The 57,671-nt window shown below is 42.4% G+C and carries 54 protein-coding genes and 2 riboswitches; of the genes, 20 read left to right on the forward strand and 34 right to left on the reverse strand.

All coding sequences use genetic code 11. The features are described 5' to 3' along the window. Nucleotides 1–195: 195 nt before the first annotated feature. On the reverse strand, nt 196–597 hold the full coding sequence (mce, locus tag VB083_RS07510; RefSeq protein ID WP_213689874.1) for a methylmalonyl-CoA epimerase: 402 nt from the start codon (nt 595–597) through the stop codon (nt 196–198). A 159-nt stretch (nt 598–756) separates the two neighbouring features. Between mce and VB083_RS07515 the strand changes: the two genes are divergently transcribed. Continuing rightward, the gene (locus VB083_RS07515) at nt 757–1,143 is read left to right on the forward strand and encodes a hypothetical protein (RefSeq protein ID WP_213689875.1); all 387 of its coding nucleotides are present in this window, start codon (nt 757–759) and stop codon (nt 1,141–1,143) included. A 51-nt stretch (nt 1,144–1,194) separates the two neighbouring features. Here the strand turns inward: VB083_RS07515 and VB083_RS07520 are convergent, their stop codons facing one another. Beyond that, entirely contained in the window at nt 1,195–1,653 is a 459-nt protein-coding gene (locus VB083_RS07520; RefSeq protein WP_213689876.1) for a universal stress protein, read from the reverse strand. Between the two features lie 94 nt (nt 1,654–1,747). On the opposite strand from VB083_RS07520, the gene VB083_RS07525 reads away from it, so the two are divergent. Beyond that, nucleotides 1,748–2,428 (forward strand): prepilin peptidase, encoded by a 681-nt coding sequence (locus VB083_RS07525; RefSeq protein WP_323401927.1) that lies wholly within the window; start codon nt 1,748–1,750, stop codon nt 2,426–2,428. Between the two features lie 2 nt (nt 2,429–2,430). Here the strand turns inward: VB083_RS07525 and VB083_RS07530 are convergent, their stop codons facing one another. Together VB083_RS07530 and VB083_RS07535 are read right to left on the reverse strand one after the other, a co-directional pair. Further along, on the reverse strand, nt 2,431–3,240 hold the full coding sequence (locus VB083_RS07530) for an alpha/beta hydrolase (RefSeq protein WP_213689878.1): 810 nt from the start codon (nt 3,238–3,240) through the stop codon (nt 2,431–2,433). A 13-nt stretch (nt 3,241–3,253) separates the two neighbouring features. Next, complete coding sequence (locus VB083_RS07535) at nt 3,254–4,579, reverse strand: methyl-accepting chemotaxis protein (protein WP_323401928.1); 1,326 nt, start codon at nt 4,577–4,579, stop codon at nt 3,254–3,256. Nucleotides 4,580–4,685: 106 nt separating this feature from the next. After that, a riboswitch (TPP riboswitch) is annotated at nt 4,686–4,794 on the forward strand. Between the two features lie 51 nt (nt 4,795–4,845). Between VB083_RS07535 and thiT the strand changes: the two genes are divergently transcribed. Genes thiT through thiW form a run of 5 tightly spaced genes read left to right on the forward strand, consistent with a single transcriptional unit; the run spans nt 4,846 to nt 8,314 of the window. After that, on the forward strand, nt 4,846–5,349 hold the full coding sequence (gene thiT, locus VB083_RS07540) for an energy-coupled thiamine transporter ThiT (protein ID WP_213689880.1): 504 nt from the start codon (nt 4,846–4,848) through the stop codon (nt 5,347–5,349). A 6-nt stretch (nt 5,350–5,355) separates the two neighbouring features. Beyond that, entirely contained in the window at nt 5,356–6,093 is a 738-nt protein-coding gene (locus VB083_RS07545) for an ABC transporter ATP-binding protein (RefSeq protein WP_213689881.1), read from the forward strand. After that, entirely contained in the window at nt 6,090–6,836 is a 747-nt protein-coding gene (locus VB083_RS07550; RefSeq protein WP_323401929.1) for an ABC transporter permease, read from the forward strand. The genes VB083_RS07545 and VB083_RS07550 overlap by 4 nt, the downstream gene beginning before the upstream one ends. A gap of 28 nt (nt 6,837–6,864) precedes the next feature. Further along, nucleotides 6,865–7,809: an ABC transporter substrate-binding protein gene (locus tag VB083_RS07555; protein WP_213689883.1), complete on the forward strand. Its 945-nt coding sequence runs from the start codon at nt 6,865–6,867 to the stop codon at nt 7,807–7,809. Continuing rightward, nucleotides 7,784–8,314: an energy coupling factor transporter S component ThiW gene (gene thiW / locus VB083_RS07560; RefSeq protein WP_213689884.1), complete on the forward strand. Its 531-nt coding sequence runs from the start codon at nt 7,784–7,786 to the stop codon at nt 8,312–8,314. The genes VB083_RS07555 and thiW overlap by 26 nt, the downstream gene beginning before the upstream one ends. 70 nt (nt 8,315–8,384) lie before the next feature. On the opposite strand, the gene thiE is transcribed toward thiW, so the two are convergent. The 12 genes from thiE to VB083_RS07620 form a co-directional block, all read right to left on the reverse strand. After that, nucleotides 8,385–9,005 carry a thiamine phosphate synthase gene (gene thiE, locus VB083_RS07565; protein WP_213689885.1) on the reverse strand — a complete coding sequence of 207 codons (621 nt, stop codon included), beginning with the start codon at nt 9,003–9,005 and terminating at the stop codon, nt 8,385–8,387. Beyond that, on the reverse strand, nt 9,002–9,850 hold the full coding sequence (gene thiM, locus VB083_RS07570; protein ID WP_213689886.1) for a hydroxyethylthiazole kinase: 849 nt from the start codon (nt 9,848–9,850) through the stop codon (nt 9,002–9,004). Before thiM ends, thiE begins: the two co-directional genes overlap by 4 nt. Then, nucleotides 9,825–10,670 carry a bifunctional hydroxymethylpyrimidine kinase/phosphomethylpyrimidine kinase gene (thiD, locus tag VB083_RS07575; protein WP_213689887.1) on the reverse strand — a complete coding sequence of 282 codons (846 nt, stop codon included), beginning with the start codon at nt 10,668–10,670 and terminating at the stop codon, nt 9,825–9,827. Before thiD ends, thiM begins: the two co-directional genes overlap by 26 nt. Before the next feature lie 52 nt (nt 10,671–10,722). Next, a riboswitch (TPP riboswitch) is annotated at nt 10,723–10,827 on the reverse strand. Nucleotides 10,828–10,853: 26 nt separating this feature from the next. After that, on the reverse strand, nt 10,854–11,588 hold the full coding sequence (pssA, locus tag VB083_RS07580) for a CDP-diacylglycerol--serine O-phosphatidyltransferase (RefSeq protein WP_213689888.1): 735 nt from the start codon (nt 11,586–11,588) through the stop codon (nt 10,854–10,856). Next, entirely contained in the window at nt 11,572–12,204 is a 633-nt protein-coding gene (locus tag VB083_RS07585) for a phosphatidylserine decarboxylase family protein (RefSeq protein WP_213689889.1), read from the reverse strand. The genes pssA and VB083_RS07585 overlap by 17 nt, the downstream gene beginning before the upstream one ends. Then, on the reverse strand, nt 12,204–14,657 hold the full coding sequence (gene gyrA / locus VB083_RS07590) for a DNA gyrase subunit A (RefSeq protein WP_213689890.1): 2,454 nt from the start codon (nt 14,655–14,657) through the stop codon (nt 12,204–12,206). The genes VB083_RS07585 and gyrA overlap by 1 nt, the downstream gene beginning before the upstream one ends. A 152-nt stretch (nt 14,658–14,809) precedes the next feature. Beyond that, on the reverse strand, nt 14,810–15,337 hold the full coding sequence (locus VB083_RS07595) for a nitroreductase family protein (RefSeq protein ID WP_213689891.1): 528 nt from the start codon (nt 15,335–15,337) through the stop codon (nt 14,810–14,812). Nucleotides 15,338–15,351: 14 nt separating this feature from the next. After that, complete coding sequence (locus VB083_RS07600; RefSeq protein ID WP_213689892.1) at nt 15,352–15,879, reverse strand: nitroreductase family protein; 528 nt, start codon at nt 15,877–15,879, stop codon at nt 15,352–15,354. Continuing rightward, nucleotides 15,860–17,383: an alpha,alpha-trehalose-phosphate synthase (UDP-forming) gene (locus tag VB083_RS07605; protein ID WP_213695713.1), complete on the reverse strand. Its 1,524-nt coding sequence runs from the start codon at nt 17,381–17,383 to the stop codon at nt 15,860–15,862. Before VB083_RS07605 ends, VB083_RS07600 begins: the two co-directional genes overlap by 20 nt. A gap of 16 nt (nt 17,384–17,399) precedes the next feature. Beyond that, nucleotides 17,400–18,200, reverse strand: a complete 801-nt coding sequence (otsB, locus tag VB083_RS07610; protein ID WP_213689894.1) for a trehalose-phosphatase — start codon at nt 18,198–18,200, stop codon at nt 17,400–17,402. After that, entirely contained in the window at nt 18,197–19,444 is a 1,248-nt protein-coding gene (locus VB083_RS07615; RefSeq protein ID WP_213689895.1) for a glycosyltransferase, read from the reverse strand. Before VB083_RS07615 ends, otsB begins: the two co-directional genes overlap by 4 nt. Further along, a complete protein-coding gene (locus VB083_RS07620; RefSeq protein ID WP_213689896.1) occupies nt 19,441–20,127 on the reverse strand; it encodes a DUF5752 family protein in 687 nt (228 codons plus the stop codon). The genes VB083_RS07615 and VB083_RS07620 overlap by 4 nt, the downstream gene beginning before the upstream one ends. A 114-nt stretch (nt 20,128–20,241) precedes the next feature. On the opposite strand from VB083_RS07620, the gene VB083_RS07625 reads away from it, so the two are divergent. Then, the gene (locus tag VB083_RS07625; protein ID WP_323401930.1) at nt 20,242–20,760 is read left to right on the forward strand and encodes a type 1 glutamine amidotransferase domain-containing protein; all 519 of its coding nucleotides are present in this window, start codon (nt 20,242–20,244) and stop codon (nt 20,758–20,760) included. Between the two features lie 27 nt (nt 20,761–20,787). Here VB083_RS07625 and VB083_RS07630 read toward each other — a convergent pair whose 3' ends face one another. Beyond that, nucleotides 20,788–21,423 carry a TetR/AcrR family transcriptional regulator gene (locus VB083_RS07630; protein ID WP_213689898.1) on the reverse strand — a complete coding sequence of 212 codons (636 nt, stop codon included), beginning with the start codon at nt 21,421–21,423 and terminating at the stop codon, nt 20,788–20,790. Nucleotides 21,424–21,847: 424 nt separating this feature from the next. Between VB083_RS07630 and VB083_RS07635 the strand changes: the two genes are divergently transcribed. Genes VB083_RS07635 through VB083_RS07645 form a run of 3 tightly spaced genes read left to right on the forward strand, consistent with a single transcriptional unit; the run spans nt 21,848 to nt 25,076 of the window. Further along, complete coding sequence (locus tag VB083_RS07635) at nt 21,848–22,936, forward strand: dipeptide epimerase (protein WP_213689899.1); 1,089 nt, start codon at nt 21,848–21,850, stop codon at nt 22,934–22,936. An 18-nt stretch (nt 22,937–22,954) separates the two neighbouring features. Then, on the forward strand, nt 22,955–24,259 hold the full coding sequence (locus VB083_RS07640; RefSeq protein WP_213689900.1) for a Na+/H+ antiporter NhaC family protein: 1,305 nt from the start codon (nt 22,955–22,957) through the stop codon (nt 24,257–24,259). A 1-nt stretch (nt 24,260) separates the two neighbouring features. Then, nucleotides 24,261–25,076: a serine hydrolase gene (locus tag VB083_RS07645; RefSeq protein WP_323401931.1), complete on the forward strand. Its 816-nt coding sequence runs from the start codon at nt 24,261–24,263 to the stop codon at nt 25,074–25,076. A 59-nt stretch (nt 25,077–25,135) separates the two neighbouring features. On the opposite strand, the gene VB083_RS07650 is transcribed toward VB083_RS07645, so the two are convergent. Together VB083_RS07650 and VB083_RS07655 are read right to left on the reverse strand one after the other, a co-directional pair. Then, a complete protein-coding gene (locus tag VB083_RS07650; RefSeq protein WP_213689902.1) occupies nt 25,136–25,459 on the reverse strand; it encodes a DUF3870 domain-containing protein in 324 nt (107 codons plus the stop codon). A 60-nt stretch (nt 25,460–25,519) separates the two neighbouring features. Beyond that, nucleotides 25,520–25,996, reverse strand: a complete 477-nt coding sequence (locus VB083_RS07655) for a hypothetical protein (RefSeq protein WP_213689903.1) — start codon at nt 25,994–25,996, stop codon at nt 25,520–25,522. 102 nt (nt 25,997–26,098) lie between these two features. Here VB083_RS07655 and VB083_RS07660 point away from each other — a divergent pair, with 102 nt between their 5' ends. Continuing rightward, entirely contained in the window at nt 26,099–26,269 is a 171-nt protein-coding gene (locus VB083_RS07660) for a hypothetical protein (RefSeq protein WP_213689904.1), read from the forward strand. Nucleotides 26,270–26,321: 52 nt separating this feature from the next. Here VB083_RS07660 and gpt read toward each other — a convergent pair whose 3' ends face one another. Then, nucleotides 26,322–26,813, reverse strand: coding sequence for a xanthine phosphoribosyltransferase (gene gpt, locus VB083_RS07665; RefSeq protein WP_213689905.1), 492 nt, complete (start codon nt 26,811–26,813; stop codon nt 26,322–26,324). A gap of 211 nt (nt 26,814–27,024) precedes the next feature. Between gpt and VB083_RS07670 the strand changes: the two genes are divergently transcribed. From VB083_RS07670 to VB083_RS07690, 5 genes are all read left to right on the forward strand, one after another. Beyond that, nucleotides 27,025–28,107 carry a BMP family ABC transporter substrate-binding protein gene (locus VB083_RS07670; RefSeq protein ID WP_213689906.1) on the forward strand — a complete coding sequence of 361 codons (1,083 nt, stop codon included), beginning with the start codon at nt 27,025–27,027 and terminating at the stop codon, nt 28,105–28,107. Between the two features lie 62 nt (nt 28,108–28,169). Continuing rightward, a complete protein-coding gene (locus VB083_RS07675) occupies nt 28,170–29,738 on the forward strand; it encodes an ABC transporter ATP-binding protein (RefSeq protein ID WP_307879587.1) in 1,569 nt (522 codons plus the stop codon). Nucleotides 29,739–29,740: 2 nt separating this feature from the next. Continuing rightward, nucleotides 29,741–30,811, forward strand: a complete 1,071-nt coding sequence (locus tag VB083_RS07680; RefSeq protein ID WP_213689907.1) for an ABC transporter permease — start codon at nt 29,741–29,743, stop codon at nt 30,809–30,811. 2 nt (nt 30,812–30,813) lie between these two features. Further along, a complete protein-coding gene (locus VB083_RS07685) occupies nt 30,814–31,743 on the forward strand; it encodes an ABC transporter permease (RefSeq protein ID WP_213689908.1) in 930 nt (309 codons plus the stop codon). Between the two features lie 21 nt (nt 31,744–31,764). Continuing rightward, entirely contained in the window at nt 31,765–32,472 is a 708-nt protein-coding gene (locus VB083_RS07690) for a DUF554 domain-containing protein (protein ID WP_213689909.1), read from the forward strand. On the opposite strand, the gene VB083_RS07695 is transcribed toward VB083_RS07690, so the two are convergent. From VB083_RS07695 to glgB, 8 genes are all read right to left on the reverse strand, one after another. Further along, nucleotides 32,469–33,215, reverse strand: a complete 747-nt coding sequence (locus VB083_RS07695) for a M15 family metallopeptidase (RefSeq protein WP_213689910.1) — start codon at nt 33,213–33,215, stop codon at nt 32,469–32,471. The two genes, VB083_RS07690 and VB083_RS07695, sit on opposite strands and share 4 nt — an antisense overlap. Before the next feature lie 21 nt (nt 33,216–33,236). Continuing rightward, nucleotides 33,237–34,529, reverse strand: a complete 1,293-nt coding sequence (locus VB083_RS07700) for a TRAP transporter large permease (RefSeq protein ID WP_213689911.1) — start codon at nt 34,527–34,529, stop codon at nt 33,237–33,239. Further along, on the reverse strand, nt 34,529–35,035 hold the full coding sequence (locus VB083_RS07705) for a TRAP transporter small permease (RefSeq protein WP_213689912.1): 507 nt from the start codon (nt 35,033–35,035) through the stop codon (nt 34,529–34,531). The genes VB083_RS07700 and VB083_RS07705 overlap by 1 nt, the downstream gene beginning before the upstream one ends. Before the next feature lie 24 nt (nt 35,036–35,059). After that, the gene (gene dctP / locus VB083_RS07710; protein WP_213689913.1) at nt 35,060–36,103 is read right to left on the reverse strand and encodes a TRAP transporter substrate-binding protein DctP; all 1,044 of its coding nucleotides are present in this window, start codon (nt 36,101–36,103) and stop codon (nt 35,060–35,062) included. Between the two features lie 71 nt (nt 36,104–36,174). Next, entirely contained in the window at nt 36,175–37,425 is a 1,251-nt protein-coding gene (locus tag VB083_RS07715) for a glutamate-5-semialdehyde dehydrogenase (RefSeq protein ID WP_213689972.1), read from the reverse strand. Between the two features lie 27 nt (nt 37,426–37,452). Continuing rightward, nucleotides 37,453–38,577 (reverse strand): glutamate 5-kinase, encoded by a 1,125-nt coding sequence (gene proB / locus VB083_RS07720; protein WP_213689914.1) that lies wholly within the window; start codon nt 38,575–38,577, stop codon nt 37,453–37,455. 96 nt (nt 38,578–38,673) lie between these two features. Beyond that, on the reverse strand, nt 38,674–41,055 hold the full coding sequence (locus VB083_RS07725) for a DUF3536 domain-containing protein (protein WP_323401932.1): 2,382 nt from the start codon (nt 41,053–41,055) through the stop codon (nt 38,674–38,676). A gap of 1 nt (nt 41,056) precedes the next feature. Continuing rightward, nucleotides 41,057–42,961: a 1,4-alpha-glucan branching protein GlgB gene (gene glgB, locus VB083_RS07730; RefSeq protein ID WP_213689916.1), complete on the reverse strand. Its 1,905-nt coding sequence runs from the start codon at nt 42,959–42,961 to the stop codon at nt 41,057–41,059. A 107-nt stretch (nt 42,962–43,068) separates the two neighbouring features. On the opposite strand from glgB, the gene malQ reads away from it, so the two are divergent. Genes malQ through VB083_RS07745 form a run of 3 tightly spaced genes read left to right on the forward strand, consistent with a single transcriptional unit; the run spans nt 43,069 to nt 47,782 of the window. Next, a complete protein-coding gene (gene malQ / locus VB083_RS07735; RefSeq protein ID WP_323401933.1) occupies nt 43,069–44,562 on the forward strand; it encodes a 4-alpha-glucanotransferase in 1,494 nt (497 codons plus the stop codon). Nucleotides 44,563–44,581: 19 nt separating this feature from the next. Then, on the forward strand, nt 44,582–46,315 hold the full coding sequence (gene glgP / locus VB083_RS07740; protein ID WP_213699492.1) for an alpha-glucan family phosphorylase: 1,734 nt from the start codon (nt 44,582–44,584) through the stop codon (nt 46,313–46,315). Between the two features lie 15 nt (nt 46,316–46,330). Then, nucleotides 46,331–47,782 (forward strand): glycogen synthase, encoded by a 1,452-nt coding sequence (locus tag VB083_RS07745; RefSeq protein WP_213695683.1) that lies wholly within the window; start codon nt 46,331–46,333, stop codon nt 47,780–47,782. 8 nt (nt 47,783–47,790) lie between these two features. On the opposite strand, the gene VB083_RS07750 is transcribed toward VB083_RS07745, so the two are convergent. From VB083_RS07750 to lysA, 6 genes are all read right to left on the reverse strand, one after another. Beyond that, a complete protein-coding gene (locus tag VB083_RS07750; protein ID WP_213689920.1) occupies nt 47,791–48,531 on the reverse strand; it encodes a flavodoxin family protein in 741 nt (246 codons plus the stop codon). Between the two features lie 37 nt (nt 48,532–48,568). Then, on the reverse strand, nt 48,569–51,940 hold the full coding sequence (locus VB083_RS07755; protein ID WP_323401934.1) for an AsmA-like C-terminal region-containing protein: 3,372 nt from the start codon (nt 51,938–51,940) through the stop codon (nt 48,569–48,571). Between the two features lie 47 nt (nt 51,941–51,987). Continuing rightward, a complete protein-coding gene (gene dapF / locus VB083_RS07760) occupies nt 51,988–52,821 on the reverse strand; it encodes a diaminopimelate epimerase (RefSeq protein WP_213699488.1) in 834 nt (277 codons plus the stop codon). A 95-nt stretch (nt 52,822–52,916) separates the two neighbouring features. Continuing rightward, complete coding sequence (locus tag VB083_RS07765; RefSeq protein WP_213695680.1) at nt 52,917–54,575, reverse strand: Na+/H+ antiporter NhaC family protein; 1,659 nt, start codon at nt 54,573–54,575, stop codon at nt 52,917–52,919. A gap of 24 nt (nt 54,576–54,599) precedes the next feature. Continuing rightward, nucleotides 54,600–56,039: a YfcC family protein gene (locus VB083_RS07770; RefSeq protein ID WP_213689924.1), complete on the reverse strand. Its 1,440-nt coding sequence runs from the start codon at nt 56,037–56,039 to the stop codon at nt 54,600–54,602. A gap of 40 nt (nt 56,040–56,079) precedes the next feature. Continuing rightward, entirely contained in the window at nt 56,080–57,372 is a 1,293-nt protein-coding gene (gene lysA / locus VB083_RS07775) for a diaminopimelate decarboxylase (protein ID WP_213695679.1), read from the reverse strand. Between the last annotated feature and the right edge of the window lie 299 nt (nt 57,373–57,671).

Here is a 57,671-nt window from a genome sequence, read left to right on the forward strand (position 1 = left end):
CCAGCTCGTCGAGTTCGATAAAGGTCCCTTCATCAAGAAGCTGCGCGATACGATCGCGCGCTGTCCCCTTCCCCTTCGATCGCTGCTTCTCTATGGCCTTCGCTCCACCGCCCTGCTGGGCCTCGGCGCGCTTGCGATCCAGTTCTGCACAAAGTTCTTCGATACTCCGATTCGTCATAACTCTAGTTGCCCCCTCTAACGTTCTGAGAGCTCAAGCAAAATTCCCCCTGTAGCTTTGGGGTGGACAAAGGCAATTTTCGCTCCGCCAGCACCATATCTTGGCTTTTCATCAATCAAGCGAACGCCCTTTTCCTTTAACTCTGCGAGTGCTTCTTCAAGATTTTCAACACGCAATGCAAGATGATGGATTCCTTCTCCCTTTTTCTCAATAAACTTAGCAACAGGACTATCCTCAGCAGTCGGCTCAAGGAGCTCAATTTCAGTATCCTTTACCGGAAGAAAAGCTGTCTTAACTTTCTGTTCTTCAACTTCTTCCACACCTGCGCATGTAATTCCCAACGCGGTTTCCCATACTTTCAACGCTTCTTCAATATTTTTTACAGCGACACCTATGTGGTCAACAACAGTTACCTTCATGAAACAGTCCTCCTTTTATCTATTCTTTTTTCCATCATGTCCTGAAATATCAGCGCTACTAATCTTAACAAAGAAAAATAGATTTGCCACGTCCTGTAATCCTTATTTATAATGTACAATTATAATTTAAGGGAAATAAAAAGAAGGGGGGGAAACTCCTTGAATCTTGTTACTTGTAAACTTTGTGGAAAAGTATTTTCTTCGTCGCGAGGAAAGATTTGTCCCGAATGTCTTGATGAAGTTGATAACCTTTATCGACGAGTAAGGGAGTTTTTGCGAGATAATGCCTCTCGGAATTATGATGTAGAAAGTTTATCAGAAGCGACAGGCATTGATATTCGTTATATTCAGGCTCTTATCGATTTAAAATATATCGACAGGGATGTTCAGTCTAATTTCAAAGACGAGGAACAAGAAAAAAAGGATCGATTGCTGAAGGAATTTCAAAAAAACCTTGATAAAGGTAATCGCAGACATGAGTCTGCTGAAAAAACACGCACATATGGACAAGAACGTTATGGAAGTAAGGGAAGAACTAAAAAGTAAGTAATCATAAAAACATAAAGAAACAGAAAGAGGGGCCTTTGCCCCTCTTTCTTAGAAAACCTCTAAACCAGGGCGATAAATAAGTACTGAACAGTGAGCATAACGTGCCACATTTGCAGCGGTACTACCAACGACTAGTCGTTCTATTGTGCTTTGCCCTCGGTAACCGATGACAATAAGGTTGTAATCTCCAGTTTTAGCGTAATCAATAATGACATCAGAGGGACTGCCCTCTTTAACAACCATATCGAAATCTACGTTAGCAAGTTCCGGCATGCGCTCTTTAGCTTTTCTAAAGTAATATTCTAGTTTTTTACGAGCTATCTCAGATATCTCCATGTCGATTTCTGGTGGCAGCCAGGGTTCATATCCTTTCCACAGGGTGGGATGAGGCATAACATGGATAAAGGTTGCATGAACTCCCAAACGCAGGGCTAAAGAACACCCGTAAGCGAAAACTTCTTCTGATACCTTACTTAAATCGACAGCTACAAGAATTTTTTTCGGCATGGTTCTTCCCCCCTTTAAGATCTATAGTAACACTATTATAAAGGATAGGCTGAGACTATTTTCAATACTCTAAAAATTTTTTATGGAGGAAGGAATGGATACATTATTTTTGGTCTTTATGTTTCTTTTTTTCTTCTTTATGGGAATATATATAGAAAAGTTAGCTTTTCGCATGACCCAAGAAACTTTTCTTCCTGAAACATCTACTCTAAGAAAAGTATTTTCAAAACCTTTTGTTGCAGGATTCATATTCGCTCTTCCTTGCTCTTTTTTCTTTCTGCGGGAAGGGGTTTCTTTCTCTTTTCTTATTACATTACTTCTTTCAATGGGACTCTTTCTCTCTGCTCTCACAGATTTATATAGTGGCTTTATCTTTGATATCGTACCAATTCTGATGGGAGGGATATGTTTATTCATTCGCGCTATTGCAGGATTATCTCCTTTTATAGATGGCATAACAGGTGCTATTGCAGGCATGATAATCATGTTGCTTATTCGTTTACTCAGCAAGGGAGGCTTAGGTAGCGGAGATATTAAGCTCATGGGGGGAATGGGTGCTGGCTTAGGTCTCCACCTCTCTTTATATAGCATATATATTGGCATTCTTACAGGAGGACTCGTTGCCGCCTTGCTGCTACTTCTACGTCGGGCTCACAAAAAACAACCTATACCTTTTGCCCCTTTTCTTGCCTTTGGAGGAATAATTGCCATTGCCACCTTTTCATTTTTAGAGCGTTTCTTCAGCATCTCGCTCCCCTGGCCATGGAATTTATAAATTTACTCCATCAAACGAGCCTTTACGTGAGATACCATTTTCTTCAATGGCTGAATAGAGGCAAGTCCTCTCATTTTTCTAAAAGCATGATCCGCACCTGGTATAACAATAAACTCTTTATCTGATGTACTAACGGCATCAAAGAGACGGCGGCAAGCATCCATGCTAAATGTCTGATCGTTTTCCCCGTAAAAACTAACAAACCACCCGGACCTAATGGAATGAGCGGACTTGTAAAGAAGAGTGTTATCACCAATAGTGTCAAGAATGGGTAACTTTAAAGCCAACGATTCATCCCTATCATCAAGGCTATCGCCGCTGCCAGAGACAATAATACCTGCCGGTGCAACATCAAGGGAAGGCGCACAAAGACCACCATTTACTAATTTTTCACGGTAACTTCCACCTGCCATCAAAATAGAATGAATTCCTCCCAGAGAAAAACCCCATAAATATATTTCATCATTCATGTGACGTTTCTCTATCTCCTCAAGGGCAGCGCTCACATCGAATAGATCCATAGCATACGTTTTTCCTTTAAATGCAGTACGGGCCCAACACTCTCTGTCGTCTCCGAAGAAGCTCCGATCGCGCCGAATCCGACTAGTCTCTGTGAGATATACCGTAAAGCCCAACGGCAGAAGCATCTCTGCGAGTACAGCATATTTATTTCCCTCCTCAAGAGAAGCGCAACCATGAACTCCATGGAAAAGGACTATGATTTTTTTGGTATCTTCATTTTGAGAAAGGCGATTTATAATGACGTGTCGATCCCCGAAAATTCCTGGTATAGTGAATGTTTCTTTTTTCATTAATACTCCTCCCCTAATCAGGAGATAAAACCTTTACTCTCCTTGAGGATGACTCATCCTCTTTTAGTATTTTAAAAGCCCCGACATCCATTCTCATTTTTAAGGCTACTTTTTTTACACTCTCTGAAGATTCAAAGACTTCGTCTCCAAGAGATTTTAGTACTGATGCTTCTTGCGTCACAGAATGTATATTCTCTGAAATAATTCCAGCTTTTTCTGCTATAAGATGAATACGACTCGCTATCTCTTCGGAGCTAGCAGCTTCTTCCTGAGCTATTGAAGCGACATCTTGAGTTGATTCATTTATTTTTTCCAAGGTCTGAAGAATCTGCTCAATCTCTTTTTCTGTCTCTTCAGCAGACTGGGCCGCTTCTAGCGATGAGGTTACGTTACTTTTTACAGTGTTTACAACTTCTGTTAAATCTGTGCTGATCTGTTGAGCTAGCATATCGATACGACCAGCTTCCTGCCGGCTTTCTTCAGCGAGTTTCCGAACCTCTTCAGCAACTACAGCAAACCCCTTGCCGTGTTCTCCAGCCCTGGCTGCTTCAATAGCTGCATTTAAAGCAAGTAAATTTGTCTGATCAGCTATATGAGAAATAGTAGCAACAAAAGACTGTATCTGGTTGGCACTCTCAGAAAGAGCTTCTACTTTTTGAGCAAACATTTTCTCATGATTTGCTACAGTATGAACTGTTCCTGTCGTCTCTCGTAATCGGCTACGGCCAGAACTCCCCGAACGGTGAGCCATATTCACCAATTCTGCCGTTTCAGCACTTCTCAAAGCAGAACGCTGAGCAACTTCAGAAATTTCAGAAACCGTCTGATTAATCTCTTCAACTCCTTGCGCCAATTTTTCCATATTTTCTGTAGCATTTTTCATCTTAGCACTAATTGATACTGTTTTTCCCCTTGATACTTCGGTAAGAGATTTCATAGAATCTGAAGATTCAGTTAGAGTTCCCGCCACGCCATCTACTGTTACCATAGCCTCGTTAAGTTTTATAAGAAAATAGTTAAGAGATCGACTCACATCTCCAATCTCATCTTTTGCCCATGTAAAGGTTCTAAAAGTCAGATCTAAATCATCTGCCAACTCCCGTAGCCCCTCAGCTGTGGCTGTCGTAGCAGACGTAATTGAATAAGAAATAAAATAACTTATAATTCCACCTACACATAAAAAGGCTGCAAGCATCCCTAAAAGGAGCTGGCCTTGAACTTTATTAAAGATCGAAAGAAGAGAAAGACCACCTAAGGATATAAAAAGGAAAAGAATAAGTACTGCCAATCTACACTTGATGGATACCTGACGCAACATCTTCATTATAGTTTCGAACACACTCGTCACCCCCATCGGCGATTAAATGCATAGTATTTTAATTATAGTACTCTTTCCTTACGATTTGACAAAGAAGTCTAAAGGGGTCAAAATAGCGTTGACAAATACAGAGTACTGGGGGAGTCGGCGTATACCGGCTGAGAGGAGACGGATGGTCTCGACCCCTGGAACCTGATCCGGGTCATGCCGGCGAAGGGAAGTCCAGCGTAATATTTTCAACACTACCTCACCTTCCTCCGGCTAGGCCTATCAAGGAGGAATTTCTAATGCGTAATAAAACTAAGATTCTTGTTGAAGGGGCTCTTGTTGTAGCCATGACCGTGGCCTTTTCATACATTAAGCTATGGAGAATGCCTCAGGGAGGCTCTGTTACCCTTGAAAATATTCCCTTGCTTATTTTTGCACTCCGACACGGCTTGAAATATGGGTTCGGTGCTGGTACTGTCGCTGGAATTATACAGCTTCTTCTCGGTGGATATGTTGTCCACCCCGTTCAGGCTCTTCTCGACTATCCTCTTGCCTTTGGCGTTCTTGGGTTAGCTGCATTGATACGCAAACCTCTCTGGGCCGGTCTCACTTTAGGAACACTTGCTCGTCTTGTATGCCATATACTCTCTGGCGTCGTTTTCTTTGCAAGTTATGCTCCCGAAGGAACAAATGTATGGCTATACTCTACAGTCTACAATGCCAGTTATATGATACCCAATCTTGCCCTTGGTATTATCATCACCTACCTCGTTTGGGGAAGACTCAATAAAATCGGGCAATAATAGCATATGCTCAGTCTCGATCACATAGGGAAAAGCTATAACGGCCAACCCATTATCAATCATTTCAATTTAAATATGAAGCGAGGTTCCTTCACTGTATTAATCGGCCCGTCAGGATGTGGAAAAACCACGTTGTTTGACCTTCTGACTGGAACGATAGACAGAGACGAGGGAGTTATTACATGGTTAGGAGAAAGTCTGCCACATCTTGGAAAAGCTGCTGCTTATATGCAACAGAAAGACTTACTTTTACCTTGGCTCACTCTTAATGAAAATGCGTTGCTCCCTCGTGCTTTTGCTAAGCAAAATAGTTGTGACATTCAAAAAAAGGTAAAGGAACTTTTTAAGCGTTTTGGTTTGGAAAATTTTGATTCATATTTTCCTCGTGCTGTTTCAGGAGGCATGAGACAACGCTGCGCTTTGATTCGCACCCTTATGTTTGAGCGGGAAATAGTGTTATTAGATGAACCTCTTTCAGCCCTTGATGCAATCACGAGAAAGAGTTTGCAGACATTGTTGCTTACTCTTCAAAACGATTTTCATAAAACCGTTCTTATGATTACACATGACATAGACGAGGCTCTCTTTCTCGCTGATACAATTATTGTTCTCACTCAACCTCCAATGAATATACGAGAGACTATTACTCTATCGTCAAAAAAACCACGAGATCTTAATTCAGGAAAATATATTGCCCTCAAGAAAAAAATACTCTTGGAGTTGGAAGAGGAAATGAAATCATGAAATTTATGAAGAGATCGGCACTATCTCTAGGCTTCTTAACATTCTTAATTCTTATCTGGGAACTGGTCTGTCGATATGGAGATATTCCACCATTTATTTTGCCAGCTCCCTCCAGAGTTTTATATGTCGCGATTCAACAAGCACCTCTTCTTACCTATCACGCTATTATGACAGGTGCTGAGATTCTGCTGGGTATTATTTTCTCCGTAGCCATAGCTATTCCCCTTGCCATAATGATGTTCGTATTTCCATCTGTGGAACAAGCTTTTTCGCCAATTCTCGTCGCATCACAAGCCATTCCTGTTTTTGCGTTGGCACCTCTTCTCGTCGTTTGGTTCGGATATGGCATATGGAGCAAAGTCTTTATGGCAGCTCTCATTATCTTTTTCCCCATCGTCGTCAATCTTCTCGAAGGTTTGAAAAGCTGCGATGAAGACTACAGAAAGCTCTTTACCCTTATGGGGGCTCCCTTTCTAAAAACCTTTCAATATCTCTATTGGCCGTGGGCCCTGCCCTATTTCTTAGCGGGGTTAAAAGTTGGAGTTTCGGTAGCAACAATAGGAGCTGTGATCGGAGAGTGGGTAGGCGCGCAGCGTGGACTTGGCTATCTCATGATTCAATCAAATGCCAGACTTCGAGTAGACCTCGTTTTTGCTTCAATTTTATGGCTGACAGTAATAGGAGTTTCTCTCTGGATAATTGTGGGTGCTATCGAGAAAAAAGCACTTGCATGGAAGAAATAAAATCTTTTTTGAGAAGGTGATTTTTAATATGAAAAAAGTACGTGCCTTACTGTGTGCATTGATAATGTTGCTTACGCTGCTCTCTGGGACTGTTTTTGCACAAGAAAAACTGACTGTTATGCTTGATTGGTTCCCTAACATCGATCATTTACCCCTTTATGTTGCTCAAGAAAAGGGCATTTTTGATCAATTTAATCTCGATGTATCTATAGTGAGTCCTTCAGAAACTTCAGACCCACTCAAATTGGCTGCTGCATCTCACATTGATATTGCAATTGGCTATGAGCCCCAAATCATTATTGCAGCCTCATCAAACATTGGAATCAAAGCTGTTGGACGCCTCGTAGGACATCCATTAACGACACTACTTTTTATCGGGGGGAAAGATATTGAGACTCCTTCTGATCTGGAAGGAAAGAAAATTGGCTATACCGTGCCCGGAATGATGGATCATCTCACTGATGGTTTCGCGAAAGAAAATGGTCTGAAAAATTATGAACTGATCAATGTAGGTTTTACTATTATTCCTTCTCTCACCAGTGGAAAAGTTGACGCTATTATGGGGCCTTACAAGAACTATGAAGTTGTGGAGCTTGAACAGCACGGCTATACTCCCGGATATTTTGAACTCGAAAAACATGGAATACCAGACTATGACGAGCTTGTTTTCGTTACAGGAAATAAAACGCTACAAGAAAAGGAAGATTCGATAAGAAGATTCAAGGAAGCTGTTCAAGAAGCAATAAACGTGACGCGACAAAACCCAGAAGAGGCTCTGGAAGCCTATCTCAAGGCTGTTCCTGAAGCTTCGAGGGAGTTGGAAACAGCAGCGTTTGGGAAGACAATCGACCTCTATGCTGAAGAACAGACTTTCAGCGTCGAGAAATGGCAAAAATTTGCAGATTTTGCCCTTTCTATAGGAATGGTATCAAAGGAGGTACAAATTAATGGCATTCTCTGGAACGGAAAATAACACAGCAGTAGCTTCATCACGACTACATATAAAGAAGCTTACTTTTGCAGGATTACTTGCGGCAGCGGGGGTTCTTCTTTCAGGTATATATATTCCCTTTGGTCCAACAAAGTGCTTTCCCTTTCAGCATACAATCAACGTTTTTGCTGGAATTCTTTTGGGGCCATGGTGGGCGGCTTCTATAGCTTTCGTAACGAGTTTTATTCGAAACATGATGGGAACTGGAAGCCTCTTTGCTTTTCCTGGAAGTATTCCTGGGGCTCTTATGGTGGGTTTTGCATATCGCTTCTTCAAAAAGAATTGGGCAGCCTTGGTAGAACCTCTCGGAACCGGACCCATCGGAGCTACAATATCAGCTCTCGTTATCGGGCCTGCTATAGGGAAGACACCTGCTCTTGGAGCCCTTCAGATAGCATTTTTAGCAAGTAGTATTCCAGGAGCTCTTCTCGGTTTTGCCCTTGTCGTTATGACAAAAAAAATGGGCCTTTTCAAAGATCTTATTTAAGACGCGTTTCCTTAGTACCCCTAAAGAAAGAGCCGGCAATTTTTCTGCCGGCTCTTTTTCAAATTCGAAATTACATAATGCTCAAAAAATGGCGTGCCGCTTCTTCAATATCTTCAGAACTGACTATTGCAGAAATAACCGCAACACCATCAACACCAGCTGCCATTACATCTTTAACATTTTTTTCCGTTATGCCGCCAATACCAACAGCAGGAATAGAAACAGCCTTTATGATTTCTCCTATTCGGGATACTCCAACCACATCGGCATCGCCTTTGCTTCCTGTCGGAAAAGCCGCACCAATTCCTATGTACGACGCTCCATTATGCAGTGCTTCCTGAGCTTCTTTCACTGTATGAGCAGAAACACCGACAATAAAGTCTTCAGGTAAAAAAGAACGAACGGATTCCAAAGGCAGGTCATTTTGACCAAGATGTACTCCATCAGCTTCTGCTGCTAAGGCAATATCTAAGCGATCATTAATAATTAAAGGAGCTCCATACTTGTGACAAATCTTTTTCATCGCAACAGCGATTTCAAAGAGTTCACGCCCATTTGACTGTTTATCACGTAACTGTATCAAAGTAGCGCCCCCTTTCAAAGCAGCTTCTGTCTGTTCCAAAAGAGTTCTTGGCGCCCCTATTTTCAAATCTGGAATAACATATAATCTCAAAAAATCTCTAACATTCATCTTTCTTCCACCTCTTTGCAAACAAAACGTTCGTCATATTCTGAGAAAGCACCTGGCGAAAGATGATATATTTCATCGATGAAAGCATTTTGAAAAGAAGCTGGACCTTCTACATTCCCTCTTTGAGATGCTCTTTCAGACGCTAGCGTAGCAGCAACAAGAGCCGTTGTCGCAGCAAGCTCGAAATCAGCTGTTACTGCCGCACAAGCAGCAATCAATGTTCCAACGACACATCCGCTGGCCGTTACTTGGGGAAAGAGACTATTCCCTCCTGGAAGCGAGAGAAGAAAAGGTGACGATTTTGTGACCACCATATCGTCTTCTCCTGTCGCAACAGCAACCACATCATAGCTGGAAGCTATATGCAAAAGAGCCCTTTCAATATTATCGCTGCCAAGAGAGTCAACACCGAGAACAGCCCCCTTTTCCTCACCTAGAAGGCTCATTTCTCCACGATTACCCTTTACTACAGAGACGACGTTGCTCTCAAGTATTTCTTTAACTATAGAAATACGAAAGGGAGACGCTCCATATCCAACAGGATCAAGAACAAGTGGTTTCCCCCTCTTTTTTATAACCGGCAAGACAGCACGCATAGAGTCGCAACTTTCAGTAGTTGGCGTTCCCGTGTTGATAAGGATGCTATCAGCTTGATCGGCAAAAAGAGGTGCCTCTTCCGTCTTTAAAGACATTAAAGGAGAAGCCCCAGCAGCCAAACACACATTCGCCTGAAAGTTTGCCGCAACCATATTTGTTATATGGTACACGAGGGGACGATGTTGCCTAACACTTTCCCAAACTTCAGAGAGATAAATGCCTTTATAATTTGCTCTCTTCTGCCTCATAGCCTCTTATCCACTCTGGTGTTACAGCGTGCCCCAAGGGGCCCCATCCATGGCCTGGTTTAAAGCTGTGGAGCAATGCCAAACGCAAGTATTGACGTCCAAGCGACACTGCTTCCAACAATTCTCTTCCGGCAGAAAGTTCAGCAGCTATAGCAGCGCTTAAAGTACACCCTGTTCCATGGGTATTTTGAGTATCAATGCGAGGATCCTCAAAAACAGTTGTTTTTCCCTCGCAATACAAGACATCAACAACTGTATCCTTCGATTTCTCAACGTCCATATGCCCACCCTTAACCAAAACAGCCTTCGGGCCCAAGCCGGAAATCAATCGAGCAGCTCTCTCCATATCTTCTGTAGTATGAACTTCTATTCCGCTCAGCTTCTCTGCCTCTGGCATATTAGGCGTCACGATTAAAGCAAGAGGCAAAAGCTGTTCTTTTAAAGCCTGAATTGCCGGATCAGAAATAAGGCTGACCCCACTTTGGGAGATCATAACAGGATCAACAACAAGATTTGATACCTGATAATTACGAAGAGCTTCACATACAACAGCGATAGTTTCGGGTCGGCTCAGCATGCCTGTTTTGGCTGCGCCAATTCTAAAATCGGACAAAACGGCATCTAGTTGAGCTGCGACAGTGCTGGGAGGAACGTCATGAACTTCTTTTACTGTTAGGCTGTTTTGTGCCGTTATTGCAGTAATCACAGACATTCCAAAAACACGAAGGGCGGCAAAAGTTTTAATATCTGCCTGAATTCCAGCGCCACCACCCGAATCACTTCCTGCGATAGTCAATGCATTTCCCCGATATAGTGCCAAAGAATGTGCACCTCCTCAAAAAATAAGGAGGAGCGTCCGTATTTCGGCGAACTCCTCCTGAATAAAGACTCCCTGCGCCGGCATTATCCGGATCTGGTTATAAGGGTCGAAAGTCTACCGACTTTCCTCTCAGCTTAGTGCTCCCCTGTAATATTTTTATTTACATTTGATTCTTATGTCGATCTAAATACTTTCCTTCAGTGGGTCTTCGTCCTCTTTCAATAAAAGCCACTTTCCCCAATCAAAGTGGAGCAACCCACTTACTACATAGATAGAAATGGCAGCGAGAGGCGCCGATGTATGTAAAACGGCAATGAGTCCCATAGCAACCATTCCCAAGAAAAGGAATTTCTTCTTATTCGTGTTGCCCTTACGAAGTCCCTTTAAATTGCCATATGGAACACTTGAAATCATAAGGATGCCAGTCCCAACTGCCAGAAAAGCAGCAAAAGCAGAAGGAATTGCAAGGCCAGCTATAACGAAAGAAGCCAGAAAAAGCCCCCCGGCAGGAATGGGCAATCCCTGAAAAGGTCCAGGGACATGAACGACATTGAATCGCGCCAAACGCAAAGCTCCACACAGAGCAAAGAAACAGGCAGTAAGCGCACCAGTGACTCCCGCAAACCCATTCAGATAATTGGTATACATGAGCATGGCAGGAGCAACACCAAAGCTCACCACGTCAGCAATACTATCGTATTCCAAGCCAAATTGTGTTCCGCCACCCAAACTCCGGGCAACTTTGCCATCCATAAAATCAAAAAAGACTGCAAAAAAGATAAGCCATGCTGCCGGAATAAAGCGCCCATGAAAAGAAAGAATGAGCGACAGCATGCCACACAGCAAGTTTCCACTTGTTACCATATTGGGCGCAATTTCTCTAAAAGAAAGATGCCGCTTTTTATTCATTTTCCTCATTACTCGCCGTCACTCCCAACACAGATTTTCCCGCCTTTACTTTCTGCCCCACAGTTACTGTGGACTTTACACTCAAAGGCAGATAGACGTCAACCTTAGAGCCTAATTTTATCATTCCAAAACGTTGTCCGCGTAAGATTTTTTCGCCCCGCTTCAGTCGACAAACAATTCTTCGCGCCAAGAAGCCAGCAATCTGTACAAGAAGAACTGGGCCATGATCTGTTCTCAATCCGACATACATGCGTTCATTCTCTTCAGATGCCTTAGGATTAAAAGCCATCCATTTTTTACCTGGAACATACTCTAGGAACTCTACTGTTCCTTCATAAGGGGCTCGATTGACATGCACATTAAAAGGAGACATAAAAATTCCAACTTTTAACGCCCGCCCAGTGTAGGGATGTTCCACTTCTTCTATTTCGACAACCTTACCATCTGCAGGAGAAACCCACATTTCGACATCTTCTGGAAGGTCTCTTTCAGGATCTCTAAAGAACCAAACAACAAGGGCAAAAAAGACACCCATAACAACGGCCATCCAGGGGGAGAGCAAAAAGCTCCCCCCTGTTAAAAATCCTGTAAAGATAATGAGAGGCCAACCATCACGAGCAATCATTACTCGTCTTCGCCCTCTTTTGTATTTACAACACTAGCATTAGCTAGAATATCGCCTTCATCCAGTCTCATGATAATACTCCCCATAGCAGTTCTTCCCAAAACAGGCGTGTCTGAAACTGCGAGCCGAATAATTCGACCTCTGCTGGTAATGGCCATGATCTCGTCATCTTCTGCAACGCTCCAGCAACCTACTATCATTCCTGTTTTCTCGCTTAGATTCATTACGATAACACCGCTACCACCACGATGCCGAAGAGCAAACTCTTCGTAGCGCGTTCGTTTTCCAACCCCTTTTTCGCTTAAAAGCAAAGGCCATCGGCCTTCGGCAACTACATCACACCCAATAACGTAGTCTCCCTGCCCTAAACGCATAGCCCGAACGCCTCTGGCCATGCGCCCCATAGGTCGGAATTCGGATTCATGAACACGAAGGGCCTGTCCCTGAGCCGTTACTATGAGCAAGTGATCGTCTCCCGACGTCAAGACGATTTCTGCGATTTCATCGCCTTCGTCAAGTCCTAAAACTCTCCGTCCAGCTCGTGTCAGATTTTTAAGTTCGGAAAGATCAAGTCTCTTAGCCGTTCCATTTTTCGTAATGAAGAAGGCATATTCTGCCCCCTCTACAGCACGGCCATGCATGGTCACCACTCGTTCCTCTCCTTCCAAGGCAACAAAGCGGTTAATTAACTTACCACGTCCGTTTTTCGATTCTGGAACCATATGACCTTTCAAGGCAAAGACACGACCCAACGAGGTAAAGAGATAGATATCTCTGTGAGTACTTGTCACAGCAACCAGAGCTATCTCGTCTTCTTCTTGCAAAGAAGCTCCCTTTCTTCCTTTACCCCCTCTTCCCTGGAGAGAGTACTCTTCAAGATCTTTACGTTTCAGATATCCATCTCTTGAAAGCACAACAACAATATCACTTTCAGGGATAAGGTCTTCTAAAGAGACATCTTCCACAGCATCTATAATGTCTGTTTTTCGCTCATTTCCGAAACGTTTTTTCATATCAAGTAACTCATCTTTAATGACTGTATCAAGAACCTTCGCGTTCCCCAGAATCGTCTGGAAGCGTTCTATATCTGATAAAAGCTGGGCTAACTCAGCCTCAAGTTTTTCTCGCTCCAGTCCAGTAAGTCTCTGCAAGCGCATGTCAAGAATAGCTTGAGCCTGAAGTTCTGAAAATTCTAGTTTCTCCACAAGCCCCTTCTTGGCTTCATCAGTGGTACTTGATCCTCGAATAAGAGCGATAACCGCATCAATAATATCGAGTGCTTTTACGAGACCTTCAACAATATGCGCCCTGGCCTGGGCTTTTTCCAGACGAAACTGTGTTCGTCTACGAACAACACTTCGCCTATGGTCAAGGAAAATAGAAAGCATTTCTTCTATAGAGAGTTCTCTAGGATGACCGTCCACCAAAGCTAAATTAATAGCGCCGAAAGTGCTCTGAAGTTGTGTTCGACGATAAAGCTGCCGCAAGACCAAATTAGGATCTGTATCACGATTGACTTCAAGAACAATTCGAAGGCCGTCACGGTCAGATTCATCACGAATGTCCATAACGCCATCAATCGTTTTGTCCTGAACATTCTTGGCAATTGTTTCAATAAGATTCGTCTTATTGACCATGTAGGGAATTTCTGTGATTACTACAGAGGTTTTACCTCTTTTTCCCTCTTCTACGTGGGTCTTGCCACGCATTGTAATTTTGCCCCGTCCCGTACGATAGGCATCTATGATTCCATCTCTGCCGATTATGACGCCGCCGGTAGGGAAGTCAGGACCAGGTAACCTTGCTAATATCTCTCCTATATCAATATGCTCTGGATCAACATCAATAATGTAACAAAGAGCATCAATAACTTCTCCCAAATTATGGGGAGGAATGTTGGTAGCCATTCCTACAGCAATACCCGAACTTCCGTTTATAAGAAGGTTGGGTAGCATTGCCGGAAGGCAAAGGGGTTCCTCGAGTGATTCGTCGAAATTAGGTCCCCAATCCACCGTATTTTCATTTATATCAGCAAGCATAAGCTCTCCAATTTCATACAACCGAGCTTCTGTATAACGCATTGCTGCCGCAGGATCTCCGTCAATAGATCCAAAGTTACCTTGTCCATCGACAAGGGGATAACGCATGCTGAAATTTTGGGCCATTCGAACCATAGTATCGTAGATTGCCGAGTCACCATGTGGGTGATATTTACCCATCGTTTCTCCGACGACACGAGCAGATTTCTTATACGCCGTATTATGACGAAGTCCCAACTCCGTCATGGCATAGAGGATTCTTCTCTGTACCGGTTTCAGCCCATCTCGGGCATCTGGGAGAGCCCGCCCTACAATGACGCTCATCGCATAATCAAGATAGCTATGCTTTATCTCCTCCACCAAGGGTAAAGGGAGGACTTTTCCAAATAGGGGCTCGCCTTTTTTCTCTTCCATATAGATTCTACCTCCACAATAAATTCCTAAAAAACAATCGAAAGAATAGCAAACTATAGTATTTTAACACGTTCGAGGCAAGCTTACTAAAAAAGGGAGAAGGCCTAAAAGCTCTCTCCCCCGCCATATCTCTTCTTAACTATTTACATTATTCACCATTTTTCACGGTGCACTCGCTCTTTATTTACACCTTCATGGGGAGCTTTATGTTCTGCCGGATACCCTAATGCAGCTATTCCAATAACTTTGACACCATCAGGAACTGCTAAAATAGGAGTTACGAGCTCTTCCCGGGGATGTCGATCCATAACTTTAAGCCATACACCTTCAAGGCCAAATGCCCTGGCTGCTAACAATATATTTTCGAGTGCGGCCGCTCCATCTTCAATCCAGGCCAAATCTTCCTCTGGACACGACAACGTATCGGCACAGACAGCAATAGCAAGAGGTGATTCATGTAACATTTTCCCCGAATCATGAGCTTCTGCGAGTTTGTCAAGAACTTCTCTCTGTTGTACAACAATGAAATGGCACGGCCTTCTATTATGAGCACTTGGAGCTGCAAAAGCTGATTCGAGAAGAATATCTACAATATCTTGATCTACCGTATCTTGAGTAAATTTTCGAATACTTCTACGCCCAAGTATTATTTGTATTGTCGTATTATCTCTTTTATTCACTGATATACACCCCTTCACCAGCCATTTACATGCAACGTTCCTTCTTCGATTCCCTTATGCGGATCCTTTTTCTCCTTTCCATACCCTAAAGCTGCAATTCCTAATACAGCGATATGGGCTGGTATGGAAAGAATTTTTCGAATAGCTTCTTCGCAACCTTCCGCATGCCGAACGCCAAGCCAAACACCATCCAAACCAATTGCATGAGCTGCAACAAGAATATTCTGCATGGCAGCAGAGCAATCTTCTTCCCAATAACGTCGGGCAAAATCATTTTTTTCTGGATTTCCACACACAATAATGGCAAGAGGTGCTTCAAAAAGCATTTTGCCATAGGGATGATCCTCCGCCAGACGATTAAGAATAGGCCTATCCGTAGCAACAACAAAATGACATGGACGGCTGTTAGCTGCGCTGGGAGCCGCCGACCCACATTCAATAAGAAGCTCTATTTTTTCTTTCTCTACAGGCTTCTCTTCAAAACGCCGAATGCTTCTTCTACCTAATATTGCACGAATTGCTTCATGATCTCTGATTCCCATTGCTTTCACCGCCTTTTTTCTCTCTTTGTGCATAGCCCCTTTTCCTCAATCCTGGCCATATTTCAGGAATAGTTGCTTCTGGAAAATCTTCAAGTTTTTTACCTGCTGCTCCACGCAGAAAATTATCAACCCACCAATAGACATCCCGTTCTCGTATGGATTTGCACATTCTTTTCATTCTATTCCTTTTTTCCGTTTCATTCATTGTAACAGAGTAATATATAGCATCGGCAGTACTCTCTACATCATAGGGGTTAACGAGAAGAGCTCCGTTACGAAGCTGGGAAGCCGCTCCCGCGAACTCGCTTAGAATCAAAGCTCCTTTGTAATGAGGCTGACAAGCACAATATTCTTTACAAACGAGATTCATTCCGTCTTTAAGAGAAGTAACCAACGCTACATCTGCTGCCCTGTACATCGCTGCCAATTCCTCCTGATTCACTGTTCCGTAACGATAGAGAACAGGGATCCAAGCCGTTGTAGAAAATCGTCCGTTTATTTGACTGATAAGCTTTTGAGTCTCGTCACGAAGCACACAATATTCCACAACTCCTTCACGACTCGGAATCACCAATTGGAATAGAGTCACTTTCCCCTGGAGTTCTGGATATTTTTCGAGAGCCCGAGCAAAAGCTCTCAATTTCTCAGGTAAACCTTTTGTGTAATCAAGCCTATCAACTCCAAGCATGAGGCAATCGCCTGAAATTTCTTTACGTATCTCTTGAGCACGCAGCGCAGCCTTTTTTGTCGAAGCCAAAGAGCGAAATTTTTTATAATCGATGCTGATTGGAAGACTACCTACTCGAATTCTGTTATTCCCAATCGCTAGTTCGACAATAGCCCCACGCCCTATGACATGAGCTGAAGGGGAAAAAGATTTTACACATTCAATAAAGTTTCGCCTGTCACGAAGAGTTTGGAAACAGAGGAAAGAATAACGTTGAAGCTCTTTTATCAGCATTTTACGCCATGGAAGTTTCATAAAGATATCAGGGGAAGGAAAGGGAATATGCAGGAAAAAAGCTGTTGGGCGTTGCACACCTAATCGCTCAAGCCTGCCTGCAAGCAGCATTAATTGATAATCGTTAACCCATATAAGGTCTTCTTCCAATGAGTGTTTTGCTACGATAGAGGCAAACTTATGGTTGACACTGACGTAGGCGTTCCAATATTCGGCCTTAAAACGGCAGTGAGCCTCCAAATCATGAAAAAGAGGCCAAATTATGGAATTGGAAAAACCGTAGTAATAATCATCAATATCGCTCTTCTCAAGTAAAACGGGAACTATTCTGAATCCAGTCTCTTCCGAAATGGGGCCCAAAACATTTCGTAAAGCTTTTAAACTTATTCTCTCTTTTGTTCCCGGCCACCCTATCCACATTCCGCCGCGATCTCGCAATACAGGGGTAAGAGCCGTTACAAGCCCGCCAGAACCTGGTTCCACGAACCATGAATCTTCTCTCTTCTGCAAAATTATAGGCAAACGATTGGAAACGACAACCATACGGTGGCTATCAGCATTAGTCGTGGTTCATCTCCCCTCTCTTCTCTTGCAGACATCTCTTCCAACATCTGAAAAAAGATAAGACCTCGCATGGAGGAACAAGCCTTACATCAGCTAATGTTTGTCGATCTTCATCTGAGACAAGAATTCCCATACATCTTTTCTGCAAAACCGCAAAGGCATCTTCATCAGTAGCATCATCACCTAAATAAGCACAAATAGAATCTGGATATGCACTTAGTATTGTCTTGACAGCCTTCCCCTTATCAAATCCTGGTGCTAGAATTTCTACTCCTCCGTTAAAAGAAAGAATTTTTAAACCATACTCGACCTGTAACTTACTCCAATACTCCATAATTTTTTTGAGTTTATCTTGATAAAGCGCAATATTCCTGCCTCTCCAATGAAGTGCCAAAGAGACATATTTTCTCTCGATCCATGTCTGAAGAGACTCTTCCATAGCCTTTTGCCAAGCTTTTTCAAGCCCCGCTTCGTATAATGGAGCAAGATTTATTCTATGAATAATGCCATCTACTGTCATACGTTCTGCACCATGATATCCCCAAATCTCAATGCCTGTTTCCAATTGTGAAAGCTCTTTAACTTCTGCGATAGACCTTCCTGATATCAAGACAACGATTCCTGAAATTGCTATAACAGTGCGTAACTCTTCAATCACTCCAGGCCAGGGGAAAGCCTTATCTCGTTCTGATGTAAAGGGAGCAAGAGTTCCATCATAATCACATAATAAAAGAGGCGGCTGTTTGCTCTTCATCATTTCTTGCCAAAAAATTGAGGGGACTTCACGCATTGTCATGATGTCATACACATTTCAAAGTCATTTGAACTATCTTGAGAAAGACAGAGCATTAGAGCAAGAAGGGCACGAAGATGAGTTGTAATTAAAAAATTCTCTTGTACATATTCGTGAGCATTTTGCCCCATCCGTTTGCATCGTCTTCCATGTGCAAGAAGATAGCGCAATCGAAGGGCAGCACCTTCTGCAGATTGCACACGAAAACCGTTGTAACGATTTATAATTTGGAGACGAATTCCACCAACATCTCCGCCAATAACTGGTTTATATTTCCACATTCCTTCAGCAACAGTAAGTCCAAACCCCTCTCTGATCGATTTTTGAATAATCACATCTGCGGCAGCCTGTAGTGCATTAATAACTCTGTGGGCATCAGAAGGAAGCTCTATTACATGAATATCCGAATCATCAGAGGCAACATTTCTAACCTGTTCAAGAACAGCCCCTGCTTCTGGATCATCTGTCGCGCCTCCTCCCGCTAAAACAAGTTGCATGTCGGCATGTTGTTTTGCCATTTGATACCCTTTAATTACCCCAAGAGGATCCTTAAAGAGGTCGAATCGTGAAATTTGAACTATAAGAGGACGTGCTCTGTTTATTCCAAAACGTTGGCAAACATCATCTACCTCCCGTTCAGAAAGAATAATATTTTTTTCGCTGAGGGGATCAATACTTGGAGGGATAAGATACTGGGAGTGCGGTAAATGCTGGGAAAAATCAGCAAGAGAGAAAACGGAGGCGTCATAAGAAGATACAATGTGACGAAGCATTTTCCAAACGTTCCTATTGGGAGAACTTGCATCTATATGACAACGCCAAATCCATTTTCCCCTCCGTTTAGGACACAAAGAAAGAAGAGGCGCAGGCTGCGGATCATGAATAAAAACAAAATCTGCATCTTCCAAACGATCTCGCATTTTCTCCGCGTTTTCTCTATTTGTCTCAATATATATTTCACGATATGACTCTGGAAAAGGAACTTCTAATCCCTGCAAGGCATTATGAATAGACTTTGTCGCAACAAAGAAAGATTCAGATCCTTCTATAACCTCCCAACGTGTTTCGATGCCTAATTCATTCAAAAGAGGAACCATACATCGTAAAATTTCTGCAACGCCACCTCCTTTTCGCGTCGAATTAACATGAACCACTTTTTTGCCCTGAAGGAAATTTGCAAAACGGTACAAACTACTTATAACCTGTTCTCCTGCGATAGACCCATATTGTTCCAAAAGCTCTGTCATAGCCTCTCTACCCCCTCTATGACAAGACTTTTCCCGAGAATTGCCACTATCTTTTCCCGAAGCTCCGTAAGAGAATACAAATACGGATCAAGAATGGACAATTTTTCTCTCGCCTCAGCAGTCGTTTCTCCAAAATGTTCAAGCCATCTAGAGAAATCATCTCTTCTATCTTCCCGAACGCGACGTTTCGCCTCTATAAAGTGGAAAAAAATACTTCCCCGGCTCGAAGAAGCTACTGCTTCAGCTAAATTCTCAGGGCTCTCTGCCACCAGAGAGGTCTCTACGATAATCAGTTGTGTCTGTGTAAAATGAAAAGCTCTATCGGCTTGCTTCCAGCTCATAAAATGTTCTGATGAAAGAGATTCGTCAAGAAGATCGATAAGGTCATCTCTAAGTTCCTCTAAATCTCCTTTGTAATCGGGGCTTAAAGCACTTAATTTTTCAGAAAGTGCCGTTTCATGAAGATATTCTCGTGTCCATGATGCAAAATCGTTAACATATTCAGATTCGGGAAATTGAGGGCTGAGGATTCTTCCCCAGAAATGGTAATGCAGGCAACTTATAGGAACTTCTTCTATCCCCTCACGAAGCTCTTGGAGATTTCTAGCCTGGATTCCCGTACTGATAGGAATAAGAGTACATTCTTTGAACTGAAAGTTTCCGTTTTGCACAAAAGCGACCATAGAATATCAGCCTCCTTTTTGAAAAAGACAAAGCTGAGTTTTCTGTATTTTTGGTGTAGTATAAATATGCAGTAAAATTGTAACACAGATAAAAAAAGGGAGGGGACAACGAAAATGACAGGAAGAGAAGTTGCCATTCTTGTAGAGGAAAATTTTAATGATCTTGAATTTTGGTATCCTTATTATCGTCTTATTGAGGAAGGATTCTTCCCAATAGTTGTAGCTCCTGTTGCACCCCGTCATTATATGGGGAAATACAATACTGCAGTAGACGCAACATACTCACCTCAAAGCCTTATGGAAAACTTGCCCTCGGCGGTTATCATTCCTGGAGGTTGGGCTCCTGACAAGTTGAGAATGTCTGTTGAGATTGTTTCATTAGTAGCAGAAATGCATCGAACTCGAAAGGTCATAGCCAGTATTTGCCATGGGGGCAGCGTTCTTGTCTCAGCTGGCATACTTCAAGGACATCAAGTAACATCTTTCCCCAGCATAAAAGATGACATGCAGTGTGCTGGAGCGATATGGGTAGATGAACCAGTGGTTATATCCGACAAATTAATAACGAGCAGAAAGCCATCGGATCTGCCTTTTTTTACAAAGGCAATACTCGAAGTGCTCGGGAAAAAGTAATATGCTCCATCGAAACAGAATTTATATCTATTCGCTATCTGCCTGGAAGACCCCGTAAACAAGTTTTTCCAGAGCACGTTCTATTCTGTTCCATCCAGCTTCAGAACGAATGTCTATGTCGAGGTATGTCTGAGTCGTCTGACTTCGCAGCATAAGATATGTTAGGCCTGCAGAGAGTAAAGCGACAATAGCCGATGTATCAACAGAAGAGTGACAATGAGATTTTTTCATTTGCTCAACAAGAGCAATGCCCTGTTTTTTTCTTGCAGGAGCAGTTTCTTCTGATAGTTCGTTTTGCGAAAGTAATTCTCCTTTTAGTATTTCTTGCGCAAGAACAGAATTTTGCAGTTTTCTAATGTACCCTTTTAACAGGAATAGGCTTGATTCTGCCATATTTTTTGTTTCTTCTCCACATTGTCTCGCTTCTTGTACTATCTCATCAAAAGAAGGCCAGGATGTTCCCTGAGCAACAAATGCTTTAAGTAATTGTGATAGACCGCCAAAGTATCGATAAATTAATGTTTTATCGACTCCAGCTTCTCGAGCAATACGATTAATTCCTAGCTCTTGGAAACCCTCTTGAGAAAGAATTCTTTCTACTGCTTGCAAAATTTTCTTTTTTGTAAGCTCCTTATTCCTGATGATCCTCACCCCTTTTCTCATAATTAATGTACCACAAAGTCACTTATTACGTGGATGACCTCAATATTAATAAGTTTAATTATTCTTTACAGATTTACTATACCTTGAAAAAAATTTCAATTATAGATATACTCAGTTTTGCATATGTTTTTAAGTTGCTTCGAAACTCTAGTCACGCTATTTAAGATCAACAGATGAGAATCTGTTCCTGAAATAGCTCAACGTAGAGTTTGTACAATTAAATAAGCTGCTTTATCTGTCGGCCTGATCGAAAAGCCCGATCAGCAAAGAAGATGAAAAACAGCAGGTGTACCCCTTGTATTGAAGGGAATATACCTGCTGTTTTTTTATTTTTAATCAGAAGGGGGATGAATTGACAAGACGAGACACGGCACAGGCATTACAATACTCATTTGTTTGAATTCAAAAGATCGGGGAGAAAAGGATGAAAATCGTTTCAATTCAAACAGGGAATATGTCACTCCCATTGAAAAAACCTTTTAAAACTGCAGTTCGCTCGGTAAATTCTATTAATGACGTGGTCGTAAAAATAGAAACAGATGCAGGTGTTGTCGGTTATGGAGAAGCTCCTCCTACCGGTAAAATCACCGGCGATACTACAGGTGCAATTCTTGGAGCTATCAATGATCATATTCGTCCGTCTCTTATCGGAAAAGACGCAGAAGACCTGGAAGGAAACCTTCAAGCCCTTCATGAATGTATTATCGGGAATACAAGTGCAAAAGCAGCTTTAGATATGGCTCTTTTTGATATTTGGGGCAAGAGCTTACACGCACCTCTCTATAGACTCTTCGGAGGAAACAAAAAAAGTATAGAGACTGATGTAACCATAAGTGTTAATGAAGCCGATGAAATGGCAAAAGATGCAATAAATGCTGTTAACGGAGGGTACAAAATCTTAAAGATCAAAGTAGGGAAAGAAACGGAAAAAGACTTTGACCGTATTCGAGCCATACGAGAGGCCATAGGATACGATGTCAAGATTCGCATTGATGCCAATCAAGGCTGGCAACCCTCAGAAGCTGTACGCATTTTAACAAGAATGGAAGATGCCGGGTTTGACATAGAACTTGTGGAACAACCGGTAAAAGCCCACGATTTAGGTGGCATGGCTTATGTTACAGCAAGCACCTATATTCCCGTTGTTGCAGATGAAAGCGCATGGAGTCCCGAAGACGCCTTAGAAATTCTGAAGCGCAAAGCGGCAGATATGATCAACATAAAATTAATGAAATGTGGCGGCCTTTCAAACGCCATAAAAATTATTGCTATCTCCGAAATATTTGGAGCAGAAGTCATGTTAGGAAGCATGTTAGAAGGTCAGATTAGCGCCAGTGCAGCTGTCCATCTCGCTCTCGCCAAAAGCAACATTACTCGTATCGATATAGATGGCCCCCTGCTTTGTTCTTCATTACTAGATGTTGGTGACGCCCGTTTCATAGGTCCTGAAATCGTTTTAGGAGAAGATGCCGGGCTGGGAATTACAAATGTACCCGGCACACAATGGAATTAAAAAAAGGAGGGCATTATTATGGAGCATGGAACATTGTTAGGTCTTATTCCTCTTCTTGTGTACATCGTATTATGCTTTAGTCGTTTCGGGCAGATTTTTGCTGTTTCTGTAGGTATCGTTGTGGCAGCAATCATAGGCCATCATGGGATTATGGACATTGCGCAAGGATTAAGAGGTGGGCTCGGTTCCTTTTTAGGGTATATAGGCCTTATTATTTTACTCGGCGGCGGATTGGGACAAGTATTAAAGAAAACAGGCGTTGTAAAAGAACTTGTCTATATGGTAACGCGGAGAATGAACGTAAACTCCCCTCAAAAGGCATTTTTAGTCACGATGACATGTTCTGTTTTCATCGTCAGCTTACTTGGAACATTGGCTGGCGGAAATGCTATTTTAGCTCCCATATTGATTCCTATCGCAGCCTCCGTTGGAGTCACACCTAATGCAATGGCAGTATTGCTTCACGGAGCAGGCGCTTCAGGCCTATTTCTTGGGCCCTTTACTCCTCCTATGGTTGCATTAATGGAGTTTACCGGACTTTCATATCCTCAGGTTTTGCTTAACGCAGGATTGCCAATATCTGTAATCATGTGGATCGTAACTTTCTTCTGGGCATCAAGAGTTCAGAAGAAAACAGCTGGTAAAAATCATTATTCCGAAGCTGACATAGAAAAAATTGATGCCAATGAACTGAGATCTACCCCTCATGTAAAACGAGCCACATTTGTTTTTCTTGTCACAATGCTCTGCACCGTAAGCTACGGAATCTATATAGAGGGCGGCTCTACATTTGTTGTTGCCGTCATGATTCTTGCTTCTCTTCTCACAGGCCTTGCTGGGCGTCTTCAGATTGTAGAGATCATTGATGCTATCTGTGAAGGCGCCAAGGGACTTATTTGGCTTTTCTTCTTCTTCGTATTGCTTGATCCTTTCATTAACTTCATTTCAGACACAGGTGCTTTCCAGGCTTTAGCCACAATGCTTGAGCCTCTGGTCAAACAGAGCGGAACTGTAGGCTTCATCGGCCTGTCCACCTTGGTTGGCATTTTTGGTGTTCCAGGAGCTGCCGTAGCTCAGGCAGAGGTTATAAATAAAATGTTCGGACCGCTGGTTGAATCACTCAACGTCCCCATGACGCTATGGGTTGTTGTTCTTCTGGTTGGATCTCAAATGACTTCTTTTGCCGTTCCAGAAGGAGATATGCAGGGGCAAATGGGACTTGCCAGATCTGACGATCTTAAGTCCGTACTATGTAACGGTTGGCTCATTGTTGTTTGCACCGTTATTTATGTTCTTATTCGAGCAATTATAGTGGCGATGTAAGATGAGCTGGAAAAAGCAAATAGAACAAGTTCTCATTTCAAAAGGGATGACCAATAAGGCTGGAATCATTATCAAAGATATTAAAAATGATGAAACTTTTTCTCTCAACGGAGAGCAATCGTTTCCCTCTGCCAGTCTCATTAAGCTTTCTATACTATGGACTCTTTTCTCCAAGGAGAACGCAGAGGAGTTAGCTCTTAATGAAACCATTACATTAAAAGAAGCGGATAAAGTGGAAGGTGGTCTCCTTCATCTTTATAAAGAAGGGGCAAAACTTCGCCTTGAAGACCTTGCTCTTTTGATGATCGCAGTTAGCGACAATACGGCAACAAACCTTATTATAGATCGACTTGGCATTGATCAAATCAATAACGAAATCAAAAAGCTAGGGTTAAAAGGAACTATACTTGGACGAAAAATGTTAGATTTTGAGGCTAAAAAAGCAGGAAAAGATAACTACACGACACCTGAAGATATATCAAATCTTCTGGGAAAGATACTAACAAGCACATCTCTTCCCGTTTCACGTAGAAAGAGAATGTTGGAGATGCTCTCTGCTCAAAAGCTAAATATTAAACTTCCTTCTTTAGTTCCCTTCAATGACGTTGATGAAATTGAAGGCTTCCTCGCTCATAAGACGGGGGAACTACCTGGCTCAGAACATGATGCAGGAATTTTCTTCTACAATTCAGATCATCCCATTCTTGTCACTGTACTGACAAGGAACCTCTCAAACAGAGTAGCTGGAGTTGATCTATGCGCCCAAATAGGAGCCATTATTTTCGAACATTTTGGGAAAGGCTATTTCGACGCATAATAACAAGGGGCTGCAACAATGCAGCCCCTTGTCTCATAAGATAAAGCAACGTCGTTATTTTAGAGTCCTTCTCGATATTTCTTCAGTGCATCTTTATATGCAACCTGTATAGCCTTTTTAGACGAACCGAAGTATCGTGACTGAATTTCTTCTGTTATTTCTTGTTCATCTTGAAGCAAATAGCGTCCTACAAAAAGGTCTCGAATAAAACGGTGAGTAACATCAAGAGTAACAGAACTCTGACAATCCAGGATAAGAGATGATTCTCTTTCTACAATGAAAGAAATAAAGAAAGCATTAAATTGAAAAGTAATTGGGTTATCGCTTGTCGTTCGTGAGTTGCCTACAATGAGAACTGAATTGTCAGGATAATACTTTTCCATACGCTTCACCTACGAAATATATAGCACAAAATTATAGATAGTCAACAAATTTGACTATTTCTAGAAATTCATCCCCATAACCCGCATTAACCAAGCATAAGAATTCTTCATAAGATATGGGTTGAAGGCAAAAATAACATAAAAGCCCATTGCCATAATAGTATGTAGAATAGAAAAGAATCCTCGATACTCCTCTTTTCTGGCCACGACACCTAAAGCACCCTCGCAAATAAAGAAAGCGGAAAGATAATAAATCCATCCTTTCGTTTCTGGAAGCTGAGCAAAGCGCATAGCTCGAAGAACAGAATATGCCGACCACGCCGTTAAAACATACATCTGGGTAAAGAAAAGAACTATTCTTAAAAGAAAGGAAGTACCTTGAACATGAAGAGATCGCGTTTTACCACTTTTTTTGTTTTCCAAACCTTCAAGTAAATCGTAAACTGATAAAACTCTTGGAACAATATAGCGGCTGTACGAACTTGATAAAACCCAGGCCCAAAGAATAAACGGTAGAGCGAACTTGATATAAAGCACAGATGTTCCTCCTCCCCTAGAACCTTTATATTGCTTATTTATTTTACATCATCTTCGCAAAGCCGATACTAAATTAAGGGGTAAATCTGGGAGGTGATTTATATGGATGCCGTAAATGCTGTTCAAAGTGCAAAAGCACAGGAAGTTTGTCAAAACGTTATGATGGCAACGCAAGCATACACATTAAAGAGCGTCACGCAGCTTCAAGAAAAGATGATGGCCCAACTTTTTGAAAGTATGGGAATAGGGCAAAATTTGAATATTAAAGCATAACGTCTCTATCCAGAAACCCCTTGTAAAGATGGGGGATCCATATCCCCCATCTTTATTCATTATTATCAGTCTCTCTGTCAACGAGAGGTTTTGAATATGCTGTCTCAGAATCCCACGGGAAAAGAATCCACGTATCCTGGCTTACCTGTGTTATATAGGTATCAACGTAAAGACTTCCCTCCGGTTTGGCATATACTGTTGCAAAATACGCTTTGGGAAGCATTTTTCTTACAATCTGTGCTGTTTTTCCAGTATCCACAAGATCGTCAATAATAAGACAATTCTCCCCGTCACCCTGAATTTCTTTTAGTATACTGGTTTCTCCCTGTGTTCGAATTGTATAACTCGAAATACAAACCGTATCTACAAGACGAATGTTCAATTCTCTCGCAATAATAGCCGCAGGAATAAGGCCTCCACGAGCAATCCCTATTATTTTCGTCCATTTTCTTGATAGAAGTCTCCATGCAAGAGCTTTACAATCCCGATGAAGCTGATCCCAAGAAACCGGATACGTTTTATGATACCGCTCTTCACTTCCCATCGTTTAGTGCCTCCCTGAATAGAATAAAAAATGGTAAACTTTATATTACAAGTTTTTCTGAATTAGTGGAATTGCTTATTTCTTTTCTGTTACTTTCTCGTCTATCACTTTTTCCCTTTTCTTTTATCATAATCTTAGTATAATTGTTAACAATCATCTTTATTTTTGATAAGTTCTCACACCAAAAGAACGCTCAAGGAGGGCATGCATAATGAAGAAGAGTCTTGTTGTTTTGTTCGTAGCACTGAGTATCGCCCTCTGCGGAACAGCTTTTGCAGCTGAAGCTATTCCCGCAGAAAAAGTAAATCCTGGTTTTGTGTATATTGGTCCTGTAGGAGATGGCGGATGGACATATATGCATGATCAGGGACGATTAGAAATGGAAGAAGCGTTTCCTGGAGTAAAATCAAGCTTTGTCGAGTCTGTTCCAGAAGGCCCAGACTCTGCACGCGTAATGGAAACTTTCATTCGAAACGGCTCTAAAGTCATATTCGCCACATCATTTGGATATATGGACTTCGTACAAGACGTAGCCAAACGTTATCCCGATGTTGTGTTTATGCACTGTTCCGGTTATAAGAGAGCAGATAACGTAGGAATTTATTTCGGAAGAATGTATCAAGCTCGCTATCTTTCTGGTCTTGTTGCTGGAAAGATGACAAAGAACAATGTTATTGGCTTCGTTGCTGCTCATCCAATACCTGAAGTTGTACGTGGCATTAATGCATTTACACTAGGTGTTCGAAAAGCCAACCCGAAAGCAGAAGTCAAGGTCGTGTGGCTTTTCTCTTGGTTTGATCCGGGGAAAGAAAAGGAAGCAACGAAAGCCCTTATCGACTCTGGTGCCGACGTTATCGCTATGCATGCCGATAGCGGGGCAGCACCTCAGACAGCAGAAGAAGCTGGAGTATATGTTGTCGGTTATAATAACGACATGAGCCAATATGCACCGACCAAACATCTCACTGCACCAATTTGGGATTGGGGAATTGTATATAAACGTGTTATGGAACAAGTTACCACTGGAACCTGGAAATCAGAAGATATTTGGTGGGGACTTAAGGAAGGAATGGTAACTCTTTCTGGATACGGCAAAGATGTGCCAGAAGAAGTCAAAGGTCTTGTAGAAGAGGAAAAGGCTAAAATCATTTCTGGCGAATGGGATGTTTTCAATGGTCCTATTAAAGATCAAAGCGGTACAATAAAAGTTGAATCTGGACAATCGCTTTCAGATGCAGATAAGCTCTCCATGAACTGGTTCGTAGAAGGGGTTAAGGGAGATATGCCCAAATAGAAACCCCTAGAATATAGAGGGAGGGCGCATTTCGCGCCCTCTTTTTTTTGAAAGAGATCGCTGTGAAAGGAAACGTTGCCATGGAAAAAGTCATATCGGCTCCACCACTTATACATATGGAAAACATTACGAAAGAGTTTGCCGGTGTCGTGGCAAACCGTAACATCGATTTCGATGTAAAACGCGGAGAAGTGCACGCATTACTTGGCGAAAATGGCGCAGGAAAATCTACACTCATGAATATATTGTACGGCCTGTACCGCCCAGATAAAGGGCACGTGTGCATTGACGGTAAAAGCGTCTCTTTCTCTTCTCCTAAAGACGCTATTGCGTCTGGAATAGGTATGGTACATCAACATTTTATGCTCATCCCCAGTCAAACTGTCTGGGAAAACATGATATTGGGATTAGAGGGGCTTCCTCAAATTCTTCCACGCAAGGAAATTCACCAGAAAATTATAGATATCTCAGAACAATACGGTTTAGAAGTCGATCCTGACGCAAAAATATGGCAGCTTTCTATTGGGGAACAGCAGCGTGTTGCTATTTTACAAATGCTTTATCGTAGAGCGCGGGTTCTTATTCTTGATGAACCCACTGCAGTACTTACACCTCAAGAATCGCTTCATCTTTTCAAGACCATACGACAAATGACCGCAGAGGGACATGGCATTGTCTTTATTTCTCATAAACTTGATGAAGTTCTTTCTCTCTCAGACCGCATAACTATTCTTCGCAAAGGCGAAAAAACAGGAACTGTTCAAACTCAAAACACATCAAAAGAACAACTCGCCGAATTAATGATGGGAAGAAAAGTAACCTTCACTGTTGCTAGAAAGAGTATTGCCCCGGGAAAAGATATCTTGAAAACCGATAATATTACTGTTCTCGGGGAAAGAGGTCTCCCTACTGTAAAAAATATTTCTATTGCAGTGAAAGAACGGGAAATTTTGGGCCTTGCTGGAATTGCAGGAAACGGACAACAGGAACTTTGTGAAGCTCTGGCAGGGTTACGTCCTTTAAAAGAAGGTCGTATTTTTATCGAGAACGAAGAGATGACTCATCGTTCTCCAAAGCAATATATAGATCGAGGAATTCGATACATTCCCGCAGATCGCAAAGGAACGGGACTTGTTCCCAACATGGACGTAAAAGAAAATTCTATTTTGAAAAAGTACTGGAACAAACCTGTAGCCAAGGGGCCTATGATTGATTGGAAAGCGGTTTTCACTCATGCGATGAACCTTGTAAAAAAATATAGCGTGAGTACACCATCAATGGAAACTCCAGTAAAAAATCTTTCAGGAGGTAATCTTCAAAAGCTTATGCTTGGACGAGAGCTGTGCGATGCACCCAAAGCCCTTATTGCAGTTCACCCCACGTGGGGACTCGATGTTGCCGCTACCCACTTTGTGCGAGAGCAGCTTCTCGAAGAACGTGATCGCGGCGCAGCCATTTTTCTCGTATCTGAAGATTTGGAAGAGCTCCTTTCATTAAGTGACAGGCTCGCAGTTATATTCAAGGGGGAAATTATGGGTATACTCAATCACCCCGAAGAGGCCACTCCTGAATTGATTGGCCTCATGATGGCTGGAACTCCCCTCTCTTCTATAAAGAAAGGGGCAAAATAGCGATGAAATATTTAAAGGTTGAAAAACGTCTTGTTACACCAGTTTGGTTTTCTGGCGTCATTCCTATTTTTGCTATTATTTTGGCACTCCTGACAGGTGCCGTTTTTTTAAATTTTATGGGTGTCTCTCCTGTAAAAGCATATCTTTCAATGTTCAAAGCGTCCCTTGGTGATGCCTACGGCCTAACAGAAACAATTGTAAAGGCTATTCCCCTGGCCATGGCAGGTGTAGCCGTAGCTCTTTCGTTTAAAATGCTTATCTGGAATATTGGCGCAGAGGGACAAATCTTTATGGGATCTCTGGCTACGGCTGCGGCTGTTCGCTATTTTTTTGTCGATCAGCCCTTCATTATGTTCTGGATCATGTTTATCTCAGCCTCAGTTGCAGGTGGACTCTGGGCCGCTTTTGCTGGCTATCTGAAAGCGCGTTGGAATGTCAATGAAATAATCACAACCCTCATGCTCAACTACATTGCACTCCATCTCATTGATTTCTTTGTTTACGGCCCCTGGAGAGATCCCGCCAGTCTTGGTTTCCCAATGACAGCACCCTTTCCAGATGCCGCCAGATTGCCTCTTTTCGGCGATACACGTATTCATCTTGGTCTGTTTATTGCCATCTTTCTCGCGATCTTTTTCTGGGCTCTTCTCAAATGGACACGATGGGGATATGAGATTCGGGTCATTGGAGAAAATCCTCGCGCCGCGACTTTTGCCGGAATAAACTATTTACGCAATGCAGTCATCATCATGTTTATATCGGGAGCAATTGCAGGTCTTGCCGGAATGTGTGAAATTGCAGGATTACAAGGTCGTCTTCAGCATGCAGCTTCTGCTGGATACGGTTATACGGCTATTATTGTCGCTTGGCTAGGGCGTCTCAATCCTTTAGCCGTCCTCTTTGTTGCTTTTATTATAGGATCTCTTCTGGTAGGAGGAGATACGTTGCAAATTGTTATGCGCTTGCCTCTGTCTAGTATTCTAGTGCTTCAGGGCCTGCTTCTCTTCTTTGTTCTTGGAGGAGAATTTTTCAGAAGATATCGTATTCGTTTTATCAAGAGGGGAGATAACTAGCTATGGAAATTCTTATTCCTATTCTTGCTGCTGCCGTAAGAAGCGGTACGCCAATCCTCTATGCTACATTAGGAGAAATTATTACAGAAAAAGCAGGCATCTTGAACCTCGGTCTTGAAGGAATAATGCTTGTTGGCGCCTACACGGGATTTTCCGTCACATATAAGACAGGAAACCCGTGGATCGGTGTAATAGCAGCTTTTATCATTGGAACTATGATGGCTACTATACACGCCTTTATTTCAATCACATTAAAGGGGAACCAGGTAGTCAGCGGATTAGCTTTGACTATGTTTGGAACAGGAGCAAGCTCTCTATTAGGTCGATCATATATTGGCTTTACTATTAAGGGACTCAATAAAATTCCATTACCCCTTCTTTCAGATATTCCTATTCTAGGGCCGGTTTTATTCAATAATGATGCCCTTATCTATGTTTCATTTGTATTGGTCGTTATCTTATATATGTTTTTTGTCCGCACTCGAAATGGTCTTTATCTTCGTGCTGTAGGGGATAATCCACGAGCAGCAGATGCCATGGGAATAAACGTAGACAGAACTCGCTATATCTACACCCTTATTGGAGGAGGAATTGTAGCAATAGGTGGAGCCTATATGTCTATCGCCTACACCAAGATGTGGGCAGAACTTATGACAGCTGGTCGTGGCTGGATTGCCGTAGCCCTCGTCATTTTTGCTATTTGGAATCCTTTCCGGGCTGCATTGGGAGCGTACCTTTTCGGAGGTGTAGAGGCGTTTCAACTTCGCCTTCAGGCGGCAGGAACAAGCATTCCAACCCCTCTTCTCATGATGTTGCCTTATATTTTGACTATTTCAGTTCTTTTTTTCATTTCGGTGAGCCAAGGGAAGGGTATCCTTTTTGGAGCCCCGTCTTCTCTCGGTCAGCCATTTTTTAGAGAAGAAAGAGATTAGAGAGTACGAGGGGGTCTGCTCATGAGCTTTTTTATTGGCGATATTCCAGCATCAGGAAGTATTGTAAACTGCGCTGCCGTTATTGTAGGTAGTTCTATTGGTTTGCTTTTTAGATCAAAGCTACCTCAACGTTTTATAGATATGGCCTTCCAAGTGTTGGGGCTTTTTACGCTGTTTCTTGGATTTTTAATGGCACAAAAAACATCCAATTTCCTTATTCTTATCTTCAGTATGGTTGGAGGAGCCATCATTGGTGAAGCCCTCGATCTTGACGGTCGTTTTGCCCGTTTTTCTGATGGAATCAGCCAAAAATTCAAATCGAGCGGCCCAACCTTTGCCGAAGGATTTCTCACCGCAACCCTTCTTTTCTGCATGGGATCTATGGCTATCCTCGGCGCTATAGAAGAAGGACTGGGAAATTACCCGAATCTGCTTATAGCAAAGTCGCTTCTTGATGGGATTTCCTCCCTTGCCTTAGCAACATCCTTGGGCGGAGGCGTGCTAATCGCAGCCTTTCCTGTTCTTCTTTACCAGGGAAGTATTACTCTTCTTGCCAGCACGTTACAACCTATTCTTTCTGAGGGCGTCATAAACGAAATTTCAGCAGCAGGGGGACTTATGCTTATCGCCCTTGGCCTCTCCATTCTTGAAATCAAACGCTTCAGAGTAACAAATATGCTGCCAGCCCTTATCCTTGCAGGGATTCTGGCTTCTTATTTTGTACACTAATTAAAGGAACGCCAACGCATCCAGGGCTGGGTCATTCCATAAAAAGCTATCTTTTGGTTAGAAAAGTATGCCCAGTTCTGGTTGCCATAATCATAGTGCCACCACTCTTCCGGATAGTTTGTAAACCCCGCCTCTTTCATGCAATGATATAAAAGACGGCGATTTTGTAAGGCAGTAAACCCCTTCTCATCAAGAGTTCCCCTTTGTATCATGACATTTTCGTAGTAACACGTAGCAGAACGAGGAGATGTTTCATCAAAGTTACTCCCCATATACAAAAGGCACCCTTCATCATCGACAATGCCAAGATCTACAGCCCCTCCTGTTAGATGGGGAGATGGTTTTCTCGGATCAACTGATGGCAAGGCCACGTACTGCGACACGAGTTTTGACAATTCTGTTTCGGTCATTTCGTTATGTAATTGTTTTATTTCTTCGTAATAGCTGTCATAAAGATGCTTCTGTATACTCAAAGACCGCCAACCATCAAAAATGACGAACTTAAATCCTGAAGGCAGCATGGCAACAGCCTCTCTTAAACGGAAAAAGGCACTCTCCCGAATAAAACACTCTGAAAGAGCATCAGGAACAGACTGGACGTAATATTGGGATCGAACAAGAATACGTTCTGGATAGAGGCTTAATGGAACAAGTTCTTCTCCGCTCTCTTCGATAGGGATACTTTGAATTTTTTCCCAAATCCAAACGGACGGAGAAGAAATAGGCGTTCCATATATATCCATTATGAATTCATCCCTCCTCCTTTACGACAAGTTCAATAGCCTTGGAATAGCTGTAGTTATGGGAGGAAAAGATATTATAAGAAAAAGCACAAGAAGGGCTACACCGATGAAAGGCCATATATACTTAAACACATCGCCTAACTTCACTCCTCCTACAGCTGCAACAATATAATTACACGCCCCCATTGGAGGCGTTATTAAAGCTATAGTCACATTAAGTGTCATGACAACACCAAAGTGAAGAGGATCGATGCCAGCCTTTTGGGCTAAAGGCGCAAAAATAGGAGTAAGCAGCGTCAACGTAGACACCTCTTCCATAAACATTCCAACAGGGAAAATAATTGCTGAAAGTAAAAGCATGAGAAGCCACGGACTCTCTATAAGCCCCGATTGTGTAATAAATCGTGCAAAATGCTGGGGGATTTGTTCCCATTTCAATATCCAGCCTATAACAGTGGCAGCTCCCATAATGAGGAAAATAGAGCTTGTAAGCCTCACTGTTTCATAAATAGTCTCACCCAAAATTCTGGCTGTCAGCTTTCTGGTATAAAAGAAACCTGCCAAAAGGCAGTAGGCAACTCCTAATGCGCCAGATTCCGTAGGAGTCACGATACCCGTTACAATACCTCCGATAATAATAAGAGGCGCAATGAGACCGACAAGGGAACGACGAAGAATCTCTTTGGCATTCTTGCGAACCTCGTTAAAGTCTGAAACTGCCATCTGATGTCGACGTGAGTAAAAATAATTCATCACCATAAAAGCCCCGCCAAGAACAATGCCGGGGAGAATTCCTGCTGCAAAAAGTCCCCCAATAGATGTATTGGTCATTGTGGCATAAATAATCATAAAAATACTCGGAGGTATAATAGGCCCAATGAGAGAGCTACTTGCTGTCAATCCCGCTGAATAGGCAGGAGAAAACCCATCCTTAACCATGGCAGGAATCAAAATAGAGCCAAGAGCAGAAGCATCTGCTGCCGCCGAACCATTGACTCCAGCTAAAATAATTCCACCAACGACATTGACATAGCCTAGGCCACCTCGCACAGAACCAACAATAAGACGACTAAAATCGAGAAGGCGATCTGTAAGTCCGGATCGGTTCATAAGAATCCCCGTCCATATGAAAAAAGGAATTGCCATAAGAGAAAAGATATCCATTCCTCCATAAAACTGCTGCGCTATTACTCGCAATAATGAATAATCACCAAGCAAGACTATTCCTAAAAACGAGGTCGTTAAAAGGGATAGATAAAGAGGAATGCCAAAAATCATCATGGCAAAAAAAACAATAAGCATAATAAAAACCATTACAACCGCTCCTCCTGCTTAAAGAAAGATCGAACAAATAGAAGAATGACTTCCGATAACAACAATGCAAAACCCACAGGAACAGAGAGAAGAGGAATTGTCTTAGGTATATTGAGAGCCAGAGTCTTCATCTTCCACATATTCAAGGCATTGACAGTTCCCAAATAGGTAACAAGAGAAAGAATCCCAACGGTGATAAAGAATTTTATCCAGAGAATACACCTTTGGATATGTCGAGAAAGCTTTGGCGTTACAAAGTCTATAACCATATGATCGCCATGACAAAGGGCTCCAGTCGCTCCCAACATTACAAGCCATACAAGGGAAAAACGAGCTACTTCTTCAGTCCATACAATAGAGCTTTTCAAGACATAACGCATAAAAATTCCTAACAAAATATCGGCGACATTAATAACGAGAAGCGCCCCAGCACTCCAGGCGCTGAGACGCTCAAAGAAATATATTAACTGATTCAGAGAAACAGCGGCTTTCGACCTTTCTCTCATATCATCAACCTTCAATTCCATTCATTATTTACTTGCTGCTGCATTGGCATTCTTGGCACATTCTAAAGCCAGGTCAAGCCACTCCTTGCTTACTTTAGTTTTCAACCACTCATGATAAGCTGGTAAAGCTTTTTCACGAAATGCGTTCATCTCTTCCTCATTTGGCGTATAAACCTGCATTCCATGATCTGAAAGGAATTGAACATCCTTTGAATCTTGTGCCTCAACAGCCTCTCTATTCATGGCATTTGCCTTTTTTGCAGCTTCTAGAACAATATGCTGATTTTCTTCTGACAAAGAATCAAAAAGATCACCATTAATAACAAGGAATTGATCAGAATACTGAATATTAGCTAATGTAAGGTGCTTCTGCACTTCGTACAAACTTCCCATTTTTATGTACATGGCGGGGTTCATCTGACCATCAACAACTCCTGTTTTTAAAGCCATATAGAGCTCCGTCCATGGGATGGGCGTTCCACTGGCACCGAAAGCTTTGTAGAGAGTGATCTGGCCTTCGTCCATTCCCCGAAACTTCAATCCTTCAAAATCCTGAGGAGAGCGAATTCCTCTCTTTGAATTAGTAAAAGCTAGGAATCCCCCTTCTTCTATAGCTTCAAGCAAAACAGCACCTGTTCTTTTTTTGAATTCCTCTTGTGCCTGTTTCCAAAAGCGACTCTGATCAAAAAAGATATGGGCAGCTTTATAAGAATTGAACATAAAGGGAACAGCGGTGGCATATATTTCGGGGAAGAGGGGTGCTATCCCTCCAAAAGAAGCGATATTGATGATTGGCTGGTTCATTCCCTCTCGAGCAAGAAGCTCCATTCGCTCTTCTTCGTTACCTAACTGGCTATCAGGATAAAGAGAAATCTTAAGTGATCCAGCGCTCTCTTCTTCAACCATTTTTTTAAAGTTTGTGGCAAATAAGTGTACTGCATTATTCTCTATGTCTGCAGGGCCGTTGTATGACATTTTTATTTCCTGAGCCCATGCCGGCAAAGAAAGACAAAGAATCAAAAGACAAACAGCAATAACGTGAAGAAATTTCACCTTCCCACGCAACATTCTTATCACTCTCCCCATAAATTGTCGTTTCTTTTCCAAATAATTGTACATTTAAAAGATAGGTCCTTCAACTATTCGCGAATCTGTCCATCACCATAGATAATAAATTTCGTTGAGGTTAGTTGCTCTACGCCCATAGGACCTCTCGCATGAAGTTTTTGTGTGCTAATGCCAATTTCTGCTCCGAAACCAAAAACTCCGCCATCAGTAAAGCGCGTCGAGGCATTGACATACACGGCAGCAGAATCAACTGCTCCCAGAAATTTCTGCGCATTGCTATAACTTTCGGTCAAAATGGCATCGCTATGTCCAGTACCATATGTTGCAATATGCTCAATAGCTTCATCAATACTTTCCACAACCTTTACAGCAAGAATAAGGTCGTTATACTCTGTCGCCCAATCCTCCTCTGTTGCGGAAATTGCACGCGAGTCTAGTTTGCATATAGCCTCATCCCCCCGTATTTCCACATTCTTCTCGTGGAGAGCTGCCGCAACTAGGGGAACAAAACGAGATGCAACATTGGCATGGATCAGCAAGGTTTCTACTGTATTACATGTAGATGGACGCTGGGTCTTCGCATTTATAACAATGGGGATAGCTTTCTCAAAATCAGCTGTTTCATCAATAAAAATATGACAATTGCCCATACCCGTCATAATAAAGGGGACCGTCGCATTTTCCTGCACAACTTTCTTTAAGCCTTTTCCACCACGTGGGATAAGCACGTCAAGATATTCATTCAATCGCATCAATTCCATTGTCGCTTCTCGATCAGGACTATCTATAAGATTAATAGCTCCTTGCGGAATTCCAGCCTTTACGGCAGCATCAGATATTATCTGAGCAATAATTCTGTTCGAATGAAGAGCCTCTTTTCCCCCGCGAAGAATCACACTGTTGCCAGCCTTAAGACAAAGCCCTGCAGCATCCGCCGTTACATTGGGACGAGATTCATAGATTATGCCTATCACCCCCAAAGGAACACGAACCCGACCTACACGAATTCCACTCTGTGCTGTCCACATCCCCAAGACTTCACCTATCGGGTCATGGAAGGCCGCTATTTCTTCAAGCCCCACAGCCATGGCTTCCACGCGCTTTTCATTGAGTGTTAGACGTTCGAGAAGAGCATAAGAAAGCCCAGCTTGACGCCCCTCTTCCAAATCCTTCTTATTTGCACATAATATCTCGCTGCAATGATCTCGAAGGGCTCCAGCCATGGCACATAATGCTTTATTTTTTTCTTCAGATGAAGCTGTTGCCAAAAAACGGGATGCTTTTTTAGCCTTTTTACCCATATCCCGAACATATTCAGACATCTTCTTCAATACTATTCCTCCTCCACTCTAGATCAAAGCTAAATTATTACGATGAACAATCTCGTCATAATCGGTATTTCCAAGAAGAGCTTCTATTTCATCAGTATGATGGCCGGCAATAATAGCAATTTCATCGGAGGAAAAATTAACCATTCCCCGAGCTATTTCCACTTTGCTACCATCAAAAATTGATACGACTTCACCTCGCGAAAAATTCCCCTCCACTGCAACAACACCTGATGGCAGGAGGCTTTTCCCTCTATTGCGAACTGCTTCAGCAGCGCCATCATCAACAACAATTCGTCCATGGGGAGTACTTCCGAAAGCAATCCACTGTTTTCGAGCCTGAACAGGCTCCCCAGAAGGAAGGAAAAGCGTTCCCAAATTTTCCCCATCCAAAAGACGACGTAAGATATTCGGCTCTTTATTATTTGCAATAATCATGGGGATACCTGAGGTCATAACAATTCGTGCTGCTGCGAGCTTAGTAAACATACCTCCACTGGAATGCTTGCTTCCCTTCGTACGGGAATGAGCCAATAATTCCTGAGAGACCTCCTCCACAACAGGAAGCAGGTGGGCCTCAGGATTGATTCTTGGATCATCGCTGAAAAGCCCATCTATATCAGAAAGGATAATTAAAAGATCTGCATCGATAAGACACGACACCATTGCTGAAAGAGTATCATTATCTCCAAATTTTATTTCGTCTACAGCGACAGTATCATTCTCATTAATAATGGGGACAACGGCAAAATCAAAGAGGGTCAATAAAGTGTGTCGAGCATTCAAATAGCGAAGACGATTAGAGAAGACGTCACGAGTCAACAAAACCTGAGCCACTGTCTTGCCGTATTCTGAAAAGAATTTTTCATACATGTGAACAAGCCGTCCCTGCCCGATAGCGGCAAGAGCCTGCTTCTCCGGCAAGGTTTTAGGCCTGTCTGGAAAATTGATTTTACCCACGCCAGCTCCAACCGCTCCCGAACTGATGAGACAAACGTCACGCCCGCTACTTTGCAAGTCTGAAATCTCCCTCGCTAAAGTCTCCATGCGAAGTAGATTTATTTTCCCCGTCGAGTGGGTTACAGTACTCGTTCCAACTTTTATAACAACACGTTTACACGACTTTAAACGTTCTCTTTGTACCATTCTTGATTCACCCTCCGCACAACTCTCCAAATTAACGATTACGTACAAGTGTAACACTTGATATAACTATAATTTATAGAACAAAAATTTAAATGTTTAAAGTCTCATATTAAGTAAATCTCCAACCGCTTTATATGCGGGGGTTTCAAAGATTAAAGGATCAGAAAGAGACGCATATACATTTTGAACCTTCCATAAATTAATATCCCAATGGTGACGACGAACAAACTCCAGCATTCTTTCCACCTTGGCCAATGAAGAAAATTGCAATTCCCTATCTGTCTGCTCAGCAAGATAGATCATTTCTTGCTCAAGACGCCCTCGAATATGGTGTTGCAACTCTGCCTCATTAATATCAACTCTCCACGAATGTGCTTGTGTAAGTCGCCTTTCTATTTGTTCCAAATCGGGATCGCCATCCCAAATAACTCTTTTGAGTTCTCCGTTCAAGACAACTTCAGCAGCACTCAGAAGCACGTCAGGCAAAGGCATTCGTATTAATCCCATAAAAGCAAGGAGGCTATCGTAATCACGAATAACACTCTTCAAATAATTTTCTATACGAGTAACATCTCTATCAATAATAGAGTGCATAATTCGCCGCTGTCCATCTTTAAAAAGATGTCGAAGTGAATAAGTGCGATGCCCGAAGAGTTCTACGAAAAATTTCTCTGTTTCTTGAGGAAATTTCTCTTGAAGAGATTCTTGCCATTGGAGCATGTCTTCCTGCCTCGCCGAAGCTCGAACGCCGCAAAGGACGTCGTGTCCTCCCCTATGGAATGCTGCGAAAAAGATTCTCTGTTTCTCACCTGTCACCATATGTAAAAGAGTGGCAACACCCAAAGAGAGACGTTCTCCTTTTTCTTTAAGAAGAACCTTCTTCTCGGCTTGTATTTGATAATTATAAAGAGAAAAAATATCTTCTTCCGCAACATCTTCTTCAAAAAGCGTCTTTACAGCATAATGGGCCGCAACTCGGAAAAAGTCAACATAAAAAGGAACCACAAAAATTTCAAAAATGACGCCACCATTTTTAAACTCTCGTACGTTACTTGGAGCTTTTTCGAGCAAAGACATAAAGTTGTTTTTTATACCTTTACCTGACAATTCTTCAAGCAACGATAGAGCATGATATGCATATAAAAGAACTTGAAGAGCCTCTATACCAGATATTTCATCGAAAAACCAACCACAGCTCGTATACATAAACATAGCGCTACGTTCCATCTCCAAAAGCTTTAACGCCCGTATTTGCTCTTCTGAAGAGAGCTCCCTTGGAGAAACAGCAGAGAAAAATTCTTGGCGAGATCCAGTTGAATTGCCCAGTAGACATTGCACATAGACATTTCTCGCCTGCCATGGGTCCGTAAAGAGAGAAGATGCGTCTTTTTCATAAAATTCATCTATTTTTTGCCGCAACCAATCCAAAGATTCTCTCAGCGGCTGCCTCCACTTCTGATGCCATCCTGGATGTAATCCACTATTACAGCCGCAATCCTCTTTCCATCGTTTTATGCCATGAACACAGCTCCATGATGTTTCGTCACGAATTTGTACTTCATATTGAGGCGGAAAGTTATCAAGATATTCTCCATATATGGTAAGTCGTGTATCTTCTCTTTGTTCCATGTAGTTCAAACACCAGGCAAGAGCCATATCTCCATATTTATGGTGATGGCCAAAGGTCTCCCCATCAGTAGCAACATGAGCAAGAGGTGCTTTTTCTTTCACTCTCTCTATTGACGAAAGAAATCTTTGAGCTAAAAGCTGGCCATTCTGTAAGAGGGAACCAAATGCAATGTCTCTTGCTAAAAAATCGTCGTAGAAAAAGAGAGCAATACTTCTTCCCGACGGAAGATGGCATAAATATGGATGCCATGTTTCAATAGGTTTTTGGCTAGTATCATGCCAATTCGTTTCGATTATACTTTTCCATCTTTTAGCCTGATGAGGGGCCAAAAGAGTAAATCGAATACCCTCAGCTGCCAGAACATCCAGAGTTTCCACATCAATAGCCGTTTCAGGAAGCCACATTCCCTCTGGGAAACGTCCAAAACGAGACGTAAAATCCTGAATACCCCAAACTACTTGAGTTACTTTATCTTTCATGGAGGCCAAAGGCATTATCATGTGGTTGTAAACTTGAGCAAGCGCAGGACCATGATTGGAAAATCTTTCTCTTCCTCTACGGTCTGCTTCTAGCAATCCTTCATATGTGTCATGGTCGTGTCGTTCCATCCACTGTAGTAAAGTAGGCCCTACATTAAAACTCATTCGCTCATAGTTCGAGATAATTTTAATTATTTTGCCGTCTTTGCCTAGAATTCTGGCAACCCTGTTCGGAGCATAACATTCGGCAGATATCCGTTCATTCCAATCATGCCAAGGAGCTGCTGACTCTTGCAACTCAATATCGCCAAGCCACGGATTTTCTCGTGGCGGTTGATAAAAATGTCCATGTACACATATATTTTTCATTTCACTCTTCCTCTTTTCTGAAGAAAAGAGCTCCAAAAGCAGGAAGAGTCAAAGAGAGGAAAGCGGAGTGTTCTTTCCAACGTTCAGGAATGGCTTCCTTTCCGCCGAAATTTCCCTCTCCTCTTCCTCCATACATTTCTCCATCGCTGTTAAGGAGCTCTCGCCAATATCCAGCAACAGGAACTCCGACACGATAGTTATAACGAACAACAGGAGTAAAGTTAAAAATGGCCAAAATCATATTCTCTTCTTCATCTTTCCGAATAAAGCCGACAATGCTTGCGCTGCTATCAGAACATGCAATCCATTGAAAACCTTGCTGTTTAAAATCATTAACATGCAATGCTTTTTCGCTAACATATATCTTATTGATATCATGCACCCATCGCTGAACTCCCTTATGAAAAGGCAAATCCAAAAGAGACCAATCTAAGGATTCCTCATGACTCCATTCTCTCCTTTGCGCAAAGTCATCTCCCATAAAAATTAATTTCTTCCCTGGATGGGCATACATATATCCCAAAAGCAAACGTAGCTGCGAAAATTTTTCTTCGAGATTTCCAGGCATTTTTTCAAGCAACGATCTTTTTCCGTAGACAACTTCATCATGAGAAAAGGGAAGAATATAATTTTCAGAGAAGGCATACATCAGGCTAAAGGTCAGGTCATTTTGATGGTATTGTCTATAAAAGGGATCTTTCTTCATATATTCCAAAATATCGTGCATCCAGCCCATATTCCACTTCATTCCGAAACCCAATCCTCCTGCATAGGGTGGACGAGTTACAAGAGGCCATGCCGTAGATTCTTCAGCAATAGTCAAAGTGTCAGGGAAATAGAGATAAATTGCTTCATTAAGACGACGTAAAAAGGAGACAGCCTCCATATTTTCACGCCCCCCATATTGGTTGGGAATCCACTCTCCGTCATTTTTCGCATAATCGAGATAGAGCATAGAGGCAACGCCATCGAGACGAAGTCCATCTACATGGTAATAATCAATCCAGAAAAGAGCGCTGTTAATGAGAAATTCCTGCACTTCAGTTCGACCGTAGTTAAAAATATAGCTTCTCCACTCTGGATGAATTTTCTGTCGAGGGTCTGAATGTTCATATAAAGATGTTCCATCAAAATAGGCAAGACCATGAGCATCGGAAGGAAAATGAGAAGGAACCCAGTCGAGAAAAACAGCAATATCGGCCCTGTGCAGCATGTCTATAAGAAACATAAGATCTTGTGGAGCTCCATAACGCCTCGTGGGAGCGAAAAAACCCGTTACCTGATAGCCCCAGGATCCATAAAAAGGATGTTCCATAACAGGCATAAGCTCCACAGCCGTAAATCCCATTTTTTTTACGTAAGCAACCAAAGGATCTGCAATATCTCTATACGAAAACCACTCTCCTTTTTTTCTCATCCAAGAACCTAAATGGACTTCGTATAAAGAAAGGGGGGAAGAAAACCAATTGATTGTTTTTCTTTTCTCCAGCCACTCAGTATCTTCCCATTCGTAATTGAGGGATGTAATAACTGATGCCGTTTTAGGAGGCTTTTCACACATAAAGGCAAAGGGATCTCCCTTATCAAAAATTTCTCCTTTCTTCGAACGGATATGATATTTATAAAAATCACCACAAGAAGCAGAAAAGACTACCCCTTCCCAAATGCCACTTTCATCCCATCTATTAGAGAGATGATCTGCCTCAGGATTCCAATTATTAAAATCTCCAATGACAGAAACTTCAGCAGCATTAGGAGCCCATACTGCAAAATATACCCCCTCGACACCATCTATAGACACGACGTGAGCTCCCATTTTTGTATAGAGTTTCAAATGGGTACCCTCTTTGAAAAGATAAGTATCAATATCTGAAAAAAGGGATAATGGTAAATCTTTGCCGCTCATAATTGTCCCCCTTGCAAAATAAATAAAATTATTTTTTAAATTATAACAATCTCTACCCTCTGTGGTGTAGAATGTCAATACTTAGAAAAAGAGAGAGGAGGGAAAATATGACAAGACATGGTGGAATTTTGCTGCCAGTTTTTTCTCTTCCATCTCCATGGGGCATTGGCGATGTGGGATCTCGTGCCAGGAACTTCGTAGATTGGCTTGCCCAGGCAGGCCAACACTATTGGCAAATGCTGCCCCTGACACATACAAAAGAAATCTTCGGGAATTCTCCTTATAGCAGTCTCTCTGCCTTCGCATGTTCTCCCCTACTTGCAAGCATTGAAGATTTAATTGATGAAGGTTTGATCTACCCCAATGAAATTCCCCTCTTCAATGAAGAAAAGGTCGGCAAGGTGCACTATGGTCTGGCTGAAAAGCTGAAAATGCCTCTTTTGGAGAAAGCCTTTCAGCGCTTTATCCAACGGGCTAACATGGATCCCCTTTATCTTTTTTGGGAAGAACAGCGATGGTGGCTTAACGATTTTGCCCTTTTTATGGCTATTCGCCATAGAATAGAAGATGATCGATGGAACTTATGGCCAGCTTCCATCAGACAAAGAGAGAAGCAAACTTTAGATACGATCAGATCAGAAGAAAAAGAGTATATCCTTTTTACCGTATTTGTTCAGTATGTCGTATTTTCTCAATTTCAAAAATTACGTTCCTACTGTCGTTCCCGAAATGTTGAACTCATTGGAGATCTTCCCATATACGTAAGTTTTGAAAGTGCAGATGTATGGGGTTGTCCTGAAATGTTTCAACTGAATGCTGATATGACTCCCATCGCCGTATCAGGAGTTCCACCTGATTATTTCAGTTCTACGGGACAACGATGGGGGAATCCTCTATATCGATGGGATTACGCTCAAGATAATTCTTTTCATTGGTGGATAAAACGACTCGAACATGCGTTGCACTTTTTCGATCTGGTCCGCTTCGATCACTTTAGAGGATTTCTTGCCTACTGGAGTATCCCATATGAAGAGAAAACTGCTGTAAAGGGACATTGGGAAGAAGGCCCGAACGACAACTTTTTTTCCGCAATAAAAGAGAAATTCTCAACTATGCCCTTCATTGCCGAAAACCTGGGAATTATTACCCCTGACGTAACTGAAGCCATGAAAAGATACGATCTACCCGGGATGCTCGTTTTACTCTTTGCCTTTGATGAATCGATGCCTCGTAACCCATATATTCTGCATAATCATACTCCCAACAACTTCATATATACGGGAACACACGATAATAATACTGTAAAAGGTTGGTTTGACGAAGACTCCACCACCCAAGAAAAAGAAAGGCTAAGCACCTATACCAATACGCCTCTCGATCGCAACAACGTAACAACCGTTCTTACCCGGCTCGCCCTCATGTCTGTAGCTGACACAGCAATTATTCCTCTTCAGGATTATCTCAATCTGGGGTGCGAAGGAAGAATCAATACTCCATCAACAATAGAAGGGAACTGGCAATGGATGTTAACGGGAAAAGAATTAACAGATTCTCTGGCTGCATCTCTTCATTCCCTCATGACCGTTTATGGAAGGATATAAAGAAAGAAGGTGATGACCAATGCAGTTTCAGCCTCAAAAAAATTTAGGAAAATCTATACAAGATCTCCTTGAGCAAGATCCCTCCTTTCGAACTGTGGCGTATTTCTCCATGGAAATAGGAATAAAAACATCTATCCCCACATACGCCGGTGGTTTAGGTATTCTCGCCGGAGATATATTAAAAAGCGCTGCAGATATGGGAGTTCCCATGGTTGGAATCACTTTGCTCTATCGAAGAGGGTATTTTGAACAAGAATTTAATAATGAACAATGGCAAACAGAAAAACCTGTTCTTTGGCATCCTGAACAGGAACTTACGCCCCTCCACAATAAAGTTTCTATTAAAATTCAAAATCGGGATGTCAACATACAGACGTGGCTCTACGAAATTGCAGGTTCATCCGGATACTCTATCCCAATATACTTTCTTGATACTGATATAGAGTCAAATCATCCGGAAGATCGTCAACTCTCATGGTATCTTTACGGTGGGGAAACCCTCTACCGCCTATGCCAAGAAATAGTTCTTGGTGTAGGTGGACTTCGAATGTTGCGAGATTTAGGCTACAACAACATAGAAACATTCCATCTCAACGAAGGGCACGCCGGCTTCCTCTCTTTGGAACTCATGAGAGAAATGGGATATTACGATCCGGCAAAAGTCAGAGAACACGTTGTTTTTACAACTCATACCCCTGTAGCAGCAGGGCACGATTTTTTTAAATACGAGCTCATTGAAAAGGTTATGTCTTCAGATGCTTTAACAACACTTAAGAGAATGATTCCTTCAGAGGGCGTCTCTATGACCGAATTAGGCCTTCGATATAGTCGATTTGTAAATGGAGTCTCAAAAAAGCACGCAGAAATAAGCCGTAAACTTTTCAATGCGCCTACAATTCAAAGTGTCACCAATGGAATACATCCTACAACATGGGTCAGTCCTGGGATGAGAAAGCTTCTTTCTCGTCACATTCCGGGTTGGGAAAATGATCCAGGTCGTCTTGTCCAAGCTCTGACTCTTCCCTCTGATGAACTCTGGTCTGTACATCAAGCATCTAAAATGCGACTTCTTGCATATATTCTCGAAGAAACGGGAGTATCTCTCAAATCTGACATTTTAACAATCGGTTTCGCACGTCGAGCTGCTACATATAAACGAGCTGACCTCATTTTTTCTAATCTAAAAAAACTCATAGAGATAGGAGCAGGTAAAATTCAGCTTATTTTTTCCGGTAAAGCCCATCCTAAAGACGATGGGGGCAAAGCCCTTATACAAAGAATAATGAATACGTCAAATAAAATCAAAGACTCTATACTCATGGTTTACCTTCCAAATCACACAATGGAGCTTGGTCGTCTTATTACCCAAGGAGTAGATATTTGGCTCAACACTCCACTTCGTCCAAGAGAAGCTTCAGGTACAAGCGGAATGAAGTGTGCTTTAAATGGGGTCATGAATTTTTCTGTTCTTGATGGTTGGTGGATTGAAGGCTGGATAGAAGACGTTACAGGCTGGGCCATTGGCCCAACGCCCAGCGATACAGATCTTCATGCCTATGACGAATCGAAAGACGCCATAGATCTTTACGAAAAACTCGAAAAGAAAATTATCCCTGCCTATTATTCAGATCGGGAGCATTGGATAAGAATGATGAAAAATGCAATCGCGCTGAATGGCAGCTATTTCCATACTCATAGAGTTATAAAAGAGTATTGTGAAAAAGCCTATGGGATTTCATTTCGTGGAATATAAGGAGGTGCTACTTTTATGAAAATTTTGCATGTAGCCAGTGAAGTAGCACCTCTTTCAAAAGTTGGAGGTCTCGGCGATGTTGCCGGTTCTCTTCCCAAAGCTCTCCACAGGCTCGGAGCTGATGTAAGAATCATAACTCCGGCATGGCCTGGCGTTCTCGACAAAGCTCGTGAAGAAGGGAAAAAGATTACTCGCCTTCCTCCTCTTATTCATGTCGCGTTACAGTGGCATGTCATTAGCGCTAAAGTATGGAAAACGATAATAGAAGATGTTCCTATTTATATTATTGAAAATAACTCGCTCTTTGAGAAAATACCTATTTATCCAGATGAACTCACTGTTGAAAGCTCTCTCCCATTTGCTTTCTTTTCTCTTGCTGCTCTTGAACTCGAACAAAAGAGCCGTTGGGATCCCGATATTATCCATTGCCATGACTGGCCTTCGGCCCTCGTCCCTATTAGTTTTAGGTGGCATAAATTTTATCGTACCCAAAAGCCCTATCCTCTAACTGTATTGACCATACACAACATTGCCCATCAGGGAGTGCTTCCTTTTCACGTACTTGAAGAGTGGGGAATCGATACACAGTCATTCTCCATTGATGGTCTTGAATTTTACGGGCATGTCAACCTTCTAAAAGGAGGTATTGTAACTGCAGATAGTGTAACAACAGTCAGTCCGCAATATGCAGAAGAAATTCAAACCCAGGAAATGGGCTTCGGACTTGATGGTGTTATCAAAGAAAATAAAAACAAATTATATGGAATCTTAAATGGAATAGATGATACGTGGTCTCCTGAAAGAGACCCTCTTCTCTCATGTCACTATTCATCTGAAGAGTTAAATGGCAAGAAAAATTGCCGGAAAAACCTTCTGGAACAACTGGGATGGGAAGATGACGAATCTCCGCTTCTTCTTTCAATTAGCCGTTTAGCCATGCAGAAAGGATATGACATACTGATTCCAGCTCTTGATACTATAAGAGATATGGGAATTCGATGTCTTTTTATAGGAAGCGGCAATCCTCTCTTTTCCACTTCTCTGCGTGAAAAAGCCACACTTTACCCAGATCGTATCTCTTTTTTAAACGGTTTTCATGAGAAATTTTCTCACCTTGCCTATGCGGGAGCAGATATGCTCATTATGCCTTCACATTTCGAACCATGTGGCCTCTCCCAGCTCATAGCCCTACGATATGGAACTGTGCCGGTTGCACGAATGACAGGTGGAATTATAGATACGATTCTCGATGCAGATCACTTCTCTGATGGCTACGGATTCACTTTCTCACCATATACAACAGAAGCTCTCGTTAAAACGGTACAACGGGCCCTTGATGCGTTCAAAAATCAGAAACGCTGGGAAGAAATTATGCAACGAGGCATGGTAAAAGATTTTTCGTGGAAAAATTCTTCTCAAAAGTATTTTGACTTGTATCAAAAAATGTTACGCGAAAAAAGGCGGTAGAAAACCTTCTACCGCCCACCATTAACTCCATTAACCTGAAAAATGGAATTCCAATAGTCTGAGAAAAAACGTGCGTACTGTTTATTATCAGCAAGTGGCTTTTCCAATTGAACTCTTATATCGTCAGAGATCTTTGCCGAATGAGCAAATTGTTCCCCCGCTTTTGTCAAAGAAGAAAGATACAAGGAGACGGCATCATGAACCTCTTCATTTTTGTTGTGAAGGAAGTCGGCCTGAGACCTGTACATCTCAAGATCAAGCTGCATTCCTGATATATTTTGTGCCCAACGTTCAAAATAGCTGTGAAGAGGAACAAAAGCCTCTTTTTCAGAGAAACTTCCACTTGCCATAACAATGAGGGAGAGAGGCTTCTCCCTATCTCTGAAAATGAGCTTCACTTGGCCTGTCTCTTCAGAAATTTCAGGCTGGAAGCAGGGCATAAGTCGATCAATAAAAACTCTCATAATAGAAGTCATACCCGAAAAATGAAGGGGAGTGGCAAGCAAAATAGCATCAGATTCTATAACTTTCTTCCGCAACTCCCGCATATCATCCTGCAAAATACAACGCCCAGGGGTCTTTGTCCAACAATAGAGAGACCCTAAGCACGAATGGATAACTTTATCTACAAGCACAACAGAAGATACTTCTGCTCCTCCATTTCGAGCTCCCAACAAGAAATTTTCTATCATAATCGAGGTAGCGCCTCGTCCTCCACGAGGGCTACCATTAAAAGCTACAATTTTCAAACATCCCACCTGCTTTTCACAATAAGTCTTTATAGTGCTATTTCTTTAGTATATTCTTTAAACCTTCCTGAATAGCTTCTTCTAAAAGGTTTTCAGGCTTCTTTTCTGTTTCTCCAGTGGAATCTTTAGGCGGAGCTATCTGCTCTTCAACAGCTGAAGGTTGTGTTCCTTGAGGCGTTGTTTTATCCACTGTCTGAGGCGCCGGAGCTATTTTGACATTAGAAACAGATGGCTTCCCTATCGTTCCGCCTACATTAAAAGAAATATCTCTAAAATCAGATTTTTCAAGTCCAGCTTTTGCTCCTGTAAGAGCTCCCTTCAAGATACCCTCAAGAGATGACGTTCCACCAGCGCCTAAAATACCGGCAACACCTCCGAACAAAGCGTTTAAAACCTGAATATTAGCGTTTCCCTGACATTGAAGAGCTAAAGTTGTATCGAAACCTACAGGCCCTGAAGCTTTAAGGAAACGATATATAGGATCATTCTGGAACGCTGTTGCTTTTGCATTATCGAGTATAATACGTCGCGTTTCAACCCGGAAAGGAGCCACAACTGAAGCAAAACGAATTGCAGATTGGCCATAAAGTGATGCTCCCAGTTTTACCGCTTTGAAGTCACTAATAGAGCCTTCACCTATATGTACCTCTCCTTTACCGTTAAAGCTCAATCCTTTTGCCATGTGCCCTGAAAGCGACACATCGCCCTTAGCTTTGCCGTTAATATGTCCTTCAAGTCCTCCTGTTGCATCTTGCAAGAGAGGATCAACATTTACATTTTCCATATGTACAGATTTTGTAAATGTGCCTTTGGCAAGATCAATTTCACCCTTACCTGAAGCTGTTCCCCCATAAAGTTCTGCGTGCGCATTTGCAAATATAACATTCATACCTTTTAATGTGAAAGGATAAGAAATATTCGAAAGCTTGAGGCCAGCAAAAGATAGAGAAGGAGCTGATAATGATCCTTTCCCCTCACTTGACACTCCAGAAAAAGTTCCATCAAAATCAACGTTAATCGTTCCAGAGGGTTTATACGCAGCCATCTCTTTTACACCGGAAGTAAGAGCAGCCGCATCCAACCCTTTTCCAGAAAGAGAAAGGGTCGCTTCCGGAACATCTTTCTTTAAATTAAACGTTCCTTGAGCGGAGACAGTACCTCCTCCTACAGATGCATTAAAGTTTTTCAACGACATTTTCCCCATGTTGCCTTCCACAGCACCGTTAAGGTTTGTAAAAGCAAAACCAGAGAAAACAGTTCTGGGAGAAGAGAACTCTGCCGATATCGATGGGTTATCGGCCTTACCTTTAACTGCCGTCTTTCCGCTTAATGTTCCAGAGAGAGAGTAGGGAAGCTTTCCTGCCCTCGCCAGCACGGCTAAATCTCCTTCTTTTATTTCAAAAGTAAGATCAAGATCTGCTGGGGCCTTAGGCTGCAATTTCACAGATCCAGAGCCAGATATTTCTCCAGATCCCAAACGAGCCGTAAGTGTACTAAGAGAAATACTCTCTTTCGAGGCATCGATACGAGCCGCTATCTTTTCTGCTCCTACACCTGCAAACCCCAAGGATCCAGCCTTAACATCAAGCTGAACCTGTTTGGGAATCCCCTCTTTCAGAGCGAGATCTGTTTGCAAAGAAAAATCTGCTACATGCCCCTGTTCCATAAAACCTAAACGAGGGGAAACAGCAGAAAGTTGTATCTTCGGAGAAGTTGTCTTTCCTTCTATGCGAGCCGTCGCTGTTACGTTTCCCCGTAAAGCATAATTTTTCAACTCAGGGAAAAAGGGTTCAAGATTTTTAGGGTCAACCTCAGCTGCCTGCACGGTAAGGTTTAAAGAGGGAGAGGGACTTCCCACTCCTGCTATCGCACCTTTACCAGTCATTGGTATGTTACGCCAACGTCCACGAGCCGAAGAGAGAGTCAGCACATCTTTCTCGAAAACAAAGACAACGTTAAGATCATTAAAAGCCTCTTCTCCATAAGAGAGTCGATCAGACCATGTTCTGCCTTCAAGGCGGGGGGCAGTTACAACACCCTTAATACCAACATCAGCGCTCACGGCCCCTTTAGGAACAATTTTCGGGGCTTTAGGAAGAGAAGCTGTTATTTTGCCTACATCTATACTTCGAGCCTTGAAAAGAATATCAAGACGAGGATTTTTTTGTAATTGGCTCACAGATCCGCTTAACGCAAGTGACCCTCCATCAATAACGGAATTCCCTTTGATTGTTGCTGTGCTTCCCTTGAAAGCCACATTGGCAGACGTATTTTGTAGCTGCTGACCATAAGCTTCTATCTGAGCGGCTTTCAGATCTATATTCCCTGCAAGAGTTGTCGGAGACCCCTTCACAACCACTGAAAAAATATCAACTTTTCCCTTAGCGGAAGCTAATGCTGGAACGGTTTTCTTTAACTCTTCCAAAGAAGCATTTTTCCCTTCCAGTGCGATATCAATAAATGGGGCTTTCCCCGGAACAAAAGCAAAAGCAGCACGCCCACTAAGAGGAAGAGCCAAAGCTGTTCCCTTTAAATCTTCAAGATTCAAACGAAAAGCTTCATACCTCCAATTACTTTCCACTGATTGTACGGGATATCCTGCAAGAGACGTTCCTGAAAAGGAAAGATGACCGGAAAGAATAGGGTTATTCCATATCCCTTCTGCAATGAAGGATGACGAGAAAAGGCCATCATAGGCGCTTCCTCGTAATGTGGGCCAAAAAAGAGCAAGCTGAGCTACGTTCAGTTTCTCTATCTCGCCCTTAATGGAAAGGCTTGGAAGAATAGCACCCTTCGCCATTATCCTTCCCTCTCCAATTTTCATATTAAGATCCTTGAATTCAAGAACTTCTTTCTCACGTCTAAGGTTTATTCCACCTTTAATGGGAACGGTATTCATTAATAAATCTACATCGGCTTTTATACCATCTTTGCTTAGATCAAAATCCGTTTGAGCAATAGTTGTCTCTCCCCAAGGAGTATGGACTCTGCCATTTCTAATAGAAAGAGCCTCTATAGGAGCTTCTCCTTCTCCAGGTTTCATCTTTATTGCAGCGAATTCCTTAGAGAGCTTCTCTGCATCAACATCAAGACCATGAATAGTAACCCGAGAAAGTCGGGGTGATCCTGAAAAAACAGACATAAGATTCACTTTTACTCCCAAAGAATCAGCAGAAAGTAATAATGCTCCCTTTTTACTCAGGGTGATTTCATAAAGGTTGTAGCCTTTTAAAGGATTACCTGTAACGCTTTCAATAGCCAAATCAGCACCAAGAATTTCAGAGACAGCTGTTGTCGCTTCCCGTCTGACAATATCTCCACCAACATTCATACTCCCTATGATAAGAAGTATTCCGACAACTCCAACGGCTATAAAAAGCGCGAGTGTCATTTTTTTACTTCGCTTCATTTATTACACCTCCTTATACGCCACAAAAAACGTTTTTCCGTTTTTCTCTACGCCAGGCACTCATCATAAAGTTTTCCTTCGGCTACCATAACAGCCTTGCCTTTAAGGTAGGTTTTACAATAATTTCGCTTTTCATCAAAGGAAAAAGAAACCCAGTTGTCTCCCCCTGGATTATGCACATGTATAGGAGAAGTCATTTCCAACACAATAGATGCCGCTACGGCAGAAGCCGCAGACCCCGTTCCACAAGAGAGAGTCAGATCTTCAACTCCACGCTCGTATGTCACTACCTTGAGTTCAGATTCTCCTACTCGCTGAATAAAGTTAACATTTGTTCCGTTGGGGAAACGTTGTGTATCATAACGAACAGTTCGCCCGATTTCGACTAACGTCTCTCTTGAAAAATCTGTAATATTTTCTATAAAAAGAACGCAGTGAGGAACGCCTACGATCAGATAGACAAAAGGAAATGTCTCACCACCTACATTCAGGCTTTCTCCCCAAAACCCCTCTGATAAATCAACATTCCCCATATCGAGTTCCACAAAGGGAGCTTCAACTTTAGCGTGAATAGGGCCTGCCAAGGTTTCAAAAGACATACTTTCTCCCGCTAATTTTTTTTCCCAAGCATAACGAGCAATACATCGAGCCCCATTTCCACACATTTCGCCCTCAGAGCCATCCCTATTAAAGAGACGCATTCTAAAATCTTCATGCTCCGATTTCTCAACAACTAAAAGGCCGTCAGCACCAACAGACTCGCAACGTCGACAGATACGTTCTGCCAATTGCGAGAGAGCTAATGTCCCCATCTGATTGTCTCTATTATCAATAACAACAAAATCGTTGCCATTACCCTGCATTTTTGTAAATTCTAACATAACCGACACCTCGTATTCTGCATTAAAAATGGCAGAGGAATCTCTCCTCTGCCATTATTGTACCGTACCAATTAAAAGTTCGCGTCAGTAAAAACTCAGGCTTTTTCTTCGATTGGTTTCGAAACAAAGAAGAAAAGAGAACATGACGCAACTGCTCCCAAAACGAGAGAGAAGAAAACAGGAAGTCCGAAACCAATGAGGACATACCCTGCTGCCGCTCCTGCCGCAGCCACAAAAGCATAGGGAATCTGAGAGTTCACGTGATCAACGTGGTCAGAACCACTGAACATGGAACTCATGATTGTAGTATCAGAAATGGGACTGCTGTGATCTCCCCACACGGCGCCAGCAAAGACAGCTCCAATCGTAGGAAGTAATATTTCAATAAACCCTGCATCATGAATTTGCGTAACGTTATAAACGAGTGGAACAACTATTGGCATAAGTACGCCCATGGTTCCATATGATGTTCCCGTACAGAATGAAATGATAGCGCCAGTAAAGAAAGTCAAAAGCGGAATCCATGCTGGCGAAAGGGCATTTCCTGCTATTCTGACTATGTACTGAGCTGTTCCTACCTCTTTAATAGCCGATCCGATAGCCCAGGCAAAGATAAGGATCAGGGTTCCAAAGAAAATAGAACTCATTCCTTGCATGAAACCGGCGAAAAGTCTGTTCCAGGAAGCTAGTCTCTGAGCTTTAAAGAAAACGAGGGTAAGGAAAACAGCGCCGAAAGACCCCCAAACCAAAGCCTTTGAACTGTCGCCTTCTCCTACAGCCGTAGCCAAAGAGACATTTGGCCACCCGCCGGTAACAATAAGCATAAGGAAAATCAACCCAACCATAAATGCGAGGGGAACCAAAAAATTAACAATGCGTCTCGGCGTTCCTTCCTCTGGTTCGAAATCTGCATGCTTAGTTGTAATAAGAGGTTTTGCTCCCTCCCGAAGAACCTGCCCCGTCTGTCTGGCTCTCCGCTCTGCATGAAGCATAGGTCCCATATCTCGCTGTGTATAAATAACAAAGGTTAAAAGCACAAGGGCAATAATGTTATAAAACACATATGGAATAGAACGAAGATATGCTACATACGGAGAGTAGCCTATCTCAAGAGCATTAAACTGATTACCAATCTGTCCAACCATATAGGCAACCCATGAAGAAATACCTGCAATACAGGCAATAGGAGCCGATGTCGAATCAACGATATACGACAATTTTTCTTTAGAAATCCGATATTTATCAGTAATAGGACTCATTGTCGTTCCCACAACGAGCGTATTGACGTAATCTTCGAAGAAGATGATAAAACCTGCAAGTTCGGTAACGAGCATTGCTCCGCGAACACTCTTGATCTTCTTGGTAATCCATTGAACAGTGGCTTCAATACCACCGCCAATTTGCATTATCCCTACAAGTCCGCCCATGGTAAGGCTGGTAAGTACAATTCTGGCTCCCCAAGGATCACCTAAATTATTCCACAGCAACTCCACAGCTTTTCCAAAACCTACAATAGGGTTCCATCCTGCCATCATCGTTCCTGCAAACCATGCACCAATAAAAAGAGAAGGAATTACCTCCTTTGAAAGAATACAGAGCCCTATGGCAATAAGAGGAGGCAACAAAGAAAGGATTCCGAAGTCAGGCTTGACCTCACCTTCCGCTGCCCATGCGATCCCGGTCATAAACAGCAACCCCAGAATTGCTGATACACTCAGGATAAAAACTCTTTTGCCTCTGTTTCTCTCGTCCATCACCATACCTCCCTTATTTAAGAGTTAGTACCCTATTACCTGTGCAAGAGCGAGAAGTCCCATTTGAATAAGATACGCAAATCCAAAAAGAGGAACAAAAAATTTCCACCATTGATCTAACGTTACATGTGCAATACCACACATAATTACGATATTGGCTGATGTAGGGAAAAGAAGATTGGAAAATCCATCGCCATACTGGAAAGCCAGAATTGCTGTCTGCCTTGTCACGCCTAAAATATCAGCCAAAGGCGCCATGATCGGCATTGTAGTTGCCGCCTGTCCAGACCCGGAAGGAATAAAGAAGTTAATGAGAGTCTGCGTTATAAGCATGCCCTGCGCCGATATAAAACGAGGCAACCCTGAAAGAGGTAAAGAAAGACCATATATAACGGTATCTATAACATTTCCCTCTGCCAATACAACCAATACGCCTCGCGCCAGTCCCACTACAAAAGCTCCACCCACAACATCACTGCATGCACTTGCATATTCTTTCGCTATTTTGTTTGGAGACCAACCAGCTACAAGTCCACTTGATATTCCCATGGTTAGGAAGAGACCACAAAGCTCGTTGAATCCCCACCCCAATTTAAGTGTTCCGTAAACAAGAAGAACCATCGTTACTGCAACAATGGCCAAAACACCTTTGTCTCGCCATGTTGTCGTGTTGCTCATTATTTCTTCTCTGTTCATCGCGATATGGCTAAAATCGGTTCCATTTACAATGCTTAATTCTGGATTTCTTTTTACCTTTCGAGCATATCGAAGAGTCCACCAGATAGCAATCGCAGTAAAAAGAGCCCAATGGAAAAATCTAAAGCCAAGCCCCGAAAAAAGAGGAACCTCAGAAACTTTCTGTGCAATTCCAACAGTGTAAGGATTGGTCATGGATGCTGCAAAGCCAACACCGGTAGAGAGACCGACAATGGCTAATCCCACCATGGCATCGTATCCCAGCGCAATCGCCAAACCTACAAAAAGAGGAATAAAACCATAAAACTCTGAAAACATCCCAAAAAGAGATGCGCCAAGACTGAATACGATAGAGAACAAAGGAATCAGAAGAACATCCTTCCCCTGCGTTACGCGTAACAACCAACCGACAAAACTGTTCATTGCTCCTGTCCGGACAACAATGCAAAAAGACGCATACGGCAGAAAAACAAGGAAAATAATGTCAGCAGCAGCAACCATTCCCTTATAAATTGAAATCATCGTTTCAAAAGGACTTACAGGCGACGATTCAACGGTATGATAGCTTCCCGGCACAAGAACTTGGCGTACCTGATTAGGGCCTATTTCCATAGCTTGTCTGTCAAATTGCCCTGCTGGCAGAAGATGAGTCAGAACGGCAGCCAGACAGATCATGATAAAAAGCAATACAAAGACGTGAGGAAGTTTAAACTTCTTTCGTGTTCCGGTACTTGTTTCAGTATTCGTGTCGGTGTTTGTGTCGGTCATTCTTTACATCCTTTCCGTTATATATTGATAAGAAATATTTTTAGAGCAAATGTTGAGGAATACCCTCTCCCAAAAGGAGGTCATCGTAGCTTTGACGATTCACAATAACGTGAGATTCTCCATTACGAACAAGAACAACAGCTGCTCTCGGAATACGGTTATAATTACTCGCCATAGAGAAGTTGTATGCGCCTGTATTAAATACCGCTAAAATATCGTCACGGCTGATGGTGTTAGCAACAAAAACTTCTCGCATTAACACGTCACCAGACTCACAACATTTACCTACAACTGTTACTTTTTTCTCAGCAGGTTCATCGGCTTTATTGGCAACAACTCCCCAATACTGAGCTCCATATAGGGCTGGTCTTGGGTTATCTGTCATTCCTCCATCCACACCGACATAGGTAATGCCCCCAGGAACATCCTTTATGCTCCCGACTCTGTACAGAGTGATGCCAGCTTCAGATACGATCCATCGACCTGGCTCAATAATGATCATGGGACGAACAAGCCCTGCCTTTTCACACTCTGTTGTTACGTGAGACATAATGGGATCGATAAAGTATTTGAGAGTGGTTCTCGTATCTCCCTGATGTTGAGGAACGCCAAACCCTCCGCCTATATTGAGTTCTTCTGTAACAAACCCCAGTTGTTTGAACATCAGATTCATTTCATTCACTAAAGCATCTACGGCCAAAACATGAGAACGATTACTCTGAAGTTGAGAGCCTACATGGGAATGGAATCCTTTAAGTTCAAGAAGATCGGAAGCCATGATCCGGCGAATCGTTCGCAGCAACGTATCACCAGCTAGCGAAAAGCCAAACTTGGATGTGGTATGTCCTGTAGCAATATATTTATGGGTTTCTGCATCAACTCCTGGAGCCACCCGAAGAAGAAGAATTGCTTTTTTGCCTCTTCGTCGTGCCGCTTCCTCGATAATATCTATTTCAGACTCGCTATCTGCAACAATACGTCCCACCCCGGTTTCCAAGGCAAGCTGAAGCTCTTCCAACGTTTTGTTGTTTCCGTGGAATACTGTTCTTTCCATGGGGAAACCGGCCCTATAAGCCGTATAAATCTCTCCTCCGGAAACAACATCAAGCCCCAATCCCTCACTGGCAATAATTTTGGCCATAGCCATAGTAAGAAAGGCTTTGCTCGCATAGACAGCTTTTGTGTTGGGATATTTATGAAGAAAATCTTCCTTCACTTCATGGCAACGCTCACGTATTGCTGTTTCCGAAAGCACATAAAGCGGCGTGCCAAAAGTATTGGCAAGCTCTACAGTATCGCAACCATCAAAAACCAAATGTTCCCTCGAACTCATTTTGTTTCCTCCTCAATATAAAAAAAGGACTCGTCCCCGAAGGGACGAGTCCTTGAACTCGCGGTACCACCCTGCTTAGATACATACACGTATCTCGCTCTGGTCTTATAACGGAGACTACCCGGGAACGTACTCCAGATATGGCTCTATCTTTTCCGCTCCAGCTCCACAGGTTTTAAGCTCTTCAGCCGTGATAAGAACACCTCTCAGTCCATCGAATGTTCATCCCTGGTATCACGATATGCCAAATGCGCGCCCTGTTTCATCGCTGTTTCTTAAAAACATTTGGAGGTATTATA

The sequence above is a fragment of the Aminobacterium sp. genome (genome assembly GCF_034926885.1).
Classification (GTDB): domain Bacteria; phylum Synergistota; class Synergistia; order Synergistales; family Aminobacteriaceae; genus Aminobacterium.

Coding starts and splice junctions, on each gene's coding strand:
- mce (WP_213689874.1), bottom strand. CDS start 597: ATGAAGGTAACTGTTGTTGACCACATAGGTGTCGCTGTAAAAAATATT.
- VB083_RS07520 (WP_213689876.1), bottom strand. CDS start 1,653: ATGCCGAAAAAAATTCTTGTAGCTGTCGATTTAAGTAAGGTATCAGAA.
- VB083_RS07525 (WP_323401927.1), top strand. CDS start 1,748: ATGGATACATTATTTTTGGTCTTTATGTTTCTTTTTTTCTTCTTTATG.
- VB083_RS07530 (WP_213689878.1), bottom strand. CDS start 3,240: ATGAAAAAAGAAACATTCACTATACCAGGAATTTTCGGGGATCGACAC.
- thiT (WP_213689880.1), top strand. CDS start 4,846: ATGCGTAATAAAACTAAGATTCTTGTTGAAGGGGCTCTTGTTGTAGCC.
- VB083_RS07545 (WP_213689881.1), top strand. CDS start 5,356: ATGCTCAGTCTCGATCACATAGGGAAAAGCTATAACGGCCAACCCATT.
- VB083_RS07550 (WP_323401929.1), top strand. CDS start 6,090: ATGAAATTTATGAAGAGATCGGCACTATCTCTAGGCTTCTTAACATTC.
- VB083_RS07555 (WP_213689883.1), top strand. CDS start 6,865: ATGAAAAAAGTACGTGCCTTACTGTGTGCATTGATAATGTTGCTTACG.
- thiW (WP_213689884.1), top strand. CDS start 7,784: ATGGCATTCTCTGGAACGGAAAATAACACAGCAGTAGCTTCATCACGA.
- thiE (WP_213689885.1), bottom strand. CDS start 9,005: ATGAATGTTAGAGATTTTTTGAGATTATATGTTATTCCAGATTTGAAA.
- thiM (WP_213689886.1), bottom strand. CDS start 9,850: ATGAGGCAGAAGAGAGCAAATTATAAAGGCATTTATCTCTCTGAAGTT.
- pssA (WP_213689888.1), bottom strand. CDS start 11,588: ATGAGGAAAATGAATAAAAAGCGGCATCTTTCTTTTAGAGAAATTGCG.
- VB083_RS07585 (WP_213689889.1), bottom strand. CDS start 12,204: ATGATTGCTCGTGATGGTTGGCCTCTCATTATCTTTACAGGATTTTTA.
- gyrA (WP_213689890.1), bottom strand. CDS start 14,657: ATGGAAGAGAAAAAAGGCGAGCCCCTATTTGGAAAAGTCCTCCCTTTA.
- VB083_RS07600 (WP_213689892.1), bottom strand. CDS start 15,879: ATGGGAATCAGAGATCATGAAGCAATTCGTGCAATATTAGGTAGAAGA.
- VB083_RS07605 (WP_213695713.1), bottom strand. CDS start 17,383: ATGGTTGTCGTTTCCAATCGTTTGCCTATAATTTTGCAGAAGAGAGAA.
- otsB (WP_213689894.1), bottom strand. CDS start 18,200: ATGACAATGCGTGAAGTCCCCTCAATTTTTTGGCAAGAAATGATGAAG.
- VB083_RS07615 (WP_213689895.1), bottom strand. CDS start 19,444: ATGACAGAGCTTTTGGAACAATATGGGTCTATCGCAGGAGAACAGGTT.
- VB083_RS07620 (WP_213689896.1), bottom strand. CDS start 20,127: ATGGTCGCTTTTGTGCAAAACGGAAACTTTCAGTTCAAAGAATGTACT.
- VB083_RS07625 (WP_323401930.1), top strand. CDS start 20,242: ATGACAGGAAGAGAAGTTGCCATTCTTGTAGAGGAAAATTTTAATGAT.
- VB083_RS07630 (WP_213689898.1), bottom strand. CDS start 21,423: ATGAGAAAAGGGGTGAGGATCATCAGGAATAAGGAGCTTACAAAAAAG.
- VB083_RS07635 (WP_213689899.1), top strand. CDS start 21,848: ATGAAAATCGTTTCAATTCAAACAGGGAATATGTCACTCCCATTGAAA.
- VB083_RS07640 (WP_213689900.1), top strand. CDS start 22,955: ATGGAGCATGGAACATTGTTAGGTCTTATTCCTCTTCTTGTGTACATC.
- VB083_RS07645 (WP_323401931.1), top strand. CDS start 24,261: ATGAGCTGGAAAAAGCAAATAGAACAAGTTCTCATTTCAAAAGGGATG.
- VB083_RS07650 (WP_213689902.1), bottom strand. CDS start 25,459: ATGGAAAAGTATTATCCTGACAATTCAGTTCTCATTGTAGGCAACTCA.
- VB083_RS07660 (WP_213689904.1), top strand. CDS start 26,099: ATGGATGCCGTAAATGCTGTTCAAAGTGCAAAAGCACAGGAAGTTTGT.
- gpt (WP_213689905.1), bottom strand. CDS start 26,813: ATGGGAAGTGAAGAGCGGTATCATAAAACGTATCCGGTTTCTTGGGAT.
- VB083_RS07670 (WP_213689906.1), top strand. CDS start 27,025: ATGAAGAAGAGTCTTGTTGTTTTGTTCGTAGCACTGAGTATCGCCCTC.
- VB083_RS07680 (WP_213689907.1), top strand. CDS start 29,741: ATGAAATATTTAAAGGTTGAAAAACGTCTTGTTACACCAGTTTGGTTT.
- VB083_RS07685 (WP_213689908.1), top strand. CDS start 30,814: ATGGAAATTCTTATTCCTATTCTTGCTGCTGCCGTAAGAAGCGGTACG.
- VB083_RS07690 (WP_213689909.1), top strand. CDS start 31,765: ATGAGCTTTTTTATTGGCGATATTCCAGCATCAGGAAGTATTGTAAAC.
- VB083_RS07695 (WP_213689910.1), bottom strand. CDS start 33,215: ATGGATATATATGGAACGCCTATTTCTTCTCCGTCCGTTTGGATTTGG.
- VB083_RS07700 (WP_213689911.1), bottom strand. CDS start 34,529: ATGGTTTTTATTATGCTTATTGTTTTTTTTGCCATGATGATTTTTGGC.
- VB083_RS07705 (WP_213689912.1), bottom strand. CDS start 35,035: ATGAGAGAAAGGTCGAAAGCCGCTGTTTCTCTGAATCAGTTAATATAT.
- dctP (WP_213689913.1), bottom strand. CDS start 36,103: ATGTTGCGTGGGAAGGTGAAATTTCTTCACGTTATTGCTGTTTGTCTT.
- VB083_RS07715 (WP_213689972.1), bottom strand. CDS start 37,425: ATGTCTGAATATGTTCGGGATATGGGTAAAAAGGCTAAAAAAGCATCC.
- proB (WP_213689914.1), bottom strand. CDS start 38,577: ATGGTACAAAGAGAACGTTTAAAGTCGTGTAAACGTGTTGTTATAAAA.
- VB083_RS07725 (WP_323401932.1), bottom strand. CDS start 41,055: ATGAAAAATATATGTGTACATGGACATTTTTATCAACCGCCACGAGAA.
- glgB (WP_213689916.1), bottom strand. CDS start 42,961: ATGAGCGGCAAAGATTTACCATTATCCCTTTTTTCAGATATTGATACT.
- malQ (WP_323401933.1), top strand. CDS start 43,069: ATGACAAGACATGGTGGAATTTTGCTGCCAGTTTTTTCTCTTCCATCT.
- glgP (WP_213699492.1), top strand. CDS start 44,582: ATGCAGTTTCAGCCTCAAAAAAATTTAGGAAAATCTATACAAGATCTC.
- VB083_RS07745 (WP_213695683.1), top strand. CDS start 46,331: ATGAAAATTTTGCATGTAGCCAGTGAAGTAGCACCTCTTTCAAAAGTT.
- VB083_RS07755 (WP_323401934.1), bottom strand. CDS start 51,940: ATGAAGCGAAGTAAAAAAATGACACTCGCGCTTTTTATAGCCGTTGGA.
- dapF (WP_213699488.1), bottom strand. CDS start 52,821: ATGTTAGAATTTACAAAAATGCAGGGTAATGGCAACGATTTTGTTGTT.
- VB083_RS07765 (WP_213695680.1), bottom strand. CDS start 54,575: ATGGACGAGAGAAACAGAGGCAAAAGAGTTTTTATCCTGAGTGTATCA.
- VB083_RS07770 (WP_213689924.1), bottom strand. CDS start 56,039: ATGACCGACACAAACACCGACACGAATACTGAAACAAGTACCGGAACA.
- lysA (WP_213695679.1), bottom strand. CDS start 57,372: ATGAGTTCGAGGGAACATTTGGTTTTTGATGGTTGCGATACTGTAGAG.